The sequence below is a fragment of the Aquitalea aquatica genome (assembly GCF_013911085.1).
Lineage (GTDB): Bacteria > Pseudomonadota > Gammaproteobacteria > Burkholderiales > Chromobacteriaceae > Aquitalea > Aquitalea aquatica.
Map to the genome: position 1 here is coordinate 113086 of NZ_JACERN010000030.1, position 55600 is coordinate 168685.

Consider the following 55600-nt stretch of genomic DNA (forward strand, 5'->3'; position numbering starts at 1 on the left):
GCGCAACCGCATTCTGGCGAGGTAAGCAATGAGCAATGTAGACGAACTGGAAATCGACAAATTCAGCCAACTGGCACACAAGTGGTGGGACAAGGACAGCGAATTCAAGCCGCTGCACGAAATCAACCCGCTGCGGCTGGACTATATCGACGACTTTGCCGGCATCAAGGACCTGAAAGTACTGGATGTGGGCTGTGGTGGCGGGATTCTGGCCGAGAGCATGGCCCTGCGTGGCGCGCAGGTCACCGGCATTGATCTGGCCAAGAAATCATTAAAAGTGGCTCAGTTGCACAGCCTGGAATCGGGCGTGGCCGTCGAGTACCGTTGCATTGCCGTGGAAGAGCTGGCCGACGAAGCGCCAGGCAGCTTTGATGTGGTGACCTGCATGGAAATGCTGGAGCATGTGCCGGACCCGGAAAGCGTGGTACGCAGCTGCGCGCGTCTGGTCAAGCCCGGTGGCTGGGTATTTTTCTCCACCCTCAACCGCAACGCCAAGGCCTATCTGCTGGCGGTGGTGGGCGCAGAATACCTGCTCAACATGCTGCCGCGCGGCACGCATGAATATGCCCGCTTCCTCAAGCCTTCCGAATTGTCACGCATGGCCCGCAATGCCGGACTGGAAATCGGCAACGTCAGCGGCATGAGCTACAACCCACTGACCCGCATCTACGCACTGGGAGACGACACCCAGGTCAACTACCTGATGGCCACCCGCCGCGCCATGCGCTAAGCGCAAGTAGATACAAGCCCCTGCCCCGGCCTGACCGCCGGGCAGGGGCTTTTTACATTCTGCAGCCACAACGAAAAAAAGGCCTTCGCCGCAGCGAAGGCCCCCAATCATCCCCCGGTCCAGGACCGGTAAACAACCCGCTAGATTGTGAGAAAACACACCACACCCTCAGGTGCACTGCTTGCCTCAGGCAAGTTTGTATAGCCCCATTCCTCGTGTCAGCCATTTCAAACAAGCGTTTTAATCCTAAAGCCTATTCCGGATACAGACAAGGGATTTCCCTAATAAAGCCAAGAAATATCATCAAAATGCAACAGACCTTACCTAGTGTCATCAGTCTGCCCAACAGCCCAACTGCCAGACAATTCCACATTCCAATTGCCGCGCAGGCCAATATATATGAAAATAATAATATTCGATAATGGAGACGCCGATGACGTTCAAGGCCAACGACTCGCTCACGGAACAAATAGCCCAATACCTTGGGAAAAAGATCATCCAGGGAGAAATGGCACCGGGCGAGCGCATACAGGAACTACGCATTGCGGCCGAGCTTGAGGTCAGCCGGGGTTCGGTACGGGAAGCCTTGCTGATTCTGCAGCGGCGTCATCTGGTGGAAATTTTTCCGCGCCGCGGTGCTGTGGTGTCCAGCATTTCCGGCCAGGATGTGCGCGACTTCTTCGAGCTGTGGTTCATGTTGCTGGACCGGGTGGTCAGCAATCTGGCCAGCAATTGGAAAAACGACGATCTGGCGCGCTTTTTCGAGCTGATGACGCAGCTGGCCGAATGCCATCGCCAGGATGACATGCCCGGCTATTTTGATAGCGGGGTGGAATTCCTGCGGGCCTTGTACGATTTCTCCAGCAACCGCTACATGAGCGCAGCCTTGCAAGACCTGCTGCCGCTGACCCAGCGTTGCCTCTACGCCATCCTGCGTGCCGGTAGATCGCAAATGGATCGTACCCAAGAATTTCTGGAAGATCTGCTGAAAACCATCATCGCCCGCGATACCACGCGCCTGCGCATCATGGTGGCGGAATTCGGCCAGGACTACAGCAAACTGGCACAAAAATCAGCCGAGGCTCTTGCGGGCAGCCAGCACTGAGTAGCTAGCCATATGAAAAAAGCCGCGAAATCATTCGCAGCTTTTTTCATGGTCGGATCAGCTTCTGCCTAGCTGGCATGGCGTCGCCGGTAATCGACGAAAGCGTAAGCCAGTCCCTGTTCGCTGCAATGCTCGCTGCGCGACTCCTCCAGCCAGGACTGCGCATCAAATGCGGGAAAGTGCGCATCGCCTTCAAAAGATTGGGCGATTTCAGTCAGGCGCAGGCAATCCGCAGCAGCAATCGCTTGCCGGTACAACTCGGCCCCACCGATCAGGCAGACCTCGGCCACATCGGCCGCCATCTCCAGCGCCTGCTCCAATGAATGCGCCACTTCCACACCAGCAGCCTGCCAGTCCGCTTGACGGGTAATCACGATATTGCGCCGGCCCGGCAGCGGGCGGCCAATCGAATCATAGGTTTTGCGCCCCATCAGCACCGGCTTGCCCAGCGTGACCGCCTTGAAATGCTTGAGGTCTTCCGGCAGGTGCCAGGGCAAGGTGTTGTTGATGCCGATCACCCGATTGCTGGCCATGGCGGCCACCAGCGTCAGTACAGGCTTGCTCATACCGCCACTGCTCCCTTGATATGTGGATGGGGGTCGTAGCCTTCCAGCGTGAAGTCGTCAAAGGTGAAGGCAAACAGATCGGTCACCGCCGGGTTGATCTTCATCTGCGGCAGCGGACGCGGTTCACGGCTCAGCTGCAGGCGGGTCTGTTCCAGATGATTGCTGTACAGGTGGGCATCACCCAGCGTGTGCACGAAATCGCCGGGCTTGAGGCCACACACTTGCGCCACCATCATGGTGAGCAAGGCATAAGATGCGATATTGAAAGGCACGCCCAGGAAGATGTCGGCCGAGCGCTGATACAGCTGGCAGGACAGCTTGCCATCCGCCACATAAAACTGGAACAGGCTGTGGCAAGGCGGCAGCGCCATTTCGTCCACCAGAGCCGGGTTCCAAGCAGAAACGATCAGCCGGCGCGAATCGGGATTGCGCTTGATCATCTCCACCACATTGCTGATCTGGTCGATATGGCGGCCATCAGGTGCCGGCCAGCTGCGCCACTGGTAGCCGTAAACCGGGCCCAGGTCGCCATTTTCATCGGCCCACTCATCCCAGATTGATACCCCGTTTTCCTTCAGATAGCGGATATTGGTATCACCGGTCAAAAACCACAGCAGTTCGTGAATGATGGAGCGCAGATGGCATTTCTTGGTGGTAATCAGCGGAAAACCCTGCTGCAGGTCGAAACGCATCTGATAGCCGAATACCGAACGGGTGCCGGTGCCGGTGCGGTCGGACTTGTCATGGCCATGTTCCAGCACATGGCGCATCAGGTCGAGGTACTGTTGCATGCTGCCATCCATCCATAAGAATCCGCCGATTGTACCGCAGGCAGCCACAGGCCGTCGCCCCTGCCGCCCGAGCTGTATAAACAGCAGGGCTAATAACCATGATGCCAAATCGGGCTGGCCGGCCGCCCCCGGCATACGCTACCATCCGCTTTAAAATACAACGTCAGAAAACTGGGGCTCAATGGCAGAAGATTCCGATCTCGAACGGACCGAACCCGCGTCAGCCAAACGGCTGCAAACCGCGCGGGACGACGGCAATATCCCGCGCTCGCGGGAATTGTCCACGTTCGCTATCACCATGACCGGAGTCGCACTGCTGATGACACTGGGCGGCAAGTTGGCCGGCGCCATCATGCTGATGATGAAACAGCTGCTGATCTTTGATCAGCACACCGTGCAACAGGCCGAGCCGGCCATCGTCCGCTTCAAGGAAGCACTGTTCTCCATGCTGTGGCAGCTGATGCCGATATTGGGCGGACTGGCACTGGTGGCGGTGGCCACCCCCATTCTGATCGGTGGCTGGAACTTCACCCTCAGTCCGCTGGAGCCCAAGCTGACCAAGCTGAATCCGGCCAGCGGCATCAAGCGCATTTTCTCGCTCAACTCCGCCACCGAAGGGCTGAAAGCCATTCTCAAGAGCATGCTGATTGGCGGGGTAGCGGTATGGATCATCTGGCGTGAGCGCACCGACATTCTCGGGCTGCTCACCATGCCGCTGGAAGCAGGCATCCTCAAGATGACCGACATGCTGATCACCACCTTCTTCACCGTCACCGCCGCCATGCTGATGCTGGTGGTGATCGACGTGCCATTCCAGCTGTGGAACTACCACAAGCAGCTGCGCATGACCAAGGAAGAGATCAAGCAGGAATACAAGGAAATGGAAGGCTCTCCCGAGGTCAAGGGTCGTATCCGCCAGCTACAACGGGAAGCTGCACGCAAGCGTATGATGGCCGAAATCCCCAAGGCCAACGTGATCGTGACCAACCCGACCCACTATGCAGTGGCACTGAAATACGAAGAAGGCATGCAGGCACCGCAGATTGTCGCCTTGGGCACGTTGAAGCTGGCTGAAAAAATCATCGAAACCGGCAAAGAGCACAAAGTTACCGTGATGCGCTCACCCAGTTTTGCCCGGGCATTGTATTTCCATGGCGAATTGGGCCGGGAAATCCCCGCCAGGCTGTATACTGCGGCAGCGCAGATCCTGGCCTATGTCTACCAGTTGAAAGCCTACGAGTACAATGGCGGGCTGGCACCGGTCTACCCGGACCAACTGGATGTTCCCGCCGACCTTGACCCGGAAAGCAAACGCCAGCAAGATGCGGCCCCGAAAGCGAGACCATAATTCCGGATGGATAATTTCCTCACCCAGTTGAAGCAGTTCAACGTCACCAAGCTGGCCGGCCCCATCCTCATCATCCTCATTTTGTCGATGATGGTATTGCCGTTGCCGCCAGTGCTGCTCGACGTGTTCTTTACCTTCAATATTGCGGTATCGGTCATTGTTCTCTTGGTGGGCATCAATGTCCGCAAACCACTGGACTTCTCGTCCTTCCCCTCGGTACTGCTGGTCACCACCCTGCTGCGCCTGTCGCTCAACGTGGCATCCAGCCGGACCATCCTGCTGGAAGGCCACAGCGGCCCGGATGCCGCCGGCAAGGTAATCGAATCCTTTGCCCACTTCCTGATCGGTGACAACGTCGCCATTGGTATCGTGGTGTTTGTCATCATCACCATCATCAACTTCGTGGTGATCACCAAGGGTGCCGGCCGTATCGCCGAAGTATCCGCCCGCTTCACCCTGGATGCCATGCCCGGCAAACAGATGGCGATTGACGCCGACCTCAACGCCGGCCTGATCGGCGAAGATGAAGCCCGCAAGCGCCGCTCCACCATTTCCGAAGAAGCCAACTTCTTCGGCTCCATGGACGGTGCCTCCAAATTCGTGCGTGGCGATGCCATGGCCGGCATCATGATCATCGTCATCAATATCGTCGGCGGCCTGATCGTCGGCGTGGTGCAACATGACCTGGACGCCGGCACCGCCGCCAAGACCTACACCCTGCTCACCATCGGTGATGGCCTGGTGGCCCAGATCCCCGCGCTGATCATCTCCACCGCCGCCGGTATCGTGGTGTCGCGCGTGGGTACCGACAAGGATATGTCGGAGCAGTTCTTCGGCCAGCTGTTTGCCAAACCGCAGGTGTTGTACATCACGGCTGCCGTCATCGGCATGATCGGCCTCATCCCCAATATGCCGCACTTCGCCTTCCTGCTGATCGCCAGCCTGCTGGGCACACTGGGCTGGACCATGGACAAGAAGGAACAGGCCGCCGCCGCCAAGGCAGTCAAGCAGGAAGCGCTGGCCGCCGCGCCACCCGACCAGCCCATGGCCGAAGTCAGCTGGAACGATGTGCAGCACGTGGATGCGCTGGGGCTGGAAGTAGGCTACCGGCTGATCCCACTGGTAGACCGCAGCCAGGATGGCGAGCTTTTGCGGCGCATTCGCGGCATCCGCAAGAAAATCGCCCAGGAACTGGGCTTTCTGGTTCCCGCTGTCCACATTCGCGACAATCTGGAAATCAAGCCCAATGCCTACCGCATTTTGCTCAAGGGCGTGGAGATCGGTCAGGGAGAGGCCTATATCGGCCAGTATCTGGCCATCAACCCCGGCCGCGTGAATGGCAATATGCCAGGCACCCCGACCACCGACCCTGCCTTCGGCCTGCCGGCAGTGTGGATCGACGCTGGCAAGCGCGAAGAGGCCCAGCAAATGGGCTATACCGTGGTCGATTCCAGCACCGTGGTGGCCACTCATATTTCCAATCTGCTGCAAACCCACGCGGCAGAACTGCTGGGCCGCGAAGAAGTGCAGGCGCTGATCGATCATCAAGCCAAGGAATCGCCCAAGCTGGTGGAAGACCTGGTGCCCAAGATTGTGCCCATCGGCATTCTGCAGAAGGTATTGCAACAGCTGCTGACCGATGGCATCCATATCCGCGACTTCCGCACCATTCTGGAAACGCTGGCCGACCACATCGGCACCACCCAGGACGTGGACGACCTCACCTCCTCGGTACGGACTGCGCTGGCACGGGTGATCGTGCAGCAGCTGTTCCCCGGCGAGACCGAACTGCCGCTGATGACGCTGGATCCGGCACTGGAAAACGTGCTGTCACAGGCGGTCAATTCCAAGACCGGCGGCGGGCTGGAGCCCGGCCTGGCAGAAAACCTGCTGTCCAGCGCTGCACAACAAGCCGAACAAGTGGAGATTCAAGGTTACAATCCGGTATTGCTAACGCCACCGGGCTTGCGACCACTACTGGCACGATTCTTGAGAAGGGCTCTCCCACAACTGCGTGTGATCTCGCATAATGAAGTACCTGACAATAAATCCATTCGTATAATTGCGGTAATTGGGGGAAGCAAGGGCTGATAAACAATGGTGGTAAAAAAATTCTTCGGAAAAACCACACGTGATGCACTCAGACAGGTCCGCGAGGAGCTGGGTGCCGACGCCCTCATCTTGTCCAATCGCCCGACAATGGGGGGCGGCGTAGAGATCATGGCTGTGGCGGATGCAGATGTCGCCAACCTGGCTACCAATCTGTCCACGCCTGGCAGCAAGCACCCCGCCCGTAACGCGCCAGCGGTCAGCCGTCCGGTACCGCCTGCGCCAACAGCGCCCAGCGCCGCGACCAACCGCGCGATTGCCCGCACCTATGCCATGCCGGTGGAGCCGCTGGAAAGCCCGGCTCCACCCCGCATCGACAGCCCTGCCCCGCGCCCGCAGCAGCGTATCGAACCCTCACTGGCCGAAACATCCACCGTCAATTTCAACGTCAGCCCGCAAACGCCACCCCAGGCACGGCCGGCTCCGGCCAGCATGGTGCCGGAATCCCTGGTGAAGATGCAGACGGTAGCAGCAGGCCCGGCAGTCAATGGCAATGCACCACGACCGGCCAAAGCCGCGGTGGAGGATGAAGAGCCAGAGGTGATGGCGCAGGAACTCAAGCAGATTGGCGATGAGATCAAGCTGCTACGCAGTCTGCTGCAAAGCCAGCTGGCCAGCTTTGCCTGGTCGGACATGGAGGGCAAAACCCCCAATCGCATTGAGCTGTTCAAGCATCTGCTCGGCATGGGCTTTTCCGCCAACCTGATTCGCCAGCTGATCGAAAAAATGCCGGCCCAGTACGAGGGTGACATTGCCATCAAATGGGCGCGTTCGGCACTGATGCACAATCTGAAATGCGCCGACGCCAACCACGACATCATGGACAAGGGCGGCGTGTATGCCTTGGTCGGCCCCACTGGCGTGGGCAAGACCACCACGGTGGCCAAGCTGGCCGCCCATGCCACCATGCGCTTTGGTGCCCAGCATGTGGCGCTGATTACCACCGACAGCTACCGGATTGGCGCACAGGACCAGTTGCGCATCTACGGCAAGATTCTCGGCATTCCGGTGTTTTCCATCCAGAACGAGGGTGACTTGCAGCTGACGCTGGCCGACCTGTCCAATCGCCATCTGGTATTCATCGATACCGTCGGCATGAGCCAGCGCGATGCCCGCGTCACCGGCCAGATCGAGATGTTCCGTGGTGCCGGCCGCCAGGTGGAACGCCTGCTATTGCTGGCCGCCAATGCCGACGGCCATACCCTGGAAGACGTGGTGCGCCACTACCGTGGCAATGGCCTGGCCGGCTGCATCCTGTCCAAGATCGACGAAGCCGTCAGCATGGGACCCAGCATGGATGTCATCATCCGTAACCGGCTCAAGCTGTTTTACATCACCAATGGCCAGCGCGTGCCGGAAGATCTGCACTCGGCCAATGCGGCCTTCCTGGTCGACCGTGCGCTGCGCGCGCCACAACCGGGCTCTCCCTTCAGCCTGCAAGGTGATGAACTGACCATCATGAACTCCGCTCAGGCCAGCTGGTTATGAGCAGCAATATGCAAGACCAGGCCGCCAGTCTGCGCCGTCTTTCCGCCCAGGCCAGCCGTGCGCCCAGCTTTGCCTTCATCGGTTCGGACAAGGCCGGTGCCAGCACCCTGGTCACCGAGTTGTCGCTGGGCCTGGCCTATGCCGGCCATCGGCCACTGGTCGTCGACTGCAGCCTGGGTCAGGTTCAGGCACGCCGCCTGGGTACCCCCACCACGGCCACCCTGGAAAGCCAGATGGTCAGCGTCGGCGGGCTGGATGAAATGATGACCACCTCGCGTCAGGGCATCCAGCTGATCAACCTGTATGCCCGCCCGGAAGAACGCGCCCTGTTCTCGGCCCAGCTATGGTTAAGGCTGGGCAGCGAATTTGCCGCACTGGAACGTGACAGCACGGTACTGATGATCGATGTCCCGGCCACCGCCACCGACCCGGTGCCCGCCAGTGTGGCGGACAACCTGATCCTGGTGCTCAGCCCCGCCGCCGACTCCATGACCAGCGCCTACGCCAATATCAAACGCCTGTCCGCCGGTTTTGGCCGCCAGCGTTTCAATGTGCTGATCAACCGCGCCCGTCATCTGGAAGAAGCACGCGAGCTGTTCAACCGGCTGGCTGCCGTCACCAGCGAATTTCTCAGCGTCTCACTGCGCTGGGTCGGCTTTGTACCGGCCGACAATGCAGTGCGTCGCAGCCAGGCCCTGCGCCGCCCACTGATGGAAGCCTTTCCCGATAGCGAAGCCGCTACTGCCTTCGCCCAGCTGGCAGCGGTACTGCCACAGTGGGACAGCCCGGAAACCGAACGCCACGACACCGGCTTCATGGACATGCTGATAGCCACCTCGCGCGACTGGGCCGAGGCCGATGGAGCAAAACGCCGATGACACTGCCGTCCCTACGCCGCAAAGGCTATGCGGGTGCGGTCACCGCCCCGGAAATCGATGTACAGAACCACCTGCCGCTAGTGAAAAAGCTGGCCGGCATGCTGATGGCCCGTCTGCCAGCCTCGGTGGAAATGGACGACCTGGTCCAGGTCGGCATCATCGGCCTGATTGATGCCGCCCGCCAGTTCGACCCCGGCCAGGGCGTGCAGTTTGAGACTTTTGCCAGCCAGCGCATCCGTGGCGCCATGCTGGACGAGCTGCGCCGCGAGGACTGGCTGCCGCGCCAGGCGCGCCGCCAGGCACGGCAGATCGAAGACAACATCAACAAGCTGGAACAAAAGCTGGGTCGCGCACCGCTGGAATCGGAAATCGCAGCCGCGCTGGGGGTGGAGCTGGACGATTACCAGGGCATGCTGGGCGATTGCAAAGGGCTGAGCCTGGTGCATTTTGAAGATTTTTCCGATGGCGAAGGCGAAAGCCTGAATGACGCCATCGCCAATATCGAAGACAGCAATGCCCCCAACCCGCTGCAGGTGCTGGCCGACGGCGACTTCCGCCAGGCCCTGGTGGATGCCATCAAGACTCTGCCCGAGCGTGATCAACTGGTGATGGCGCTGTACTACGAGCAGGAACTGAACCTGAAAGAAATCGGCGCGGTACTGGAAGTATCGGAATCCCGCGTCTGCCAGTTGCATACCCAGGCTATTGCCCGTATTCGGGCCAAAATGAAGGAATGGATCTAGCGCGTGTTGCCGGTCTGGTGCATCGCTGCTCGCACAAACCCGCCTGCTCCGTCCTACGGAACAGGCTAGGCCAAGCGAGCGCCGTACCGGAACATCCGATAGCGGCACATCGGAAACCGCCAAAGAAACCATCCGCTTGCTCAGATAAAGATAACGGAATTCAGCGTGGATAAGATCAGCATCATCGCCATCGTCATGGGTCTGACGGCCATCATCGCGGGCCAGGCTATCGAGGGAGGCAATATTGGCTCCCTATTGCAACTGACCGCTTTCATGATCGTGATTGGCGGCACCATGAGTGCCGTCATGCTGCAAAGCACGCCCAAGCAGTTTGTCGCTGGCATGCGCATGATCAAGTGGATTTTCCAGCCGCCGCCGCAGGACCACGAAAAACTGATCCGCGAAGTGGTGAACTGGAGCCAAACCGCCCGCCGCGGCGGCCTGTTATCGCTTGAAGGCTATGTGGGCCAGCAGAAAGATCCCTTCACCCGGAAAGCCCTGCAAATGGTGGTGGATGGTGCCGAACCTGATGTACTGCGCGGGGTGATGGAAGTGGAAATCGGCATGTTCGAACATGCGCGCAAGCAGGCGGCACGGGTATGGGAGTCGGCTGGCGGCTATGCCCCCACCATGGGTATTCTCGGCGCGGTGCTGGGGCTGATCCACGTCATGGAAAACCTGTCGGACCCATCCAAGCTGGGGGCTGGCATCGCCGTGGCCTTTGTCGCCACCGTGTATGGTGTCGGCTCCGCCAACCTGTTTTTCCTGCCGGTGGCCAATAAGCTCAAGCACCTGGTCGCCGCCGAAATCGCCCTGAAGGAAATGGTGGTGGAAGGCCTGGTTGCCATCGCCAATGGCGAAAATCCGCGCATCATCGAAAGCCGCCTGCGCAGCTTCCAGGCGATGCACGAATAAGCGCTAGCCCAGCAACCTGAGACTGCTACCCTCTGCCGGCTTTTTCAGGTAGGCATCCAGCAATTTGTAGGTATCGATGTCAAAGCTCGGTGTGCCAGCCAGCGCCTGTTCGCCTGTGGCACGCGAACCCAGATAGCACCAGCGGTCGAAAACATGCTCGACCGCCACGCCGGTGACCTCGTCGGTTTCCACCACGGCCACCGGAGCCGGAAACGGCCAGGGTTTGACCTTGATACGCGCCAGCGCCTGCATCAGCCGCATATTGTGCTGCGGAGCCCCTTCCTTGCCAATGCAAGCTCCACGGCAACGCCCGCTGCTGATTCCCGCACAGCCCACGCCCTTGCGGCTGGTCAGTGCCTCCACCCCCAGTACCGACTGACACAAGCCGTTGCCATTGGCGATTTCCGCCAATACCTTGCGTGCCTCTTTCGGGCTGCGAAACAGCCCATAAAGATCAGCCGTGCGGCTGAAGTCCAGCTGATCGGCATAGACGATGGCCGGCCGCATGAACTCGCCCTGACCATGGTCCAGCTGAATCGAGCACAAATCGTTCGCCAACCGGCTGCGGTGATTGTAGAAGGGCTGCAGTTCACGCAGCAGACGCTGCTCCAGCAGATGCGCCCCCAGATCGCCCACGGTTTCCTGACACTCGATACGACGGATCGGCCGCTGTATCGACGGGTCCTTGCCGTATTTGCCATCCTGCGCCAGTTGCGACACCACCTTGCCACGTACATTGCTGGCGCGCCCCACATATAGCGCAGCGCCCTTTTCACCCCAAATGGTATAGACGCCGGGCAGATCAGGCAGATCATCCACCAACGCGGCATCCACCCCCGGCGGCAGATCTGGCTGTGCCAGCACCTGACCGATCGCCAGCTGTACCGCCTCTTCGCCCAGTTCCGCCATGGCCGATTGCAAAAACAGTAACAAGGCTTCGGCATCGGCCATCGCCCGGTGCCGGTCTGGCAATTGCAGGCCATGGCGCTGGATGATGCTGTCCAGATTGTGTTTGAAATGCTGCGGGTACAAGCGGCGTGACAGCTTTACCGTACACAGCGTGGCCGATTGCAGACGCAGACCGACACGACGGAACTCGTTACGCAGGAAACCGTAATCAAACCGCACATTGTGTGCCAGCAACAAACGACCTTGCAGCATGGGCAGCAGCTCGGCCGCGATGGCGGCAAAGGGCGGCTGCGCCTGCACCATCTCATTGCTGATGCCGGTCATGTTTTCGATGAAGGGCGGAATCGGCTGCAAGGGATTGACCAGGGTCTGATAGCGCCGTAGCTGATCGCCATCCAGCATGATCAGACCGATTTCAGTGATGCGGTCGCGACCGATATGGCCGCCAGTGGTTTCCAGGTCGACAATGGCCCAGGGGATATCAAACAGCATGCAGTCTCGTCGGGCAAAAAATGGGCCGGCACAACCGGCAGGGGATGGATTCAGCACCAAGGCTGATCCGCAGCGCCATCTTACACGGCCAGCCAACATTTGCCGAACCCGCCCGCCAAGGCGCACTGCGGCTGGCGCAACAGCCCTGCCCCGCGTTTCGACTGGCAAAGCAAAAAAATATTTGTCGCAGTGTTGACACAAAAAAAGTGAATCTGTATAGTTCGCCCTCTCGAAAGACAAAACGTTTTCGAGACAGTGCACCCGTAGCTCAGTTGGATAGAGTATTTGGCTACGAACCAAAGGGTCGGGCGTTCGAATCGCTCCGGGTGCACCACTACAGCGTCCCTATAGTTTAGCGGTTAGAACACCGCCCTTTCACGGCGGTAGCCGGGGTTCGATTCCCCGTGGGGACGCCAGCTTTGCACCCGTAGCTCAGTTGGATAGAGTATTTGGCTACGAACCAAAGGGTCGGGCGTTCGAATCGCTCCGGGTGCACCAAAGTCCCTATAGTTTAGCGGTTAGAACACCGCCCTTTCACGGCGGTAGCCGGGGTTCGATTCCCCGTGGGGACGCCAGGATTCAAGATCAAGCCCAGTCGCAAGACTGGGCTTTTTCATTGCCCGCGCAACATAAGCTCTCCGCACGAGCCTGCAAGGCAATCTCTACTGCAGCTCCCTTGGGTAGTTCAGCCACCCCTACTGATGTACGTGCATGACGCCCAACATCACCCATCACCTGCAGCAACAGTTCCGATGCAGCATCAGCCACCTCGCTCTGCTGTGTGAAACCGGCCGCCGAACGCACATAAACCGTCATGGTCAACATGCGGGCAATCTGATCCAGGCTGCCCAACTCCCGTCGCAGCAATGCCAAGCAACGCAACACGGCAATGCGAGCTGCCCGCTGCGCAGTGGCCAGATCCACCTCTCCGCCTACCGCGCCTTTCACCACCACCTCACTGCCGATGCGCGGCACCTGCCCGCTGACATACAAGTAATTGCCATCCCGTATAACCGCCTGATAATTCCCGCCAACGCGTATTTCATCGTTCGCATCAAAACCGACTGCCGCAGCTTGCTGCAAAAAGCGCTCTGCCCTGGTTTCTGCCATTGTCTCTCCTCCAATAAAAACGCCACCATTCAGGTGGCGTCTTGACGTGAACCGGACCTTCCCTGCCAACTATACGCGATAGCTGGTAGCCGTCATCAGCTTGGCAGTCAGTTTCATCAATCCCTTAACCGGTGCCGGCAGGCTGGCTGCACCAAACTCATGCGCCATATCGGCATGGCGCAACTCGTCGTCCCGCATCTGGGTGACAATGGCACGACTTTTGGCATCCGCCTCGGGCAGCGCCGTCAGGTGACTATCCAGGTGAGCGCCAACCTGATGCTCGGTCTCCTCCAGAAAACCCAGGTTCCACTTGTCGCCCAGCAAGCCTGCCGTCACACCGATCGCCAGCGAGCCCGTATACCACAGCGGCCCCAGCAGACTGGGCTGACCACCCAGTTCGCGAATGCGCTGCTCGGTCCAGGCCAGATGCTCCACCTCCTCAAAGGCAGCATGCTGCAGCGCTTCACGCGCCTGCTGATTGCGAGCGGTCAGTGCCTGCCCCTGATACAGCGCCTGGGCACACACCTCACCACAATGATTCACCCGCATCAGGCCCATGGCATGGCGCTTTTCCGCCGTGCCGAGTTCAGCCTCTTCCAGCCCGGCATCCGGCCGCGGCCGCTGGCTTTGCGCCGGCGCAAACAGGGTGCGCAGACCCTTGTCAAATTCGGTAATCAGCGTGTCAAACATAGTGTTCCTGATTGGTGCACAAATCCGTCAAAGATTATACCTGTGCACCGCACAAGACGGCAGCTGCTGATATAATCCTGCAAGAATTTCCATGTAAACAACCACCATTACCAAAGGATTCTGCCTGATGAACCTGGAACTCATCGGCCCGGGCAAAGACATGCCGGGCGACTTCAACGTCGTGATCGAAATCTCCGCCAACGCTGCGCCGATCAAATACGAATTCGACAAAGAGTGGAACACCCTGGTGGTTGACCGTTTCATGGGCACCTCCATGATGTACCCGGCCAACTACGGCTTCGTGCCGCAAACCCTGGCTGGCGATGGCGACCCGGTTGACGTGCTGGTGGTTACCCCCTTCCCGCTGCCCCCGGGCGTGGTGATCCGCTGTCGTGCCCTGGGCCTGATCAAGATGGAAGACGACGGTGGCGTGGATGCCAAATTGGTTGCCGTTCCGGTTGAAAAACTGTGCCCGATGTATAAATCCATCCAGAAACTGGAAGACCTGCCGGAACTGCTGCGCGCGCAGATGGTGCACTTCTTCGAGCACTACAAGGATCTGGAAAAGGGCAAATGGGTCAAGATCAACGGTTGGGGCACCCTGGAAGATGCCAAGACCGAACTGGTGGAAGGCATTGCTCGCTTCGGCAAGTAAACCTGTCTACCTCGCCCGTCCTGCGGGCAATTTGTCCCTGCAGGCAAGACAAAACGCCAGTGCATGCACTGGCGTTTTTGCATTCAGAGAGACCCGACAGGAAAACTGCCGGCAGTCTGCTTAATGGTTGCGATAGTTGGCCGCATTGGCTGCAATGGCCTTACCGGCATGATCATCAGCAGCCTTGCGCTGTGCATCGCTCTGGCTGAACTGCTGCTCGTATTTCTGTACAGCATCCTTATCCGGACGGCTGCGCACATCACTCTCGGCCATAGCAGTGGCGACCAGGGCATTAGAAACAACAAGGGCCAGCATCAAATTCTTCAACATGATTCACTCCATTCGGTTAGCTGAATGCAAGCTTTACGCAGCGAACTATCAAATATGCTTCAATTTTTTTGATGTCAATACTTGATAGATCTGTACAATTAGTGCTTGAAAAACTGCCTTATCACTTGCATCGGGTTGGTGAAACAGATAATAAACGCGAGTGATTCCTGTTGATAGCGAAATGATCTGAACAGCTAATTCAAAAAATTCGAACATGAAAATATCTCTGGATGCCCTACTGGTACTGGATGCCATCGATCGCAACGGTAGCTTTGCCGCCGCTGCGGACGAACTGCACCGGGTAACATCAGCCGTCAGCTACGTGATCCAGAAGCTGGAACAAGACCTGGATGTCCAACTATTCGACCGTAGCGGACACCGCGCCCGCCTGACCGCCGCCGGACAAGTCCTGCTGCGCGATGGCCGCAATCTGCTGGATGCCGCACGCACGGTAGAACACCGCCTGCTGCAACAGGCTGCCGGCTGGGAAAGCGAGCTGGTCATCACCATCGGTGATCTCGTCCCCTTTGAGCAACTCATTCCGCTCATCGCCCGCTTCGACCAGCTGGGTAGTGGCACGCAGTTGCGCTTTACCCGCGAGGTATTCGGTGGCATCTGGGATGCGCTATATGACGCACGCGCCGACCTGGTACTGGGGGCGCCCGGCCACCCTCCTGCAGGCGACTATTTCCACCGGGAAATCGGCTCTGTTGATTTCGTGTTTCTGGTCAGCCCACAACACCCACTAGCCGCTGCACCCGAGCCACTGGCGGCGCATACTCTGCGCCAGCACCGGATTATTTCCTTGGGCGACACCTCGCGCCGCTTACCGACACGAACTGCAGGCATACTTAACGGGCAGGACGTACTGACCGTCCATACACTGGATGCAAAGCTGGCACTGATGATCGCAGGGCTGGGTATTGGCTACCTGCCGCGCATGCTCGCCGCTCCCTATCTGCAAAACGGCCAACTTGTGGAAAAATCACTCAAGGAAAAGCGCAGTTGCACCAAGATGTTTTACGCATGGAAAGAAGAATCTCCCGGCAAAGCACTCGCCTGGTTTATTGACAACCTGGCACTCGCCATCCAGCAACAGCAACTGATCATATAAGGCCAAGCGATGTTTCAGCCTCAGGGCAGCGCTCCTCATCTGCACTGGCTCAGCCAGCGCCTGCAAGCACGCACCCTGCTGCGCGCGGCGGGCGCACGCCTGCCCGCGTGGCTGCCAGCAGACTGGCAAGGCTTTGCCGGAGAGCGCTGCTGGCTGGATCTGGCAACAGATGATAGCGGCCGCTTGCTGGAACGTGCCGAGCATTGCCGGCAACACGACATTGCCTTGCTGGAGGTGTGTGGCCAATGGCTGCCACAAGGTGAGCAGTTTGGTTTCATGCTGCTTTGTGGCGGCGAATTACCCGCCACCAGCGAAGCCCGTAGCTGGTTGGATTGCGCGGCTCCGCTAGCCGGCGGCTGGCTGCATTGCGGGCCGCTGGGCAGTGCCCGCTATACGCTGCATGTCATCAACGCCATGCGCCATACCTGGCAACTGGCCTTACAAGCACTGCCGGCCACTGGCCAGCCTTCCTGCATCAACTGGGAACAGCTCATGCAGCAGCAAAGTGAACTGGCCGACAAGCTGTATTTGCTCTCTGCCAGCTATCTGCAGCGCCAGGGGATCGATGCTGCTGCATATAGTGCCAGCGAGGCACGCAGCAACTTCGCCCTGCCCGTTGCGGCACAAAGCCACTTTGCCGCCAACCTGGCCATCCTCATTGTGCTGGCCATGCAACAACGCGAAACCTTGCACAGCATGCTGCAGCAGGTGTTCTCCACGCTGCACAACACTTAGCCAACAGAATGACAGGCAATAAAAAACCCGCCGAGTGGCGGGTTTTTTGCATTGCAGCAACAAATCAGGCAGCGGCAGGGGTCGCCGGCTTTTTGCGGCTTACTGCAGCAGCAGTAGCCTTGGCCTGGGTGCTGGCAGCTTCTACGCTGGCTTCAGCAATTTCAGCACTTACTTTTTTAGCAGTCTTGGACACACTTTCGAAAGCAGCGTTGGAGCTGTTAACGAAGGTTTTCAGTGCGGAAACCGCAACATCGGAACCAGCCGGGGCATTCTTGGACAGACGGTCCAGATTGCTCAGCAGCAGCTTGTTCTGTTCAGCCAGTTGCTCTTCCACGAAGGAGCTCAGCTCACCCTGGGTAGCTACAGCTACGTCGTAAACTTCGCGTGCCACGCTGAAAGCCTGGTCCAGGCTAGGCTGCGCCAGGCTGGTTTGCAGCTCGGCAAATGCCTTGGGGTCTTTCACTTCGGTCAGCGCCTTGAAGTGCTTGGCGTTGTTGTCCAGCAGCTTGCGGGTCAGTTCCAGCTGCAGGTTGGCAAAGCGCTCGGCACCTGCCAGAACGATGGAGGACAGGCGAATGGCTTTGTCGAACTGCGCCTGGCCGAGAGCAGAAAATTCTTGGGTGTTGGTAAACATGGCTACTCCTGGAAATGTCGAAATACAACTCAGCTTTAACAGTCACAACAACCGTTTCGCCGCCAATGCTGCACAGCAGCAAATGTAATTTAACCAAATCGTTTGCACAGGTCAAGAAAATGTTGCGCTGCACAATTCCGTAAACAGCTATTTTGTATGTGTTTTTACAACATCAACATTCCAAATGAATGACAGTATTGCGACAATTACCGCTTGCTCACGGCTGGCTGATTTTTTTGCAGCGCAATATCAACAGAATACCGCGCCCGCCGATTAGTTCACCGGCATTGAAAGGGGGGCGGCAAGCCAGTACACTCGCTCCATAGAAGAAATCTATTTATATAAAGCCTACTCATGAGCTCTGCGGTCACCGCCTTTGACATCAAATCTGCCAGTCTTGATCTGCTGGCCCTGATTCTCCGCACGGATAATCTGGAAGAACTGACTACTGCGCTGGAAGCCCGTTTCGGCCCGGCCGGTGATGCCCCGGCAGAAGCCTTCCTGCTGGATGTGGAAGCACTGGCAGCAGCCGCCGATGCTGATTATGGCCGTTTGTTGCCCATGCTCAGCCGCCACGGCATCCGTGCTGTCGCCCTGCGCCATCCAGATAGCAATATGGCCGAGGTCGCCAGCCGCTATGGCCTGGCTTATGTACGCGGCAATACCCCGCCGCGCCAAAACCTGAGCGAACCGGTAGCCAAGCCGGTCGAGGTGGCAGCGGCCCCTGCTCCGGTAGCTGCCATGATCATCGACCGCCCGGTTCGCGCCGGACAACAGATTTACGCCCGTGGTGGCGACCTGGTGGTACTGGCCATGGTCAGTGCCGGTGCCGAAGTAATTGCCGACGGCAACATCCATATTTATGCCCCGCTGCGTGGCCGTGCACTGGCCGGCGCACGCGGCAACACGGCAGCCCGCATTTTCGTGCGCAGCATGGAGGCCGAACTGGTCTCCATTGCCGGGGTCTATCGCACTATCGAACAGGCACTGCCCGACAGCATCAAGGGCAAGCCTACCCAGATCTATCTTGAAAACGAGCGCCTGGTCATGACCGCGCTTGGCGAATAATTCAATTATCCAAAGGGATTTACCGTGGCAAAAATCATCGTCGTGACTTCCGGCAAAGGTGGTGTCGGCAAAACCACTACCAGTGCCAGCTTTGCATCCGGCCTGGCTCTGCGTGGACACAAGACTGTGGTCATCGACTTTGACGTCGGCCTGCGCAACCTGGACCTGATCATGGGTTGCGAACGCCGCGTCGTGTACGACCTGATCAATGTGGTGAATGGCGAAGCATCGCTGAACCAGGCCCTGATCAAGGACAAGAACTGCGACAACCTCTATATCATCCCGGCCTCGCAAACCCGCGACAAGGATGCCCTGTCGCAAGAGGGCGTGGAGAAGGTACTGAAGGAACTGGCCGACAGTGGCTTCGAGTTCATCGTCTGCGACTCCCCGGCCGGTATCGAAAAGGGTGCCCTGCTGGCACTGTACTTTGCCGATGAAGCACTGATCGTCACCAACCCGGAAGTGTCTTCGGTACGTGACTCCGACCGCATCCTGGGCATTCTGGCTTCCAAATCACGCCGCGCCGAGCAAGGTGGTGATCCGGTCAAGGAACACCTGCTGATTACCCGCTACTCGCCAGCCCGTGTCGACAAGGGTGAAATGCTGTCGGTGGACGACGTCAAGGAAATCCTGCGCGTGCCGCTGATTGGCGTGATCCCGGAATCACAGACCGTATTGCAAGCCTCCAACTCCGGTACACCGGCCATTCACCTGAAGGGCAGCGATGTAGCCGAGGCCTATTCCGACGTGATTTCACGTTTCCTGGGCGAAGATCGCCCCATGCGCTTCCTGGACGCGCCCAAGGTGGGCCTGCTCAAGCGCCTGTTCGGAGGTTAAACCATGTCCCTAATCGACATTCTGTTCGGCAAGCGCCAGAAAACGGCCGCCATCGCCAGAGAACGTCTGCAGATCATTCTGGCGCACGAGCGCAATGGTCGCAGCGCCCCTGACTACCTGCCTGCACTGCAACGTGAACTGATGGAGGTGATCTCCAAATACGTGGCGGTCAATCTGGATGACATCAAGGTGCAGGTAGAACGCCAGGATGACTTTGAGGTGCTGGAGGTCAATATCGTGCTGCCGGAGCATCAGCGCTAAACCATGACGCTGACCGAACTCCGCTACATCGTGGCAGTGGCGCGCGAGCGCCACTTTGGCCGCGCCGCACAAAGCTGCTTTGTCAGCCAGCCCACCCTGTCCATCGCCATCAAGAAGCTGGAAGACGAACTGGGCATCACCCTGTTCGAACGCGGCGGCCAGGAAGTGGCAGTAACGGAAATTGGCGAGCGCATCATCGAGCAGTCGCAACGGGTGCTGGAAGAAGCCGAAACCGTCAAGCGGCTGGCTGGTGAGCACCAGAACGAGCTGGTTGGTCCGCTCAAGCTGGGGGTAATCTTCACCATCAGCCCCTATCTGCTGCCCAAGCTGATTCCGGCCCTGCGCATTCTGGCACCGGACATGCCGCTGATTCTGGAAGAGAACTACACCGCCCGCCTGGCAGAAATGCTCAAGCGCGGTGAGGTGGATGCGATCATCGTGGCTGACCCCTTCGAAGAAGCCGGCACCATGACTTGGCCACTTTATGATGAACCCTTCGTGGTTGCCACGCCCAAGGGCCATCCATGGGAAAAGCTGACCTGCATCGGAGCCAGCCAGCTGACTGACGAGAGCGTCCTGCTGCTGAACCAGGGCAATTGCTTCCGCGACCAGGTGCTGCAAGCCTGCAGCGAACTGGCCAGCAAGCAGAACCATCAGTCCGGCCTCGCCACCACCTTGCAGGGCAGCTCGCTTAATACCATTCGTCACATGGTGGCCAGTGGTATGGGCGTCACCGTGATGCCATCCACCTCCATCGGCCCTGGTGATGACAGCCTGCTGTCTATCCTGCCCTTCCAGGAACCGGCACCACAACGCCGGGTATTGCTGGTGACCCGCAAGCAGTTTTTCCGCAAAAAAGCTGTGGAAACCCTGCAGCAGGCGGTGTTCCGTTCCGGCCTGGCCGGCGTGGACATGCTGGAAAACGAAGGTCCTCTGGGTAGTTGACCTGCAGCTACCGGTACAAAAAAAGCCGCTCCCGTGAGCGGCTTTTTCTTTGCGGCAAAACTCAACGGTGGGCTGCGCGCACCAATTCGGCCAGCCGGGCAATGCCTTCGTCGATGCGCTCAACAGCCGCATGGCTGAAGTTGAGGCGCAAGTGACCAATGCCATCCTGCGGATTGGGGTAGAAAGGCTCACCCGGCATGAAAGCAACATTGCACTCCGCCAGCGCCACTTTCAGCAACTCGCGGGTATCCTGCGGCCGCTTCAGCGTCAGCCAGAAGAACAAGCCACCCTTGGGAACCTGCCAGTCGGCCAGATCAGCAAAATGCTTTTCCAGCGCCATCTGCATGGCATCGCGGCCAATGCGATAGGTATCGCGCAGCGACTGCAGGTGGGCTGGAAACGCCGGATCGGCCAGCTGCTGCGCAATAAACCACTGTCCCGGACGGTTGCTGTGCAAATCAGTGGATTGCTTCAGTTTGACCAGATGCGGATACAGCTCGGGCGAAGCGATCAGATAGCCGATGCGCAGCCCCGGAGCCAGGGTCTTGGAGAAGGAACCGGCATAAATCCACGGCGTCTTCTTCAAGTGACTCACCAGCGGTGCCGGTGCTTCGCCATCGTAAGACAAGGCGCGGTAAGGATCATCCTCGAACACCGGCAAGCCGTGGGCATCGATCACCTCCGCCAGCGCACGGCGGTTTTCCTCGCTGTAGCAGGCACCGGACGGATTCTGGAAGCTGGGAATCAGGTAGGTCAGCCGCGGCTTGGCGGTGCGCAGGGCCTGCTCCAGCTTGGCCGGTGGCAACTGGCCATCTTCCTGCGCAACGGCGGTAATGTCAGCACCGAACAGGTTGAAGGACTGCAAGGCCGCCAGGTAGGTCGGCCCTTCCGTCACCAGTGGCGTACCCGGATCGATGAACAGCTTGGATGCCAAATCAATGGCTTGCTGCGAGCCAGACAGCACCAGCACTTGCTGGGCACTGCACTCCAGCCCCAGAGCCCTGGCCTGTGCGGCAATCAGTTCGCGCAACTGCGGTTCACCCTCGGTCGTGCCATATTGCGCCAAATCTGGCGGCAGGCCACTGAAGTCCAGTTGCGGCAGACAGCTGGCTGCCGGCAGACCTCCGGCAAAGGAAATGACTTCCGGGCGCTGAGCAGCGGCAAGAATTTCGCGGATCAGCGAACCCATCAGTCGTTCGATACGTTCTGAAAACATGGTAATCTCCATGACTGTCGCACCAGCATGTCTGCCATATTGCCGTGGCCGAGGGTGGTAAGCCTACGGAAGCCCAGCTCCTGCAGCAGTAAGGATGGTTTCTTCTGCTACCGCTTTATGGTCTGCTACTGCGCCAGCCCAATAAACAATAAACGTCAATTTTTTTGACCTAATTTACCCCTGACAGGGGATGTCGTCAACATGCCTGACAGCGATAACGCGATCGATTTGCGCGCAGCCATGGAAGTGTTCTTCCATGCCTACAAAGCCTTTACCGCCAAGCCAGACGAGATCCTGGCCCGGCGTGGCCTGGCCCGGGTGCATCACCGCATCCTGTTCTTCGTGGCCCGCTATCCCGGCCTGTCGGTCAAGGATCTGCTGAGCGCGCTGGACGTGACCAAACAGGCCATCAACATGCCGCTGCGCCAACTGGTGGAGATGGGGCTGATTGCCAGCGTGGCAGCCAGCCACGACAAGCGGGTCAAGCAGCTGACGCTGACCAGCGAAGGCCGCAAGCTGGAAGAAGCCCTGCACAAGGAGCAAGCCCGCTTGCTCAGCCAGGCCTTCAGCCGCATCGGCGACACTGCCACCCGCGACTGGATGGCTGTGAATGGTCAACTGGCGGGCCGCGCAGACGCCGAGGATGCCAAGCACTAATCCTGTCCCTGTGCCGACAGCATGTAAAAAAGCCCGCGTCTTCCGACACGGGCTTTTGTTTGGCTGCAGGAGATTTCGGCCTAGCTGATCTTCTCGTAGCGTACTTCGAGGATTTCGATGTCCTCGTCGCCATCCGGGCCGCGAAACAGCACGCTATCCCCCTCGCGCGCCTTGATCAGGGTGCGGGCAATCGGCGAAATCCAGCTGATATGACCACGTGGCAGGTCAATCTCGTCAACGCCGACAATGCTCAGCAGCTGCTCACTGCCATCGCCGCGCTCGATCAGCACGGTGGCGGAGAAAAATACCTGGTCAGTGGCTTCACGCGCTTCCGGATCGACCACTTCGGCCAGCTCCAGCCGTTTGGTCAGAAAGCGGATGCGGCGGTCAATTTCACGCAGCCGGCGCTTACCGTACAGATAGTCACCGTTTTCCGAGCGGTCGCCATTGCTGGCTGCCCAGTTGACCACCTGCACCACCTCCGGCCTTTCCTTGTTGACCAGCTGGTACAGCTCATCCTTCAGCCGACGCCAGCCACCGGGGGTGATGTAGTTCTTGCTGGAGGCCGGCAGCCGCTGCTCGACTGGCAGATCGTCTTCGGCCTCGTCATTCTCTTTGGTAAATGCCTTGCTCATACCTGCTTTCCTGCCTTGCGCCGCAATCCGCTACCTTACGTCGATAATGGCAGCAGCGGCAAGCCATCACTCATCGACCGGCCACAGCCACTCCTGGCAATACACCAGCAGATTCTTCGGCCGCAGCTTGACCTGCTGCAGTTGCGCATAATCCAGCCACACCAGATGGTATTGGTTGTCCGGCGTCATGCGTGCCAGTTCCGGGCCACCCAGCTGCAGCGTGCCGCGAAACTTGCTAGCCAGAAATACATGCTCGATACGCCCCTTGTGCTCCAGCGTGCACAGCTGCTCGGCCAGCCAGATGCTCAGGCCGGTTTCTTCGCGGGTTTCACGCACGCAAGTCATGGCCGGGGTTTCGCCGGCCTTGATGGTGCCGCCGGGCAGGACGAAGTACTCCTTACCCTGCTTGATACGCTGCATCATCAACAGGCGGCCATCTTGAATGATGACTACCGAGGCGCGCGGCCCACGGCGTAAACCCAGCAGGGCGCCACCACCCGTAGTGGCGGCCGGCGGCACTGCCGCGTCCTGCGAGCCCGCCGAAAGCAAAACGGGCGACCGCCAGGCGGTCACCCATTTGCAGCAGCGCGCAGCCAATGCCGTCAGCAACGGCCAGCTGCCACGGCTCACTCTGCCTTGCTTCCGCGGGTTTTCTTGCGGCCGGTCATGGTCAGGTCGGACCACTTCATCACCGCAGCCACTTCGGCTTCGTTCAGTTCGTAGAACTGGCCACGCTTCAGGCGCGGCGGCAGGCCCAGATTACCGAAACGCACGCGGATCAGGCGGCTGACGGTGAGGCCGAAGTGTTCGAACATGCGACGCACTTCGCGGTTACGGCCTTCCTTGATCACCACGTTGTACCACTGGTTGGCACCGTCTTCGGCACCACCGCGCTGGAATACGCGCTGGAAAGCGGCCGGGCCATCTTCCAGTTCCACGCCGGCAGTCATTTCCTTGGCGACTTCCGGGGTCAGCTCGCCCAGCACGCGCACCGCGTATTCACGCTCCACTTCGAAGCTGGGGTGCATCATGCGGTTGGCCAGTTCACCACTGGTGGTGATCAGCAGCAGACCGGAGGTATTCACGTCCAGGCGGCCCACGGCCACCCAGCGGCTGCTCTTGGCTTGCGGCAGACGCTCGAACACGCTGACACGGCCTTCCGGGTCGTCGCGGGAAACGATTTCGCCTTCCTGCTTGTGGTACATGATGATGCGCGGCAGGCGGTCGGCCCACTTGAGCTTGATCACGTCGCCTTTGGCGGTGACGCGGTCTTCCGGACCCACGCGGTCGCCCAGGCTGGCTTTCTTGCCGTTTACCAGCACCAAGCCGGCTTCGATCCATTCTTCCATCTCACGACGGGAACCGACGCCAGAAGCCGACAGCGCCTTTTGCAGGCGAACCGGCTCAATCTGTTCTTTGTCGAGGCGCACCTCGCGCAGCCGCTTGGACTTTTCTTTCACGTCCTGACTCGGGCTGCGCAGACGCAACTTTTTTGCCTTGATTACCAGCGACTTGCCTTCTGCGCGCGGTTTGCCCGCGGCCGGTGCACGACGCTGTTCGCGCGGGCTTTGTTCACCATCGGCTACCGGCATGGCGGCATTCTTGTTGCCAAAGCGGCGCTCGTGCTGCAATGCCTCACCACCCTGGCCTTGCAGACGCTCGGCCTTTTCCTGGCGACGGGCAGCTTGCTGCTGGCGGTTGTTTTCCGACTGGCTACGCTTGCCGCTGCCGGTGGGATTGCTCTGCACTTCGCCACGGCGGTTGACCGTTTCCTTGCGACGGCCGGCAGCCGGCTTCTTCGGCTCGGCTACGTTGCCATTGGGCTCGCCGTTTTCACCACGCACCACCTGGCCACGGGCCTGGCGTTGCAGTTCCAACTGGGCCAGTTCGGAACGGCTCATCTTGAACAGCGGTGCACTTTCATGCGGTGCGGCATGGGGTTGTGATTGCATCAGGTTGCCATAAGCATCACGCGGTGCAGCAGGACGACGGCCCTGCGGCTTGCCACCCTGACCCTGGCCTTGCGCGTCTTGCGGATTGCGCGCCTTGCCAAAGCCTCCCGGCTTGCCACGGCCCTGTTGCTGCGGGGCGTTGCCGCGCGGCGCATCGGGCTGACGGCGCGGAGAAGATTCGCGGCCCTTTACACGCGCCACCGGCTGGCGGGCGTTGTTTTGTCCTTTAGACATAAATCATGCTCTTTCAGTACGAGCGCACAGCAAAACGGCGTCCAGCCTATTCTGCCTGTGGCTCCAGATTGTCCGCCTCATCGTCGAGGGGGAGAGTGTCTTCGGCGTCATCGCTGCCGATCTCTTGTGGCTGGGCATCGGGTATGACCAGTGTTCCCAAGTCTGCCAGTGGTGGCAGGTCCCTTAGCGAAACAAAGCCAAGATCATCCAGAAACTTGCGGGTGGTGGCATACAGCCCCGGCCGGCCGGGCACGTCCTTGTGCCCGATTACTTCAATCCATCCCCGCTCCAGCAGGGTTTGCATCACGCTGGTGGACACCGAAACGCCACGAATGGATTCGATATCACCACGGGTAACAGGTTGTTTGTAGGCGATAATCGCCAGGGTTTCCATCACGGCGCGTGAATAACGCGGCGGTTTTTCCGGATTCAGCCGTGACAGATAGGGGGTGAACTCGGCCCGGGCCCGAAAGCGCCAGCCGCTGGCCAGTTTCACCAGTTCCACACCACGGCCACGCCAGTCAGCCTGGATGTCGTCCAGAATGTCGTTCAGCAGGCTGGCCTTGATGTCTTCGGTAAACAGCTTTTTGAGCTGGGATACCGACAAGGGTTCCGTCGCGGTCAACAATGCCGTTTCCAGCACGATCTTGAGATAGTTTAAGTCGGTGATGGTGGACATCGGACCAGGTCTCGCCCGGCCTGCGCACAGGACTGGGGGCGAAAAAATATACATTGCGCGGGGAAGGCGCGGATTTTACCTGATTTCCCGCTCAGCGACACGGTCAATTGACGCGCTACTGTCATGCGCGCAACAGTTGCGGCCATCAGCTGATGGCGATACGCACGTAAATCGGCTGGAAGGCCAGCTCCTGGCTGACCTTGATCAGCCCCTCCTTCACCAGTTCCAGCACGGCAATGAAGTTGACCACCAGGTGCGCCACGCCCTTGTCGACTTCGAACAGTTCCTCGAACGGTACGTATTCGCGATCGTTGAGATAGCGCAGGATCCAGCTCATCTGCTCGCGTACCGACAGTTCGTCCTTTTCCACCTTGTGGCTGCGCTTGTGCTTGGCCCGCGACAAAATCGCCAGCCAGGCCTGGCGCAGATCAACCGCCGCCACATCGGGCAGGCGCGCTTCGGCGCCCTGCTCGATCAGCACCGCCAGCCAGGCAAAGTCGCGATCAGCCTGTGGCAACTTGTCCAGCGCCAGCGCGGCCAGTTTCATCTGTTCGTAATCCAGCAGACGGCGTACCAGCTCGGCACGCGGGTCGTCCGGCTCGCCCTCTTCATCCAGCTGCGGGCGCGGCAACAGCAGCCGCGACTTGATTTCAATCAGCAAGGCCGCCATCAGCAGGTATTCGGCCGCCAGCTCCAGCCGCTCACCCTGCATGGCATCGACATAGCTCATGTACTGGCGGGTGATGTCGGCCATCGGGATATTGAGCACGTCCAGGTTCTGCTTGCGGATCAGGTAGAGCAGCAAATCCAGCGGGCCTTCGAAGCTTTCCAGAATCACCTGCAACGCATCAGGTGGAATGAACAGATCCTGCGGCACTTCCAGCACCGGCTGGCCAAAGACGTGGGCAATGGGCAGGCCGGCCGGCAGTTCCGGCGCAGTCAGGGTGAAGTCGGCTGGGGTGGTCTGGGTGCTCATGCGACAGAGTGTAAGCCAGGCGGGTGCTCTTTGAGCCATTCCAGAAACAGCCGCGCCGGGCCGGACAGGCTGACTTTGCGGTGATAGGCCAGCATGATGGTGCGGGCCGGCTCGTATTGCGGCAAAGGCAGCCGGCACAGGCCGCTGCTGATCATGACTTCGGGCAGGGCGCTCCAGCCCAGCCCGGCTTCCACCAGCATGCGCAGCGCCTCCAGATAATTGGATGGCTCGCGCACATCCAGCGGGGTGGCATGCTGCTGGAACAGGTTTTCGATCAGCCGGCGACAACGGGTATTGCTGCCGGGCAATAGCGCCGGGTAGCGCGCCAGATCCTGCAGCGTCAGCGCCTCCAGCAAGGCCAGCGGATGCTGCTGTGCCACGGCAAAGCACAGCCGCTCGTTCAGCACCTCGACATACTCCAGCGCCTGCTCATGCAGCGGCGGCTCGGACATGAAGCCCAGCTCCAGCTCGCCCTGACACAGCAATTTGTGGGTTTCGGCCGAGGTCTTGAAATCCACCGTCAAATCGATGCCGGGATATTGGCGCACAAACTCCGCCAACAAGGGCTTGAGATAGTACAGGCCGATATGCTGGGTAGTAGCCAGATGCAGCTTGCCGATCTGCGCCGGTTGCAGGCTGCGCAGCAGCTGGCCGGCCTGCTCGGCTTCAGCCAGGATGCGCAGCGCATAAGGCAGAAAGGCGCGGCCGGCCTCGGTCAGCACTGTGCGCCGACCGATGCGGTCGAACAGCTCCACCCGCAGGGCATCCTCCAGGCTGCGAATGCGCTTGGACAGGCCGGGCTGGGTGAGGTGCAGGCAATCGGCGGCGCGCGAAAATGAAGACTCGCGCGCGGCACTGACAAAGGCCTTGAGGGCGGCTAGATGAAAATCCATTCCAAATCATTATGGAGATGTCAAACAAATCCAACTTTTTGTTTGATGTGGGTCTGGCTACTATACCAGCACCATCCACACTTTGCCTCCGAAACCATTACATGGGAAATCAGAATCTACCCTGGATCGCGCCGCTGTCGCTGACCCGCCCGCCACAAGCACAACTGGCGCGTGCCGTGGTCATGGTGCGCCCGGTCGACTTTGCCTTCAACGAACAAACCGGTGCCGACAATGTGTTCCAGCATCGGCTGAACCTGCCGCCGGCATCCGTCACCGCACAGGCCATGGCGGAATTCGATGCCATGGTACAGCGCCTGCAGCAACACGGCCTGCAGGTGATGGTGCTGGAAAAAAGCCCCGACGGCATTGCCACTCCGGATGCGGTATTTCCCAATAACTGGTTCAGCACCAGCGCTGATGGCAGCCTGCATGTCTACCCCATGCATACCCCCAACCGGCGCCAGGAGCGGCGGGTGGAAGAACTGGCACGGCTGCTGCTGGGCCATGGCTACCAGATCAACCAGATCAGCTGGGTGGGCCACCCGTGGGAAGAAGAACTGATCCTGGAAGGCACCGGGGTGATGATTTTCGACCACGCCCGCCGCCGCGTGTATGCTGCCCGCTCGCAGCGTTGCCATCCGCTGGCGCTGTATCGCTACGCCAGGCTGCGCGGGCTGGAAGATGTCCAGTTGTTCGACACTGCAGACAGCCACGGCGTCCCCATCTATCACAGCAATGTGATGATGTCGGTGGGGCAGGATATTGCGGTGATCTGCGCCGACAGCCTGTATCAACCGGAACAACGCCAACGCGTGCTGGCCGCGCTGGAATCCACGCATGAGGTGATCCACATCAGCCATCAGCAGGTGGAACAGCATTTCTGCGGCAATATCCTGCAACTGGCGGCTCAGGATGGCACGCCGCTGCTGGCCATGTCGCAACGCGCCTGGCAGGGCTTCACGCCACAGCAGCAGCGGGTGCTGGAGCGTCACGGCCAGCCGGTGGTCAACCCCATCCCCACCATCGAAGCGGTGGGCGGCGGCAGCTGCCGCTGCATGCTGGCAGAAATCTTCCTACCACGTGTCGAGCACTGAAACTGGACGCCGCAGGAATGCAATAAAAAAGCCGGAACACATGGTTCCGGCTTTTTGACTGACTGCTAACTGTGTGGTGAATCAGAAACCCAGCCCCATGGCGGCGCGCACGTCAGTCATGGTTTCTTTTGCCACTTGCTCGGCACGGCGACAGCCTTCGAACACGATTTCCTTGACCCGGTCCGGATGGGTCAGATACTGCTCGGCGCGCTCGAACATCGGCTGCTGCTCGCGCAGCACGCCTTCGATCACCGGTTGCTTGCAATCCAGACAGCCGATGCCGGCGCTGGTACAGCCCTGCTTCACCCATTCGCGGGTTTCATGATCGCTGTACACCTGGTGCAGCTGCCATACCGGGCATTTTTCCGGATTGCCGGCATCGGTACGGCGTACGCGGGCCGGATCGGTCGGCATGGCCTTGACCTTCTTGCTCACCTGCTCCGGTGCTTCGCGCATGGTGATGGTGTTGCCGTAGGACTTGGACATTTTCTGCCCGTCGAGGCCCGGCATGCGCGAAGCAGCGGTCAGCTTGGCTTCCGGTTCCGGCAGAATGGTCTTGCCCTTGTTTTCCAGCCAGCCGGCCAGGCGTTCGCGGTCGGCCACACCCAGGTTCTGGCTGGCGGCCAGAATCTCGCGGGCAGCTTGCAGCGCTTCGGCATTGCCATCCTGCAGGTAGGCGGTACGCTGCTGCATGAACTGCTTGCCCTGCTTGCCGATTTTCTTGGCGGCGGCCTGGGCCAGCTCGTCGAAGTTGGCTTCGCGGCCAAACAGGTTGTTGAAGCGGCGCGCCACTTCGCGGGTCAGTTCGATATGCGGCACCTGGTCTTCGCCCACCGGCACCAGCCCGGCCTTGTACACCAGGATGTCGGCGGCCTGCAGCAGCGGGTAGCCGAGGAAGCCGTAAGTACCCAGATCCTTGGTGGACAGCTTTTCGATCTGGTCCTTGTAGGTGGGCACGCGCTCCAGCCAGGACAGCGGTGTCACCATGGACAGCGCCAGGTGCAGCTCGGCATGCTGCGGCACCTTGGACTGCAGGAACACCGTGGCCTTGTCCGGGTCGACGCCGGCCGCCAGCCAGTCGATCACCATGTCCCAGATGCTCTTTTCGATGATGGAGACATTATCGTAATTGGTGGTGAGGGCGTGCCAGTCGGCCACCATGAAATAGCAATCGTGGCTGCTCTGCAGCTCTACCCAGTTCTTGATGACGCCGTGGTAGTGGCCAAGGTGCAGGCTGCCCGTGGGGCGCATGCCGGAAAGGATGCGGTTGGCAAACATGGAGCGGATTCCAGTTAGAAAAAGAGACTGAGCAGATGATACACCAGCTGGCGCAGCGGATTGAGCAGCGGCATGAGCACGCCAGTAAAGATCAGTGCGATCAGTATCCACATGCCATAGGGTTCCAGCCGCGAATACTTGTAGGCCAGACCCGGCGGCAGCAGGCTTTCCACGATGCGCCCGCCATCCAGCGGCAACAGCGGCAGCAGGTTGAGCACCATCAGCATGACGTTGATATTGATGCCGGCCTTGCTCATCAGCGCCAGCGGCTCGGAATAGCTGTTGTTCATGACGATGGCCAGCTTGAGCAGCAAGACCCACAGCACCGCCATGATGAAGTTGGCCAGCGGGCCGGCAGCCGCCACCCAGCGCATGCCGACGCGCGGATTGCGCAGCGCGCCAAAATTCACCGGTACCGGCTTGGCCCAGCCAAACAGCACGCCGCCCATCATCAGCGACAGCAGCGGCAACAGCACGGTGCCCACCGGATCGATGTGCTTGAGCGGGTTAAGCGTCATGCGCCCCAGCATATAGGCGGTGGCATCGCCAAAACGCTTGGCGGCATAGGCATGCGCGGCTTCGTGCAGGGTAATGGCCAGCAGCACCGGCAAGGCATAGATGCTGATCTGCTGGATCAGTTGAGAGGTATCGCCCATAGCTTCTTTTCTGTTTGGGTAAGATGAACCACTACTAGATGGGGACAGCCGGCCAGGGTTCCAGCCGGGCCGGCTATAAACCGAAAACGGCCGGATCGCCCTTGCCACGGCGCAGCAGCTCCACGCCGTCGGTCATGTCGATCACCGTCGTCGGATCAGTGCCACACCAGCCACCGTCAATCACCGCATCCACGCTGTGCTCCAGCCGTTCGCGGATTTCATACGGGTCGGTCAACGGCTCCTCATCACCCGGCAGCAGCAAGGTACAGGACAGGATGGGCTCGCCCAGCTCTTCCAGCAGTGCCAGCGCCACCTTGTGGTCCGGCACGCGCAGGCCGATGGTGGCGCGCTTGGGATGCAAGGTGCGGCGCGGCACTTCCTTGGTGGCCTGCAGGATGAAGGTGTAGCTACCCGGCGTGGCCGCCTTGAGCTGACGGAACTGGCTGTTGTCGACGCGGGCGTAGTTGGCCAGCTCCGACAGGTTGTGACAGACCAGGGTCAGGTGGTGTTTGAGCTCGATCTGGCGGATGGCCAGAATGCGCTCCATCGCCTGCTTGTCGCCCAGCATGCAGCCCAGCGCGTAGCAGGAATCGGTGGGATACACCACCACGCCTCCACCCCGCAGGATGGTGGCGGCTTCCCGGATCAGCCGCGCTTGCGGATTGTCCGGGTGAATCATGAAGAACTGTGCCATGTGTGTGCTTTTGTGTTGGTTTATGCCGCGTGCGGGGCGCGAATGATGCGCTCTTGCAATGCCTGCCACACCGGCTGGCAAATGGGCGGCAGGTCATCGGTGCGGCCGACGTCGCGGCCGCCTTCACCCGGTGCATGAAAATCGCTGCCGGCGCTGGACAGCAGACCATAGCGCTGGGCAATCAGCGCGTACTTGTGCATATCGTCCAGGCTGTGGCTGCCGCTGGCCACTTCGATACCACGGCCGCCAGCGTCCTTGAAATCCAGGATCAGTCGTTCGGTGAGCGTGCGACCCATATCGTAGCGGCCGGGATGGGCGATCACCGCCATGCCGCCGGAGGCAACGATCCAGCCCACTGCATCGGCCAGATTGGTCCATTCATGCGGCACATAGCCGGGCTTGCCCGGGGTCAGGTATTTGCGGAACACGGTGCGGACATCTTTCACCTCGCCGCTATTGACCAGGAAACGGGCGAAGTGGGTACGGCCTATCATTTCCGGGTTTTCGCATACCGCCATCGCCCCTTCGAATGCCCCGTGGATACCGATGCGGGCCAGCGAGTCGGACATTTCGCGCGCACGCTCCACCCGGCCATCGCGGATGGACTGCAGGCCGGCCAGCAGGCCGGCATGCTCGGGGTCGATGCCCAGGCCGACAATATGCACGGTGTGCTTGCCATTCCAGGTAACCGATACCTCGACGCCGTCAAGAAAATCCACGCCATGGGTCGCGGCGGCGGCACGGGCTTCGGCCAGGCCGCGGGTGCAGTCGTGGTCGGTCAGCGCCACCAGCGTGGCCTCGCGCTCGGCGGCGCGGGCAATCACCTCGGCCGGCGGCAGCGCGCCATCGGAGGCGTGCGAATGAAAATGCAGATCGATACTGGCCATGGCTTATTGTCCGTCCTTGTTGTGCCGCGCCTGCCAGGCGGCCAGCCGGCTGCGGTAATCGCGCAGTTCGGCTTGATAGGTGTCGAGAATGCAGGGATCGCAGCCGCTGCCGCAGCACATGTCGTCGCTCACCTCAAACGGCGGCTCCGGCAAGGGATCGGCAGCATCCGGCGCCAGCGGGAGCGGCTCGCTCATCAGGCGGCCACCACCTTGATGGTAAAACCCTGCCCGCTCACCACCTGGCCAGCGCGGATCTTGCAGGTCTTGCGCAATTCCTGCACGCCATTCACCGCAACATTGCCCTCGGCGATGAAATGCTTGGCTTCACCACCTGAGGAACACACGCTGCAGCTTTTCAGCAGATCGCACAGGGCGATGTATTCGGTGCTCAGTTTGTAGATTTCATTCATTTTTACACATCCATTCTGGACAGGCTTGTGCACCGGCTGTGGACAAGGCCTGCAACTGTTTGAGCGGAAAGCCATTTTTCGCACTGCCTTTTTTTTAGGCAGACACTACCGCTTTTCCACCTGCCGGCGGGACAGGGCTGTGGGGTAGCTGTGAAAAATGGGGACAAAGCCCTGAAATATAAAGGCTTTGTCGTTACTGCTTATTTTTTGGGCAAATCGGCACGGCCCAGCGCCTGCCAGGCTTGCGCCAGCCGCTCGGCCTGCCCACCCTGCAGCAGGGTATAGGCCACGCCCTGGCGCGCCAGTTCGGCCTGGTACAAGCCCAGCAGCCAGTCGCGCTGCTCGGGATGGCTGCGCAGCGGGTCCGGCTGCCAGGGGATGTCGGCCGCAGTCAACAAGGTGAACTGGTAGTCTTGTGGCCGGTACAGCTGCAGCAGGGCCGGCGAAGGCTGGCCAAACGCCACATCGGCCCAGATCTTGCAGGTGAGCACCGTGGTATCGCACACCAGCCAGTCGTGTTCTGCTGCTGCGTGCTGCTCGGCCTGCAACTGGCCGGCGGCAATGGCTTCGATATCGGTCATGCTCACCTGATAGTCGCGTGCGGCGTAATAGGTGCGCGCATATTCGGCCACGGCCACGGCACGCAAGCCCTGGCTGCACAAGGCTGCCGTCAGTTGCAGCGACAAGGTGCTCTTGCCGCAGGATTCCGGCCCGATCACGGCGATTCTGATGACTGACACTGCACAGCACCGGCAAAGAGTCTGATTATACGTCGGGAGCCAGCCTGCCAGTAGTGTTGCCGCGCATTTCTGCACACGGTGCGCGGTTTCGCACAGCCAGCGGGGACAGCCTTGTGCGTGAGCTGTGGACAAACAGGCTAAGTCGCTGAAAGCAATCAGGCTTCCCGCCACTGCCTGTTTTTTAGGCAATTAGCCGTTTGCCGCTGTCTGGCTGTGCCGGGCAGTGTCACCGCAGTTTTACACACTGCGCGGGGACAGCCTTGTGCACGGTCTGTGGGCAAGTTGGCTAAGTACATGAAACACGACAGGGTTTTACTGCCTGCCTGTTTTTTAGGCAATGGCCATTTTACGCCGTCTGCTGACGCTATCCACCGCTGCAACGGGCTGTTGCGCATGTTTTTGCACAGCAGGCGGGGACAGGCTTGTGCACCGCCTGTGGGCAACTAAAGCAAGCCACTGAAAGAAATGGACTTTTTCTGTTCTGCTGCTTTTTTAGGCAGCAGCCAGCAGTTCACACTGAGCAAGCCGTGATGGCCAACACAACAGGGTTTTGCACAAGCAGAGGGGACAGCCTTGTGTGTGGACTGTGGACAAACTGTCTAAACCATTGAGCCATAACAGGCTTTCTGCCATTGCCTGTTTTTTAGGCAGCAACCCCGTTTTTCCCCACTCCACGTGTACCACGGTGTGGAGGGCTTGTGGATAGCATGGGCAAGCTACTGATCTGGCAATGAAAAATACGACTGCCTGTTTTTTAGGCAACTCACCGTCACTGGCAGCAACAAGGGCGTGCCAATGGCACGCCCTTGTTCTTTCCCCCGGATTGGCCTGGCCAGCTTAGCTGCTCTCGCCCCGCAGCGGGGTCGCCAGCTGCTGGCGCAAGGCCTCGCCACGCAAGCCCTGCGACAGCAACACCAGCAGCTTGGCGGTGGCTGCTTCCGGTGTCAGGTCTGCGCCGGCCACTGCTCCGGCTCGCGCCAGTGGCTGACTGGCGGCATAGGCCCCTACTTCGACCGCGCCATGCACCACCTGGCTGATATTCAGCACTGCGCCACCAGCGGCGGTCAGCGCAGCCACGCCAGCAAGCAAGGCCGGATCAGCCGGGGTATTGCCATTGCCATAGCTCATCAGCACTGCGCCATCCAGTTCGCCCGCCTGCATGATCTGCCCTGCCAGCGTGCTGGCATGGCCGGGAGTGAGGAAAAAGGTGGCCAGCTTGAGCGCAACATCCAGCTTTACCGGGGCAAAAGCGCCAGTACTGGTCAGCCAGTGCTGGCGCTGCCAGTCGGCCTGGATGCCAAAGCGGGCCAAGGCCGGGGCATTGGGGCTGGCAAAGCCGGCAAAGCTGGCGGCATCCAGCTTGCGCGCACGGCAGCCACGCAGCAGCAGGCGATTGAAGGCAATGCACACTTCGTGCAGATCGGGCTGGCTGGCGGCCTCCAGCGCATCGGCCAGATTGCTCCAGCCATCGGAGCGCGAATGTACCAGCGGCAGTTGTGAACCGGTGACAATAACCGGCTTGGCCAGGCCTTGCAGGGCAAAGGCCAGCACGCTGGCGGTATAGGCCATGGTGTCGGTGCCGTGGATCACCACGAAACCGTCGTAATCGGCATAGCGGGCGATCAGGTCGTCCAGCAATTGCTGCCACTGCGCCGGCACGATGGCCGACGAGTCGATCAGCTGCGGGTATTCCACCACGTCAAAGTCCAGCGCCGGAGTACGGAAGCGCTCCAGCAACCGTGGCAACAGGCCGGGAACAGGGGCCAGGCCTTCCGGGGTGTGGTCCATGCCGATGGTGCCACCGGTATAGAGGATGAGCAGGCGGGTCATGATTGCATCCTTGGTCAATATCAAACAGCCGGCATGGTAGCGCAAAACCGGTCCGTTGGCGGCAAGCTACCCGCCAGGCAGCAAAAAGCCCCGCGACAGACCGGCTGTGGCGGGGGGCGGTGCGATGCCTGCTCAGCGCCGCAAACAAAATCTCGCAGAACACCGGGACCAAGGCGCGGCGACAAGGAGGCGCGGCGCAGAAACGGTTTTTTGTTAGCGCTGCTTAACGCAACGCTTCGCCAATGGCGTCATTCACAGCATGCTGGGCAAGGCCGATCTGGCCGACGATGAAATGCTGCAAGCCACGCAGATAGGGATCGTCCTCTTCATGGCTGGCATCCTGCTTTGCCTTGTCCAGCAGGCGCAGCGCCTGGTGGAAACGGTCGTCCGGGCGGTAGCCGGCATCCGGCGGCTGGCGCTGGAAGGGATCTTTGCCATCATCGATAGCCGCATCATGCATGGCATGCAGGGCCTGATTGATGGCTTCCACGGCACGGCGCTCGCCCTGCTCCACCCGTGGCTGGTCCGGGCGGGACAGCAAATCGCGGGCGATGCGCAGGTCGGTCATGGCGTGGCTGTAGTAGGGATGCTGCTCCGGCTGCCAGTGGTGCTGCTCGAAGCGCCAGGGCATGCCTTCATGCCACTCACCTTGGCGCATGTCGGAATGCCAGTCGTTGCCGTGCCAGTCATCGGCCATGGCCGATCCGCTTGCCAGCAGGGCCACACCAGCCAGCAGCAGGCTGACGACAGATTTCTTCAGAATCAACATGGTTGCTCTTCCTTGATTACCAGCGATTTTTTATTGTTGCGGTAAAGCGATATCACAGCCTGGTTCAACGCAGGGCGTCGGCAATGGCTTGTTGGGTGGCGCGGTGAGCATCGTCAATGTGGTGCAGGATACGGCCCTGCAAGTCGCGCACCCAGGGATCATCCTCGCGGTGGCTGGCATCACGCTTGGCTTGTTCCAGCAATTGCAGCGCCATGTGGAAGCGATCGGGGGCATTGAGATGTACATCACCAGGCTGCGGCTGCCAGGGATTCTTGCCGTCCTGGATCGACGCCTGGGTCATTTCCTTCAAGGCGGCATCAATGGCCCCGACTGCCCAGCGCTCGTCATCCTGCACCGGCTGCACATCCGGCCGCGCCAGCAGGGCACGCGCCTGGCGCAAATCGCTCATGGCATGGCCGTAATAGGGATGTTCGGCAGGATTCCAGTGCGGGGCGGCGGCCACCGGGGCCGGCTTGTACACCACCTGGGTACGCGGCGGAACCACCACGCAGGCGCTCAGGCCGGACACTGCGGCGGCCAGCACCAGCCAGCGACTACCACGCAGGATTTGCAGTTTCATTTGATACTCTCCGGAAATGAGGAACTGCTTGCAGCATGTAACAAGCTGTCATTGCCGGTCTGTAGCCATGCTGTATCACTTGGTAAGCATTTGTAATGAAACTGTGTGCAATTGTTAATTCATGACGAATTTCACCAATAATTCGCAGATTAACCCATTGGCATTGCCGTGATACCCAGATCACCCGGCTCGGCCGGTAGCTGGCTGTCCACCGACAAGCGGATGGCATCGTGCCGCCAGTATTCGACATCGCAATCGATGATGCGCTGCTGCTGGTCGTAGTTGATGCGGGTGATGCGCAGAATGGGGCTGCCGTCAGCCAGCATCAGCGCCTGTGCCACCTCGCCACGCGCGGCCGTGGGGGTGATGTCAAAGCGCGAGCGGCGATACTGCAGGCCATAGCGTGTCTGATAGAGCTCGGTCAGCGATTGCGACAGGTCTTCGTTCATGATGCCGGGAAAGCATTCCGGCTTCAGATAGTGCTCGACATACATCACCACGCGGCCATCCAGGCTGCGCTGGCGACAAATCTGCAATACCCGCGCCAGCGCCGACAATTGCAGCCGCTGGCTCATCTCCGGCGTGGCCACCATGCTGCGTACCGACAGCACCCGGGTATCCACCCGCCGCTGCTGCTGTTGCACCATCTGCTGGAAATGCACCCGGTACTGCGGGTTGTATTCCAGCCGCGGCGGCGCAACAAACCAGCCACGCCGGTCCTCGCGATAGATGCAGCCTTCGGCCTCCAGCGCCAGCAAGGCATCTTTCAGGGTGATGCGGGTAGTATCAAACAGCTCGGACAAGCTACGTTCGGACGGCAGTTTCCCGCCGGGCGGCAACAGTCCCCCCTCGATCTGCGCCAGCAGGGACTGTCTGATCCGGGCGACCTGCGTCTGGTTATTTTCAGCTGACATGCTCTGGACTAGTCCATGTTGATTTGACTGGAGCTTAGTGTTTAGCAAACTCAAATGACAAGCCTGCGACAGCATGTCGGAATATGACCAAAACAGGTCGTACGCAAGACTTCACACAATAGACACGGAACTGAAACTTGCCTCACATCATTTCGTCACCTGCACTGCCTATGATCGCCCTGCTCATATTGACCTAGTCCAAAGGATGGAACCAATGAACAAGAAGCTGATGGCCGCAGTTGTATTGTCCGCACTGAGTGTTGGTGCTTCCGCTGTGCATGCACAGGATCTGAACAGCCTGATCAAGGCGGCAAAACAGGAAGGCGAGCTCACCACCATCGCCCTGCCGCATGACTGGTGTGGCTATGGCGACCTGGTGGCCGGCTTCAAGGCCAAGTACGGCATCAAGGTGAACGAACTGAATCCGGACGCTGGCTCCGGCGATGAAATCGAAGCCATCAAGGCCAATAAGGGCAACAAGGGCCCGCAGGCACCGGACGTGATCGACGTCGGCCTGTCCTTCGGTCCGCAAGCCAAGGCTGCTGGCCTGATCCAGCCGTACAAGGTGTCCACCTGGAACAGCATTCCGGCCGAGGTGAAGGACAAGGATGGCTACTGGTACGGCGACTACTATGGCGTGCTGGCCTTCGAAGTGAACACCGACATCATCAAGAAAGTACCGGCCGACTGGGCTGATCTCCTGAAACCGGAATACAAGAACGCCGTGGCGCTGGCTGGTGACCCGCGCACCGCCAACCAGGCCATCATGGGTGTATACGCTGCCGGCCTGTCGCAAGCGGCTGGCAACCCGGCCAAGGCCGCCGATGCTGGCCTGAAATTCTTCTCGCAGCTGAACAAGAACGGCAACTTCGTGCCGGTGATCGGCAAGGCTGCCTCGCTGGCCCAAGGCACCACCCCCATCATCGTGCGTTGGGACTACAACGCCCTGGCCGACCGCGACACCCTGAAGGGCAACCCGAAAGTAGCCGTGGTAGTACCGAAATCCGGCGTAGTGGCCGGCGTTTACGTACAGGCCATCAGCGCCTACGCCCCGCACCCGAACGCCGCCAAGCTGTGGATGGAATACCTGTACTCCGACGAAGGCCAACTGGGCTGGCTGAAGGGCTATTGCCACCCGAGCCGTTTCAACGACCTGGCTGCGCGCAAGAAAGTACCGGCTGACCTGCTGTCCAAGCTGCCGGCTGCCGCCAGCTACAAGAAAGCCGTGTTCCCCACCCTGGAACAACAGGAAGTGTACAAGGCCACCATCACCAAGCAGTGGGACAGCGTGGTGGGCAGCAACGTCAAGTAAGCCCGCCGGTATCCGAGCACCCAGACCTCATGGCCGTGCAAGCGGCCATGACGGTTTTTGATCCCACCCATCAGGGACCAGACCCGACCCTGCCCGCGCGGCAGTACAACAGCAAGGCAGCGACAGCCCACCGGCCCCACCGTTGCTGATGCCGGGCACTCCCTTGTACACGAGGCTGCACCACGGATGAGTACTTCACCCGATTCCCTCACGCACCACCCCGAGCCCGGGGCAGGACAGATCCGCAAGGGTCTGACGCTGTCTTCGCTCAACTGGCTGGGCGTGGCACCGTTTTTCCTGTTTGCATTGCTGTTTCTGATCCTGCCCACCGCCACGCTGATGATAGGCGCGTTTCAGGATGCCGACGGCCACTTTACCCTGGGCAATATCGCCAGACTGTTCGACGACAGCATCCTGTCGGCTTACTGGATCAGTTTTGAAGTCAGCGCGGCCTCGGCGCTGGGTGGCACGCTAATCGGCCTGGCACTGGCGCTGGCCGCCATCCAGGGTGGCTTGCCGCAATGGATACGCCCCACGCTGATGACCTTCTCCGGCGTGGCCTCCAATTTTGCCGGCATTCCGCTGTCCTTCGCCTTTCTGTCCACCCTGGGCCGCATGGGCCTGGTAACGGTATTGCTGCGCAACTATGCCGATTTCGACCTCTATGGCAGCGGCTTTTCCATTCTCAGTTTTCTCGGCCTGACACTGACCTATCTGTACTTCCAGATTCCGCTGATGGTGCTGATTGTCACCCCGGCCATCGATGGCCTGCGCGCCGAATGGCGTGAAGCCTGCGAAAGCCTGGGCGGCAACAGCGTGGCCTACTGGTGGCATATTGCCCTGCCCATCCTGTGGCCCAGCATCATGGGCTCGGCGCTGTTGCTGTTCGCCAATGCCTTTGGCGCGGTGGCCACTGCCTATGCACTGACTGGCAGCTCGCTCAATATCGTGCCCATCCTGCTGTATGCGCAGATCCGTGGCGACGTGCTGCACGACCAGAATCTGGGCTACGCCCTGGCACTGGGCATGATCGTGGTGACCGGCCTGTCCAATGCCGGCTATATCTGGCTGCGCAGCCGCGCCGAAAGGGGGCGTGAATGAAATCGACATCCCGACTGGGCGCCTGGGTGGCCATTGCCATCGGCACCCTTTATTTTGTTCTGCCGCTGATCGCCACCTTCGAATTCAGCCTGAAGATGAACCGCGACGGCTACAGCTTCGAGGCCTACAAGGTGGTGCTGGCCGACCCCGGCTTTCAGGCTACCTTTGGCTACTCCACGCTGATGGCGGTACTCACCATCATCGTCGGCATCCTGCTGGTGGTGCCCACCGCTTACTGGATTCAGCTGAAGCTGCCACGGTTGCGCCCGCTGGTGGAGTTCATCACCCTGCTGCCGCTGGTGATTCCGGCCATCGTCATCGTGTTTGGCTACCTCAAGCTGTACAACAGCAGCTCCTGGCTACCGCTGACCGGCAATGAACGCGCCACCGACCTGCTGTTGATGTGCAGCTACGTGACGCTGGCCCTGCCCTATCTGTACCGCTCGGTAGATGCCGGCCTCAGGGCCATCGACGTGCGCACGCTGACCGAAGCGGCCGAGAGCTTGGGCGCCAGCTGGCCCAGCATCCTGCTGCAGGTGATTTTTCCCAATGTGAAATCGGCCATCCTGTCCGGGGCCTTTCTCACCTTTGCGGTAGTGATTGGCGAATTCACCATGGCCAGCCTGCTGGGCCGCCCGGCCTTTGGCCCTTACCTGCAACTGATCGGTGCCAACCGGGCTTACGAGCCTTCGGCTCTGGCCATCATCGCCTTCATGGTGACCTGGGCCTCGATGGGGCTGATCCAGGTATTCGCCCGCAATGCCCGCCCGGCCCGCAAGACGGCCTGAGCACAGACAGAATTCAAGGAACCAGCATGGCCTATCTCACCATCAATAATCTGCACAAGCGCTTCGACGACCACGTCGTGGTGCACGACTTCAACATGAGCATCGAACAGGGCGAGTTCGTGACTTTCCTTGGCCCCTCCGGCTGCGGCAAAACCACGGTACTGCGCATGATCGCCGGCTTTGAAACCCCCACCTCCGGCCGTATCTGCGTCGGTGGCGAGGACATCACCCAGCAGGCCGCACAAAAGCGCGGCATCGGCATGGTGTTCCAGAGCTATGCGCTGTTTCCCAATATGAACGTGACGCAGAACATCGGCTTTGGCCTGAAAATGCGCAAATGCCCGGCCGACGACATCAAGCGCAAGGTGGCCGAGGTGATCAAGCTGGTGGAGCTGACCGGCAAGGAGAACCACTACCCGCACGAATTGTCCGGCGGCCAGCGTCAGCGCGTGGCGCTGGCCCGTGCCCTGGTAGTGGAGCCGCGCATCCTGTTGCTGGACGAGCCCCTGTCGGCACTGGACGCGCGCATCCGCAAGAACCTGCGCGAACAGATCCGCGACATCCAGCGCCGCCTCGGCCTGACCACCATTTTCGTCACCCACGATCAGGAAGAAGCGCTCACCATGTCCGACCGCATCTTCGTGATGAACCAGGGCCGGGTGGAGCAGGAAGGCCGCGCCGAAATCGTCTACACCGAACCGGCCACCGAGTTTGTTGCCCGTTTCATGGGCAATTACAATCTGCTGGGTGCGGCCGACACCAACCGCCTGCTGGGATTGAACATCAGCGGCCACCTGGCCATCCGCCCGGAATCCATTCACGTACTGGACGGCCACAGCCAGCAGGACGGCACCCTGGCCGGCACCATCCGCCAGCACCAGCTGCTGGGCAATATCATCCGCTACCAGATTGAAAGTGCCGGCATCACCCTGCAGGTAGACCGGCTGAACCGTACCGCCAGCGACCTGATGCCGGCCGGCACCGAAGTCCGGTTGCAAATCAGCCGCGACGACATGCGCGAGGTACGCTGATGCTGGCCATTTTCGATCTGGACGATACCCTCACCGACGGCGACAGCTCCAGCCTGTGGCTGCAATTCATGGTGGAACACGGCCTGGCCACCGCCGACATGCTGCCGCGCGAGGCCGAACTGATGGCAGCCTACCGCCGGGGCGAGCTGCGCATGGAAGACTATATGGAATTCACCCTGCAGCCGATGCAAGGCCGCAGCGTGGAGGACATGGCCGAGTGGGTGGAGCGCTTCATCGCCGACAAGATCGCGCCCATTGTCTTTCCGACCGCACGGGAAACCCTGGCACGCTACAAGGCAGAAGGCCGCACCCTGCTGGTGATTTCCGCCACTGGCGAGCATCTGGTGGGGCCGATTTCACGCTTTCTGGGGGCGGATGACTTTCTGGCCATCTGCCTGGAAACCCAAGATGGCTGCTATACCGGCCGCACCCATAGCGTGCTGACCTATCAGCACGGCAAGGTGCTGCGCCTGCACGACTGGCTGACGCAGCACGGGGCCGCGCTGGCAGGCAGCCATGGCTATAGCGACTCCATCAACGATGTGCCGCTGCTACAGGCGGTGGAGCAGGCTTATACGGTGAATGCCGACCCGAAACTGGCCGCCGTGGCAGTACAGCACGGCTGGACCCAGCTGAACTGGCAGCGCTGAAGCCGCCTGCCAGGGCTGGTGACACCATGGGGGCGGGGCAGCAACCCTAGTGCGGCATACCGGGGGGCATACTGCGCCCCGGCGGCCGGGCTGGTGGCTTGAGCATGGCACCCCGCACCTCGAAGCCGACGGCCTCCACCTTGCCCCCCTTGCCATCGCGCAGCTCCAGCCGGTGCCGCCCCGGCCAGGGGAACCAGCGCAGCACCGCGCCCTTGCCCAGCAATTTTCCATCCAGCCACCACTGTGCCGCCACCACGCCACGTGCACGCAGCAGCAGCCGTTGATTGGCCGGTGGAATATCCGGATCAATGGCAAAAATGCTGCCATCCAGCGGGGAGACGATGCCCGGGCTTTGCGTCGTGGCCTTGCTGTCTGCGCTCTCGATCAGACTGCGCTGGCTGCCGGCCAGGAACCACTCCTGGCGCTCGGCCTCCTCCCCGCCACGGTAACGCACCAGCTGGCGCACCACCCCGGCTGGCGCGGACGGCGGCAGCGACGGCCCGGCGGCACTTTGCGCCTTGTCCAGCACTGCCATCCAGATCGGCGCGGCACCATGCATGCCGGACACATCCCACATCGGTTCGCCATTGCTATTGCCCACCCAGCTGGCCACGGTGAACTGGCGCGAGAAACCCACCGCCCAGTTATCGCGCATGTCCTTGCTGGTGCCGGTTTTCACCGCGCTCCAATAGCGGGTGGACAGCACGCTGTCCAGACCAAAGGTGCGCGCGCGGGCCGTGCGGTCGGCCAGGATGTCGGCAATGATGAAGCTGCTGGCGGCATCCAGCTGCCGCTGCCAGCGCGGCGGCGGATCGGCCATGGTCCAGCGCAATGCCGAGGCACGTCCCTGATTGGCCAGGGTGCGGTAGGCATTGGCCAGCTCCAGCAGGCGGATGTCGGCCGCCCCCAGCGCCAGGCTGTAGCCGTAATACTCGCCATCCTGTTGCAGGCTGCTCAGCCCCAGTTGCGTCAAACGGTCGCGCAGCGCCTGCGGCCCCACCATTTCGATCACCCGCACCGCTGGCACATTCAGCGAGGCCGCCAGCGCGGTACGGGCCGACACCAGTCCCTTGAAATCCTTGGCGTAATTCTGCGGCGCGTACAAGCCGCTGCCGGTCTGCAAATCCAGCGGGCTGTCATTGAGCAAGGAGGCGGCAGTCAGGTAATGGCGCTGCAAGGCCAGCTGGTACAGGAAGGGCTTGAGGGTGGAGCCGGCCTGGCGCAGCGCGGTTACCCCATCCACCTCGGCGGCACTGGAAAGTGCCGCACCGCTGGAACCCACCCAGGCCAGGATGTCGCCGCTGGTATTGTCCAGCACCACCAGTGCACCATCCTGCACATTGCGCTGCGCCAGTGCCGCCAATTGCCGGCGCAGCACACTGGTGGCATAGCGCTGCAGGGTCTGGTCCAGCGTGCTGCGCACCACCCCGCCCTGCGCCATGGGCTGGCGCTGCAACAGCTTGCGGGTGAAGTGCGGCGCGTCCTGCTCGGCCTGCGGATTGGCGGCGCGGCTGCGCGCCAGTGCCTGGCTGGTATGGATGGCCACCACATCGCAGCGTGCCGGCTGCCCCAGCTCGTGTAGTAGCTGGCAGGCGCGGGCCGACACCTTTTCCGCTGGCGCATTGGGCGCACGGATCAGCGCCACGGTAATGGCGGATTCTTCCTGGTTCAGCCCGGATGGCAGCTTGCCAAACAGGGTGGACGACAAGGCTGACAGGCCCACCAGCTCTCCACGGAAGGCCACCAGGTTCAGGTAGGCTTCCAGGATTTCCGCCTTGCTCCAGTGCTGTTCCAGCCAGGCGGCAGACCAGCTCTGACCGACCTTCTGCCACAGGCTGCGGCCATTGCGCCCGGCCTTGAGCTCCTGATCCAGCAAGCCGGCCAGCTGCATGGTGAGGGTGGAGGCGCCACGAGTGCGGGTGTTCCACAGATTGCCCCAGGCGGCGGCAGCCACCCCAGACCAGTCCACCCCGCTGTGCTGGTAGAAGCGCTTGTCTTCGGACAGCACCAGCGCCTGACGCAAGGCCGGCGAGGTATCGACCAGGCTGACCCAGTCCTGCCGCCGCCCCTGCTTGTCCACTCGCCAGCGTTGCAGCGGCTGGCCGTGGCGGTCTTGCACGATGACATCCGACGAGCGCCACGCTGCCTTCACTTGCGCAAAGCCGGGCAGCGCCAGGCAGGGGCCGCTCAACAGCAGCGCCGCCAGCAGCAGCGCGCCACGCATCCGCTTACTGGCCATCGACCACCCGGAACGCTGCATTGGGCAACATGCCGAACACCTCGGGCGCATACAGCGCCTCGACCCGGGTCGGCGGCAACTGGAACAGACCGGCATTGCCCAGCCGCATGCTGTATTCCACTTTCAGGCTGCCGCGCGGTACAAAGCCGTAATAAGCGCGATAACCGGCAAAGCGCCGCTCGACATAATCAGCACCGTCGCCCTGCCGTGCTGCATCGCCGGCGATTTGCGAATCCCGACCCAGCCCGCTGCCCTGGATGCTGGCCCCGGCCGGGATCGGATCATCCACCACCACCCAGCTCATGTCGCTCTGCGCGCTAATCTCCAGCGTCACCTTGACCACGTCCCCCACCTGATAACGGCCGGCAGTGTGCTGGCTGATGGGAGTGAGCGTCTTGCGTATGCTGTAGCCGGCGTAGCGCGGGGCCTTCAACACCACCGCCGCTTCGGCCTGCACCGTGGCCCAGGGTGCGCCGCTGCCCTGATGGCTCAGTTGCAGCGTGCCGCGTCCGCCAGCCGGCCACGGCAACAACACGGCAGCCTGATTGCCTGCCTGCGGCCAGCTCTGCTTCTGGCTGCTGCCTTCCAGGCTCAGCATGCTGCTGCCGCTGACCGGGGTGCTTTCAAACTGGCGCGAGAACTGCGCCACTGCCAGGCTGCCCCACAGATTGGCCGTGGTGGTCTGCCAGTGGCCCTTGTTCTGCCGCGCCAGCAGGCCGGTAAGCAGGCGTGGCACATCGGCCTGCCATTCCGGCCGACGGCTGGCCAGCAGCAACAGGCGTGCGGCATTGACATCGCCATTGCCCATCAGCCACCAGGCGTTGTCGGCGGCCTCGGTGGTAAAGCCCATGCGGCTGCCCTGATAAGTCAGCCGCGCCCGCAGCAGATTGGTCGCCTCCACCAGCCGGCTGGCGCGCTGGGGAATGGTGGCGGCGCGATCCAGCAGGCTCAGCCAGTCCAGCAGCATGGCCGTGCTCATTTTCTGCGGATTGAGCTCCAGTACTTCCAGCATGGCCGGACGGAAGCGGCCATAGCGTGCCAGCGCCTCCATGGCATTGAGCCGGCGCGCATCCAGATCCTGGCGTGAGGACAGCAGCTCGCGCTTGATGCGGCCTTCGACAAAGGCAGTCAGCCCGTCCAGCATGCGCTGGCTGCCGGCTTGCGGCAGGCTGACGCCGGCTTCGTGCGCCACGGCCAGCAGATGCGCGGTGAGGATATCGCTGCCACGGTCAGCAGCCCCCTCGCCCAGCGGGAAGTAGGCCGCCAGGCCGTTGCCATCCAGATACAGCGGCAGCTCCTGCCCAATCACCTGCCAGGCCGCCTTGTCGCCCAGCCCCAGCGCCACCGCGCTACGTTGTTCCAGGCAGTGGTAAGGATATTCGGTAAACCAGCGCCGCACCGCCGGCAAGCTGCTGCCCAGGCGGTCCTGCAGCTTGATGCGCAAGCCGCCGCGCCCCGGCAGGGCAGCGGGTGGCAAGGCCACAGGCAGCGACAGGGACGGAGCCAGCCGTTGCAGGCTGGCCTGTTCCACCGTCACCGGCACGGCTGGCTCTACCGGCTGGGGCACCGCTAGCCGGTCGCTGGCCTTGCCATTGCGTTCACTGGCCTGGAATTGCCACTTCAGCTGCGCCAGCTCAGCCGGCACCGTCACCGGCCAGCTCACCCAGCGCGACTCGCCCACCGGCAGGCTGACGGCTTGCGGCGGCAATGAGGGCAAGCCTTCAGCCGCAGCCTGCACCTGCAGCTGCAAGGGGTGGTCGCTACCGTTACGCACGGTGATGCCGGCCTGTAGCTGGTCGCCGTTGCGCACCAGCGGCGGAATGCCGGCGCTGATCTGCACATCCTGCACCACATTGATGCCGGCCTCGCCGGTGCCGAACTGGTCGCGCCCGACATCGGCCACCGCCACCAGGCGGAAGCGGCTGAGGGCATCATTGGTATTGAAACGCACGCGGGCGTGGCCATTGGCATCCAGCACCACGCGCGGCTGCCAGCTGAGCAGGGTGTCCAGCAGTTCGCGGGTAGGTGCCTTGCCACCACCGCCACCCGGTGGCAGGGCCTTGCGGCCAAAGTGACGCTTGCCCACCACCTGCTGCTGCGCGGTGGCGATTTCCACCCCGTAGCTGTGGCGCTGGTACATGGCCTGCATCAGCTCCCAGCTGCGATTGGGCTGCAGCTCGAGCAGGGCTTCGTCCACTGCGGCAAAAGCCACTTCGGTGCCGGCCGGTGCCGGCTTGCCATTGGGCAGCCTGACCTTGATATCGGCCTCTACCGGCTGACGGATGCCATAGCTCTTGCGCAGCGGGCTGACTTCCACTGCCAGCCGCTTGGCGACATCACCGACCCGGATTTCGGCAATGCCATATTTGAAGGCCGGCCGGGCCAGATCCACCAGCGCCGTAGCCGGGGTGTAATCCCTCCCTTCATGCCAGTAGGCATCCCACCACTCGCCTGGGGTTTTCCAGCCCCAGGTAAAGAAGGAATACCACGGCACCTCGCGCACCCGGCCACGGATGGCCAGCACCGACACATACACATTGGGCGTCCAGTCCGGCTCGACCTTCAGTTCGATCACCGGCTGCTTGCCTTCCAGTTCCAGCACGCGGGTTTCCATGATGCCGTCGCGCTCGATGCCCACCCAGGCCGTGGCCTTACGGAAAGGCATGCGCACCTGGAAGCGGGCGATGTCGCCGGGGGCGTAGTCGGTTTTCTCCGGCAGCACATCGATACGGTCGTTGTTGTCGACATCGAACCACAGCTCGTCATGCTCGCTCACCCACACTTGCTGGGCGGCCTGCGCCAGATTGCCCTTGTCGTCCTGCGCCTGGGCCACCAGCTCCATTTCACCGGCATCTTTCAGGCTGATGTCGCACAACAGCAAGCCACGGGCATCGCTGCTGCCGCTGCATACCTGACCCTTGTCCACCACTTCTTCATTGTGTTCCCAGGCGTAGAAGCCACCCACCAGCCGCTTGCGGCTGGACAGGTAGCGATGCTCGCGCAGGCTGACCTGCACCTTGCGGCCAGCCACCGGCTTGCCGGTGGTATCCAGTACCACCACCTTGAGCGGGACTTCGCGCCCGCTGTTCATCCAGCTTTCCACGCTGATGCCCAGTTGCAGGGCGGATGGCCACAAGGCCAGGCGGCGGCTGATGGTCTGCACCTCGCCATTCGGGTCGCGATAGGCGGCTTCGGCCTGCAGATCGTAGCGGCGGTCCAGCTTGGGCAGGCCGTTGACCATGGCTTTGCCATTGCCGTTGCCATCCAGCACCACTGCGGCCTTGTCCAGCACCACCTTGCCATCCAGCGAACTGTCGCGCTGTTCGCGGCTGCGTTGCGGCGCGGAAAAATTGTAGTCGTCGTAGCCCTTCCAGTAGCCAGAGCTCTCCGTCAGCATGGCGCTGACTTCCACCGGCCAGCCTTTGGCCGGGCCGCCGTTGCCCCAGCTCAGCGATACGTTGAGCGGCAGGCTGCTGGCGGCAATGCCGGCATCACGCGCACTGCTGATACGGCCACGCATCACCGGCAAGCGGAACTCTTCCACCCGGAAACTACCGCTGTGCAGCGAGTAGCCATCCAGCTCGGGACTGGACGCCTGGCCCGTGTCCCCGCTGCTGCGGCTGCCTTTGCGCTCCAGATAAAGGGTGTATTCACCCAGCTTGGCCTCGCGCGGCAGGGTAAAGCTGCTTTCGGCATAGCGCCCCTGCCGCCAGCTCAGCGGCAGCACGAATTCGTCGCTGCTGCCATCGTGCACAATGCGCAACTGCTGCGGCAGCTGTCCGGCTTTCAGCAGCGACAGGCCACGGCTGTTTTGCACTCGCAACAAGTGCTTCATCGACACGGTTTCGCCGGCACGCAACAGGCTGCGGTCCAGAATGCTGTGTGCCAGCAGGGCCGGGGCAGCGTCGCTGCGCGTGGGAAAGGGAAAACGCCAGGACTCGATACCCTGGTTCCAGCTGGAGCGGACAAAGGACACATCTTCATTGCCCTGGGCATCGCGCGCATGGGCGGTGACGAACAAGCCGGAGGACTGCTCGTCGCCGTGTTCGCAGCTGCCCTCGTCCAGCCGGCCGCCAACAAAGGCCACGCCCTTGCTGTCGGTGCGGCCCTGCCACAGGGTGCTGCCCTTGCAGTCATAGATGGCGATGCGCGCATCCGGCACCGGCCGCCCCTTGTCGAGGGTAGTCACCCACACCGCAGCATTTTCCGGCGAACGCTTCAGATGCACCGCCATATTGCTGACCAGGGCCGCCGTGCGCACATACATCGGTTTGTCTGCCGCCAGCAGCGCTTTGCCCAGCAGGCGCGAGGACACCTCCACCACGTACAGGCCCGGCTTGGGTAGCGGAATGCCCACCACCTCGAACGGCCATTTGCCATTGGCATCCGGCTGGGTGGGCAGCTTCAGTGGCTGCGCGGCGCGCTCGTGGCTCAGCAGCGACAGCCGCCGGCTTTCCACGTCCTTGCCCGCCTTGTTGGGAATGCGCGACTCATGATAGCGCTCCACCTTGTTCAGCCATTGCAGCATCTGCCGGTCGTCGGACAAGCGTAGCGCCTGGCCACCCAGTTGCACCGTCTTGATGTTGAGTCCTGCCTCTACCCCGCGCAGGGTAATGGGCAGGGCGGCATCCGGGCCGGATTCGATAATGCCGAAGGGAGCCGCGGCAAACTTGGCCAGTGGCGGATAGTCGGCCAGCTTCACCGCCAGCGGAAAGCGGGCGGCATTGGCCAGCGGGCGGTCAACCTCGTCACGCAGCTTGTCCGGCAACACCAGGCTGAAGTTTTCCAGTGGCGGAAACGGTGGATCAAAGCTCACGCTGTCCACCGGTTCGCCGTGGCTGTTTTTCACCGCGACCGGCTTGCGCTCACCCTCACTGCCGCGCAAGCGAATGGCCATGGCCAGTTTTTCCGGTACCGGCGACGTGAAGTTGAGAGTAATCGGGGCAAAGGGAATGCAGGCACCGCGCGCATTTTCGCGCTGGCAGCTAAGGGCGGCAGTAAAGGGCGGCCGCACCTGGAAATTCAGCTTGTCCGCCATGGCATTGCCGCGCGGATGCAGCAAGGTGAGCTTGCTATCCGCCGGCAGGCGCTGGCTGCAGCGCACAGTGGCCACGCTGGCGGCCTCGCCCTCCAGCCGCAGGTGCTTGAGCAGGATGCCGCGCTCGGCTGCACTGACCGGCTGTGCCGGCAAGCGCTCCGGCGAGGCCGAAGACAGGCAGAACAAGGGGCCGGCCTCGGCTGCCCGTGCATTGAACTGCACCGCAAAGACCTGATCTTCCTCGATATGGCCGGGATCCGGCCAGCTATTGCTGATGACCGGCAGCCCGGTAAAGAAACGGAACTGGCGCACACCGCCAGGCATGCCACCCTGCATGTCTTTCAGGCCGGGTTTGAGATTGAAACGGCAATCGGTATTGGCCGGCGGCATGGCACTGATGTCCAGCACCCAGGTCTTGTCATCCACCCAGTGCCCCTGCCCCTTGAGCGAGCACGACCAGCTGAATGGCGCGGCGGCTGCGCTATTGCCCAGCGCCACCATGCTGTCGCTGAAACTGGCGCGAACCTGGCTGAGTGTCTTGATCTCACCTTGCGGGCTGAAGGTGACAATGCTGGAAGCGCTGGCCAGGGTAGCGCTCACCAGCACAGCGGCAAGGACAAGGGGGCGTAGCAAGGTTGCCATGGCAAAATCCGGTGAAATTTGCCAACATCATACAACGCTGCGCCACGCGCACCCACTTATCGCGGCAAGAATCCTCCCTGCCCTGGCGCTCAGGATGCTGCGCCGCGTTCCATGCACTTCTGGTAACGGCCATCCACCCGGCGGGCAAACCACTCGGTGGTGAGCTGGTGGGTAAACTTGGGGCTGATCAGCACGATCTGCGGAATGATCTGGCGCACTGCCGATTTGCCGGACTGCTCGGCCAGCGCAAACACCCGCTTGTAGACTTCGGTCTGGCTGAAACCGGACAGCTTTTCCTGGCGCAAATCACGCGCCATCTCGTCCGGGCTCATGCGCAAGCGCCCGGCCAGGCTGTTAAGCGCGCGCTGGGTATCGCTGGTGGCACCGGACAGCACGCGGTTCATCTTGTCGCTATACAGCATGATGTCGCCATCCAGCGCCAGCTTCTGCCCGGACAGATGCTGCACCGCCTGCTGGAAAGCGGCATTGCGGCTGGCATAGCGCCCGGCGTTGTAGTCGGCAAAGCGGTAGACCATGTCCGGATAGCTGATGGGATATTGCAACAGGATGGCAGAGCCGAAATACACGCTGCCGCGCAGGCTGAACACTTCGTCGCGCAGGCTGCTGTAGCTGTAGGGATAGGGCCAAGCGCGGATCTGGGTTTCGGCAAAGGCCACGCTCACCTGCATCGGCCCGCCATCGCGGATGGGGTTCTTGTGTTCGAAGATGGTCTGGCCGAACGGCAGTTCGCGGATCATGTCCTCAAACAGCGCATTCATCTGCTTCTTGGTGCGCAGCGCATTCACCCTTTCCTTGTAGCTTTGGCCATTGGGCGATTTCTTCAGCATGGCGGCATCCACCACCAGCGAGGGGATGAAATACTTCTGCCGCCGCTCTTCGATCTGCCCCCAGACAATCTTGGACAGATTCGGCACCACCGGATCGGGATTGAAGCCGGACTCCTGCTCTGCCACCGCCAGCACCGCGCAGAAATATTGCGGCGCGTAGGGAATCTTCAGATGAGTAAAGGCACTCATGATGTCGCCATGCCATTCGCGGCGAGCCGGAATGCCACGCGGTAGCAACTTGTCCAGCAAGGCTGCACCGGCTTGTTCGTTGTTGTAGGCCGGCTGCAACGGTGCCGGCACCGGCTTGCTCGCAGGCGCACTCGCTGGTGGAGCCGGCTGAACCGGTGTTGGCAGCGGAGCAGGCAACAGGGTTTGCGGATCGGGCATCGGCGCCGGACGCACGGCCGGTGACACCACCGGCGCAGGAAGAGGAGCCACGCTGCTGGCGCAGCCGGCGAGGGCCAGCAACAAGCCGGCAGACAGATAACGGTACATGTGGATCAACCTCGAAAGCCACCGCGCACTCACGGCGGGCAGGCAAGAATGCGGCAGGCCGGGATAGTAAACAATGGCGGCAGCGTTGCCCAGCCACTTGTCCGTCACCCAGCCTGTCCGCGCTCAGTGTTTCAGTTTGGTACTGGGGGCCGGCGTCGGCAAAAAACCCTGGCTGAGCAGATGGAACACCAGCCAGCCCAGGGCGCACACGCCGATCAGCACGGCAAGCCCCAGCAGCAGCTTCACCAGCAGCGCCATGCGTGGCGAAGCCTGCAGACCATCCTTGCGTGCTGGCCGCGCCGCACTGTCGGCGGCGACAGGCTTGTCAGCGCCCGCGTGGATCGCTGCCGTCGCCGGTGGCGACTCGCTGCCGGCTGCCCTTGTGGCCACCACCTCCACGCTGGCAGGCGGGGATGTTTCAGATGCAAGGGCCACTGCGGCTACGTCTGCGGACATGGCGGCTGTCACTGGGCTCAGTGCCATCGCCTCACCACTACCCTGCGGCCCGGCATCCTGCTGCCCGACAGGCATAGCGAATACGGCCGCCTGCGGCGTGGCTCCCGCCTCGCCAATGCGCGCCAGCCGGCTCATCAGGCTTTCCAGCCAGCCCAGTGGTGGTGGGGGGGTGAGTTTCGCCGCACGTTCACGGATGATGCGGCTTTCCACCAGCACAAACACCACGCACAGCAATGGCACCACCACCTGCAAGGCCGGTGCCTGGGTATTGATCCAGTCGGCCAGCAGCGGGTCGGACACGGCGATCTGGCCGGCCACCCAGCCCAGCAGGGCAGCACCCAGCGGAATCAGCAGGGGAACATCATTCAGCAGGCGGGCAATGAACAGGCTGCCATACATCAGCAGCGGCACGCTGAACAGCAGGCCGAGTATCAGATACAGCACGCTGCCCTGCGCTGCCGCAGCCAGCGCCACCACATTGTCCAGGCTGAGTACCAGGTCGGCCATCACCACCACCGACACCGCCGACCACAGCTGGCGGCTGTCGGCAGCACTGCCGGGCAGCGCTTCGCCATCGTCATCACCCAGCAGCAGCTTGATGGCAATGCTGATCAGCAAGGCCGCGCCCAGCAGTTTCAGCAGCGGCACTTGCAGCAGGAAGCCCACCACCGTGGTGAGCAAGACCCGCAGCAGGATGGCAAAGCCGGTGCCCAGCAGCACCGCCTTGCGCATCAGCTGCGGCGGCAGCGAGCGGCAGGCCACCGCGATCACCAGCGCATTATCGCCACTGAGAATCAGGTCGAGGAAAAACACTTGCAGCGTCATGCCCAGCGCATGCATCAAACCATCCAGCTCCATCACAGCCTTTCATTCAGCACAAACGCGTCCGGTTCAGCCATGCAAGGCCCCGGTCACCCCGGCGTACAAACCCAGCCCGCCAGTCAGTAAAAACAATATCCCCACGGCCACGGCATAACGCCCTTGCAGCCGCAGCCCTGGCGGCAGCTCGCTGCGCGCCAGCCAGAACAGAAAGCCCAGCACCAGTGGCAGCAGCACCGCATTGAGCACGGCGGTGGCAATGGACAGCCGCACCAGGCTGTGACTCAGCACCACGGTCAGCGCCGCGGCCAGTAACAAAACGGCAAACGCACCGTAGAACCACGGTGCCTGCAGCGGATGCTGCTCCAGCGAATGACGGGTGCCGCGCATTTCCCCCAGCGCCCAGGCGGCCGACAGGCACACCACAATGGTGGCCACCAGCGCGCCGCCACTGAGCGCCAGCGCAAACAGCAAACGGCCGGCCAGCGGCCCCAGCACGCGGCCGAAGGCATCGGCCAGCTCCGGCACGGTATCCAGCACCACCCCGCCATGGCCGGCAAACACCGCTGCCGAGGCAATCAGCACGGCGGCGGTCACCAGCTGGCACAGCACCGCCCCCAGCATGGTATCCAGCCGCGCGGCACGCAGGTCGCGCAGGTCTAGTCCCTTGTCGATTAGCGCCGACTGCTGATAGAACACCGTCCACGGCATCACGCTGCTGCCCAGATTGGCCGCCAGCAGATAGAGATAGCTGGCATCGTGCAGCGGCATCACCAACACCTGCTGCCGGATATGCTGCAGATCGGGCCGGGCATGCCAGGCCATGTAGAGGAAGGCCAGCTCGGCCACACCAAACAGCATGGCCACCCGCTCCACCGCACGGTAGCTGCCGCTGCACACCATCAGCAGGATCAGCCCGGCCACCAGCGCCACGCTCTGCCATACCGGCACGCCGTAAAGCTGGCCGACACCGGCCAGCCCGCTCATCTCGGTCAGCAGCGCACCAAAGCAGCTGGCTACCAGCGCCACGCAGGACAGCTTTGCCCAGCAGCGGCCAAAGCGTTGCAGGATCAGCTCGCTATAGCCCTTGCCGGTGGACAGCGCCAGCCGCACCGTCAGCTCCTGCACGATGAACAGCAGCGGAATGATGAGGAACTGCAGCAGCAACAGGCGATAGCCCCATTGCGCACCGCTCTGGGCGGCAGTCAGCACGCTGCCGGCATCGGTATCGGCCAGCATCACCACCAGCCCCGGCCCCAGCGTGGCCACCAGCCGGCGCAGCCGGCCGGCCGAGGGCCACTGCGGCACAGCCAGCTGGCTCATGGTTTACTGGCTGCCGGCCCGTTGCGGAAGTCATGCAGCAGCGCCGAATCCGGCGTCAGCAGCAAGGTGGGGGCCGAATCAGACAGTGCCTGACGGTAAGTCTGCAGCGAGCGGTAAAACTTGTAGAACTTGGGGTCCTTGCTGAAGGCCGCCGCCAGCACCTTGTTGGCCTGGGCATCGGCCTCGCCATGAATGATGGCGCTCTGCCGCTGCGCCTCGGACAGGATCACCGTGCGTTCGCCATCGGCCTTGGCCTGGATTTCCTGGGCCCACTGCCCACCCTGGGCGCGCAGTTCGCGTGCTTCCTGCTGCCGCGCCGACTTCATGCGGTCGTAAATCGCCTGGCTGGTTTCCAGCGGCAGGTCGGCGCGGTGCAGGCGCACTTCGGTGACTTCGATGCCCAAGGAACGGGCGCGGGTAGCGGTTTCCTGCTGGATCTGCTGCACGATGCGGGTGCGTTCTTCAGACAGCAGGGATTTGAGCGGCACCTTGCCCAGCTCGCGCCGCAACGAGGTACTCACCAGTTGGGTCAGCTGCAAACGGGCCTGGTCTTCCGTGCGTAGCGCCTGATAAAAGCGCAACGGATTGGCAATGCGATAGCGGGTGTAGGTTTCCACTTCCAGCCGCTTTTCATCACCCAGAATGATCTGTTCCGGCGGCGGTGCCAGTGTTTGCAGCCGCACATCATAAAACTGCAGGCTGTCCACCAGCGGCAGCTTGAACTTGAGACCGGGTTCGGCATCCACGTCGATGGGGGCTCCCAGACGGATGATCAGCCCCTTCTGCCCTTCGCTGAGGGTATAGAAAGAGGACGACAGCAGCCACAACACTGCCAGTGCGCCGAGGATGCCGGCGCCTTTGTACGAGCGGGCCATCAGCGGGTCTCCTTCGCCGGCTTGGGTTTGTCCTTGTCCTGCAATTGCAGCAGCGACAGCACGCCGCCATTACCCGCCTTGCCGGACGAATCCACCACCACCTTGCTGGCCTTCTTCAGCACCTCGTCCATGCTGTCCAGATACAGCCGCCAGGCGGTGACATCCTTGGACTGGGCATAGCTCTGGTAAACCGAGTCAAAACGCTTGGCCTCGCCCTGCGCCAGATTCACCACCTGGCTCTGATAAGCCTGCGCCTCCTGCAGGATGCGGGCAGCATCGCCACGCGCCTTGGGCAGGATATCGTTGCTATAGGCCTGGGCTTCGTTACGGGCGCGTTCCTGGTCGGCACGGGCCCGCTGCACATCATTGAAAGCGTCGATGACGGCCGCCGGCGGGTCCACCCGCTGCAGCTGCACCTGGGTAACGAAGATGCCAC

General features: G+C 61.3%; 55 protein-coding genes and 4 tRNA genes (2 of these 59 running past the window's edge). 27 read left to right on the forward strand and 32 right to left on the reverse strand.

Annotation, left to right across the window (positions count from 1 at the left end; translation table 11 throughout):
- The 3 genes from H2Z84_RS10775 to H2Z84_RS10785 all read left to right on the forward strand — a co-directional run.
- Nucleotides 1-25, forward strand: the end of a protein-coding gene (locus tag H2Z84_RS10775; RefSeq protein WP_181835988.1) for a TRZ/ATZ family hydrolase. 1295 nt of this gene lie to the left of the window's left edge; 25 of the gene's 1320 nt are visible here — the last part of the coding sequence; the start codon falls outside the window, past its left edge; its stop codon occupies nt 23-25.
- Nucleotides 26-28: 3 nt separating this feature from the next.
- Nucleotides 29-730: a bifunctional 2-polyprenyl-6-hydroxyphenol methylase/3-demethylubiquinol 3-O-methyltransferase UbiG gene (ubiG, locus tag H2Z84_RS10780; protein WP_181835989.1), complete on the forward strand. Its 702-nt coding sequence runs from the start codon at nt 29-31 to the stop codon at nt 728-730.
- A gap of 433 nt (nt 731-1163) precedes the next feature.
- Complete coding sequence (locus tag H2Z84_RS10785) at nt 1164-1835, forward strand: GntR family transcriptional regulator (protein WP_181835990.1); 672 nt, start codon at nt 1164-1166, stop codon at nt 1833-1835.
- Between the two features lie 68 nt (nt 1836-1903).
- On the opposite strand, the gene H2Z84_RS10790 is transcribed toward H2Z84_RS10785, so the two are convergent.
- Both H2Z84_RS10790 and H2Z84_RS10795 read right to left on the reverse strand, forming a co-directional pair.
- The gene (locus H2Z84_RS10790) at nt 1904-2401 is read right to left on the reverse strand and encodes a dihydrofolate reductase (RefSeq protein ID WP_181835991.1); all 498 of its coding nucleotides are present in this window, start codon (nt 2399-2401) and stop codon (nt 1904-1906) included.
- Nucleotides 2398-3192: a thymidylate synthase gene (locus H2Z84_RS10795; protein WP_159879106.1), complete on the reverse strand. Its 795-nt coding sequence runs from the start codon at nt 3190-3192 to the stop codon at nt 2398-2400. The genes H2Z84_RS10790 and H2Z84_RS10795 overlap by 4 nt, the downstream gene beginning before the upstream one ends.
- Before the next feature lie 181 nt (nt 3193-3373).
- Here H2Z84_RS10795 and flhB point away from each other — a divergent pair, with 181 nt between their 5' ends.
- From flhB to H2Z84_RS10825, 6 genes are all read left to right on the forward strand, one after another.
- Entirely contained in the window at nt 3374-4540 is a 1167-nt protein-coding gene (gene flhB, locus H2Z84_RS10800; protein WP_181835992.1) for a flagellar biosynthesis protein FlhB, read from the forward strand.
- A gap of 6 nt (nt 4541-4546) precedes the next feature.
- On the forward strand, nt 4547-6631 hold the full coding sequence (gene flhA, locus H2Z84_RS10805) for a flagellar biosynthesis protein FlhA (RefSeq protein ID WP_181835993.1): 2085 nt from the start codon (nt 4547-4549) through the stop codon (nt 6629-6631).
- A 6-nt stretch (nt 6632-6637) separates the two neighbouring features.
- Nucleotides 6638-8137 (forward strand): flagellar biosynthesis GTPase FlhF, encoded by a 1500-nt coding sequence (gene flhF / locus H2Z84_RS10810; RefSeq protein ID WP_181835994.1) that lies wholly within the window; start codon nt 6638-6640, stop codon nt 8135-8137.
- Entirely contained in the window at nt 8134-9015 is an 882-nt protein-coding gene (locus H2Z84_RS10815; protein ID WP_226034201.1) for a MinD/ParA family ATP-binding protein, read from the forward strand. The genes flhF and H2Z84_RS10815 overlap by 4 nt, the downstream gene beginning before the upstream one ends.
- Nucleotides 9012-9758, forward strand: a complete 747-nt coding sequence (locus H2Z84_RS10820; protein WP_103524261.1) for an RNA polymerase sigma factor FliA — start codon at nt 9012-9014, stop codon at nt 9756-9758. Before H2Z84_RS10815 ends, H2Z84_RS10820 begins: the two co-directional genes overlap by 4 nt.
- A 165-nt stretch (nt 9759-9923) precedes the next feature.
- The gene (locus tag H2Z84_RS10825) at nt 9924-10673 is read left to right on the forward strand and encodes a flagellar motor protein (protein WP_103524260.1); all 750 of its coding nucleotides are present in this window, start codon (nt 9924-9926) and stop codon (nt 10671-10673) included.
- Between the two features lie 3 nt (nt 10674-10676).
- On the opposite strand, the gene H2Z84_RS10830 is transcribed toward H2Z84_RS10825, so the two are convergent.
- Entirely contained in the window at nt 10677-12074 is a 1398-nt protein-coding gene (locus tag H2Z84_RS10830) for a 3'-5' exonuclease family protein (RefSeq protein ID WP_181835995.1), read from the reverse strand.
- Nucleotides 12075-12331: 257 nt separating this feature from the next.
- On the opposite strand from H2Z84_RS10830, the gene H2Z84_RS10835 reads away from it, so the two are divergent.
- From H2Z84_RS10835 to H2Z84_RS10850, 4 genes are all read left to right on the forward strand, one after another.
- A tRNA-Arg gene (locus tag H2Z84_RS10835) sits at nt 12332-12408 on the forward strand.
- A gap of 7 nt (nt 12409-12415) precedes the next feature.
- Nucleotides 12416-12490: transfer RNA gene (locus H2Z84_RS10840), tRNA-Glu, on the forward strand.
- Between the two features lie 5 nt (nt 12491-12495).
- Nucleotides 12496-12572, forward strand: a tRNA-Arg gene (locus H2Z84_RS10845).
- A 2-nt stretch (nt 12573-12574) separates the two neighbouring features.
- Nucleotides 12575-12649, forward strand: a tRNA-Glu gene (locus H2Z84_RS10850).
- Nucleotides 12650-12659: 10 nt separating this feature from the next.
- Here the strand turns inward: H2Z84_RS10850 and H2Z84_RS10855 are convergent.
- Nucleotides 12660-13184, reverse strand: coding sequence for a RidA family protein (locus H2Z84_RS10855; protein WP_181835996.1), 525 nt, complete (start codon nt 13182-13184; stop codon nt 12660-12662).
- 69 nt (nt 13185-13253) lie between these two features.
- Nucleotides 13254-13874, reverse strand: coding sequence for a 2-polyprenyl-3-methyl-6-methoxy-1,4-benzoquinone monooxygenase (gene coq7 / locus H2Z84_RS10860; protein WP_181835997.1), 621 nt, complete (start codon nt 13872-13874; stop codon nt 13254-13256).
- Nucleotides 13875-14001: 127 nt separating this feature from the next.
- Here coq7 and ppa point away from each other — a divergent pair, with 127 nt between their 5' ends.
- On the forward strand, nt 14002-14529 hold the full coding sequence (gene ppa / locus H2Z84_RS10865) for an inorganic diphosphatase (protein ID WP_103524956.1): 528 nt from the start codon (nt 14002-14004) through the stop codon (nt 14527-14529).
- A gap of 120 nt (nt 14530-14649) precedes the next feature.
- Here the strand turns inward: ppa and H2Z84_RS10870 are convergent, their stop codons facing one another.
- Nucleotides 14650-14859 carry a hypothetical protein gene (locus H2Z84_RS10870; protein ID WP_181835998.1) on the reverse strand — a complete coding sequence of 70 codons (210 nt, stop codon included), beginning with the start codon at nt 14857-14859 and terminating at the stop codon, nt 14650-14652.
- 214 nt (nt 14860-15073) lie between these two features.
- Between H2Z84_RS10870 and H2Z84_RS10875 the strand changes: the two genes are divergently transcribed.
- The gene (locus H2Z84_RS10875; protein WP_181835999.1) at nt 15074-15973 is read left to right on the forward strand and encodes a LysR family transcriptional regulator; all 900 of its coding nucleotides are present in this window, start codon (nt 15074-15076) and stop codon (nt 15971-15973) included.
- Between the two features lie 9 nt (nt 15974-15982).
- Nucleotides 15983-16708, forward strand: a complete 726-nt coding sequence (locus H2Z84_RS10880; RefSeq protein ID WP_181836000.1) for a hypothetical protein — start codon at nt 15983-15985, stop codon at nt 16706-16708.
- A gap of 64 nt (nt 16709-16772) precedes the next feature.
- Here the strand turns inward: H2Z84_RS10880 and H2Z84_RS10885 are convergent, their stop codons facing one another.
- Nucleotides 16773-17342: a phasin family protein gene (locus tag H2Z84_RS10885; protein ID WP_181836001.1), complete on the reverse strand. Its 570-nt coding sequence runs from the start codon at nt 17340-17342 to the stop codon at nt 16773-16775.
- 354 nt (nt 17343-17696) lie between these two features.
- Here H2Z84_RS10885 and minC point away from each other — a divergent pair, with 354 nt between their 5' ends.
- From minC to H2Z84_RS10905, 4 genes are read left to right on the forward strand one after another with little or no spacing between them, the layout of a single operon-like run.
- Nucleotides 17697-18410 carry a septum site-determining protein MinC gene (gene minC, locus H2Z84_RS10890; protein ID WP_181836002.1) on the forward strand — a complete coding sequence of 238 codons (714 nt, stop codon included), beginning with the start codon at nt 17697-17699 and terminating at the stop codon, nt 18408-18410.
- A gap of 24 nt (nt 18411-18434) precedes the next feature.
- Nucleotides 18435-19247: a septum site-determining protein MinD gene (minD, locus tag H2Z84_RS10895; RefSeq protein ID WP_103524951.1), complete on the forward strand. Its 813-nt coding sequence runs from the start codon at nt 18435-18437 to the stop codon at nt 19245-19247.
- A gap of 3 nt (nt 19248-19250) precedes the next feature.
- A complete protein-coding gene (gene minE / locus H2Z84_RS10900) occupies nt 19251-19508 on the forward strand; it encodes a cell division topological specificity factor MinE (RefSeq protein WP_059286884.1) in 258 nt (85 codons plus the stop codon).
- Between the two features lie 3 nt (nt 19509-19511).
- Nucleotides 19512-20453 carry a LysR substrate-binding domain-containing protein gene (locus H2Z84_RS10905; RefSeq protein ID WP_181836003.1) on the forward strand — a complete coding sequence of 314 codons (942 nt, stop codon included), beginning with the start codon at nt 19512-19514 and terminating at the stop codon, nt 20451-20453.
- Between the two features lie 61 nt (nt 20454-20514).
- Here the strand turns inward: H2Z84_RS10905 and H2Z84_RS10910 are convergent, their stop codons facing one another.
- On the reverse strand, nt 20515-21669 hold the full coding sequence (locus H2Z84_RS10910; RefSeq protein ID WP_181836004.1) for an aminotransferase-like domain-containing protein: 1155 nt from the start codon (nt 21667-21669) through the stop codon (nt 20515-20517).
- Between the two features lie 201 nt (nt 21670-21870).
- Here H2Z84_RS10910 and H2Z84_RS10915 point away from each other — a divergent pair, with 201 nt between their 5' ends.
- Entirely contained in the window at nt 21871-22326 is a 456-nt protein-coding gene (locus H2Z84_RS10915; protein ID WP_181836005.1) for a MarR family winged helix-turn-helix transcriptional regulator, read from the forward strand.
- 80 nt (nt 22327-22406) lie between these two features.
- Here H2Z84_RS10915 and greB read toward each other — a convergent pair whose 3' ends face one another.
- The 6 genes from greB to H2Z84_RS10945 form a co-directional block, all read right to left on the reverse strand.
- Nucleotides 22407-22961, reverse strand: coding sequence for a transcription elongation factor GreB (gene greB / locus H2Z84_RS10920; protein WP_103524948.1), 555 nt, complete (start codon nt 22959-22961; stop codon nt 22407-22409).
- Nucleotides 22962-23027: 66 nt separating this feature from the next.
- Nucleotides 23028-23480, reverse strand: a complete 453-nt coding sequence (locus tag H2Z84_RS10925; protein WP_181836006.1) for an NUDIX domain-containing protein — start codon at nt 23478-23480, stop codon at nt 23028-23030.
- A gap of 107 nt (nt 23481-23587) precedes the next feature.
- Complete coding sequence (rluB, locus tag H2Z84_RS21300; RefSeq protein WP_258869380.1) at nt 23588-24553, reverse strand: 23S rRNA pseudouridine(2605) synthase RluB; 966 nt, start codon at nt 24551-24553, stop codon at nt 23588-23590.
- Nucleotides 24554-25193: 640 nt separating this feature from the next.
- Nucleotides 25194-25826, reverse strand: coding sequence for an SMC-Scp complex subunit ScpB (gene scpB / locus H2Z84_RS10935; protein WP_181836008.1), 633 nt, complete (start codon nt 25824-25826; stop codon nt 25194-25196).
- Between the two features lie 145 nt (nt 25827-25971).
- Nucleotides 25972-26802 (reverse strand): segregation and condensation protein A, encoded by an 831-nt coding sequence (locus tag H2Z84_RS10940; RefSeq protein ID WP_181836009.1) that lies wholly within the window; start codon nt 26800-26802, stop codon nt 25972-25974.
- Nucleotides 26799-27695: a LysR family transcriptional regulator gene (locus H2Z84_RS10945; protein WP_103524943.1), complete on the reverse strand. Its 897-nt coding sequence runs from the start codon at nt 27693-27695 to the stop codon at nt 26799-26801. The genes H2Z84_RS10940 and H2Z84_RS10945 overlap by 4 nt, the downstream gene beginning before the upstream one ends.
- A gap of 101 nt (nt 27696-27796) precedes the next feature.
- Here H2Z84_RS10945 and H2Z84_RS10950 point away from each other — a divergent pair, with 101 nt between their 5' ends.
- Nucleotides 27797-28789, forward strand: a complete 993-nt coding sequence (locus tag H2Z84_RS10950) for an arginine deiminase-related protein (RefSeq protein WP_181836010.1) — start codon at nt 27797-27799, stop codon at nt 28787-28789.
- Between the two features lie 81 nt (nt 28790-28870).
- On the opposite strand, the gene H2Z84_RS10955 is transcribed toward H2Z84_RS10950, so the two are convergent.
- The 11 genes from H2Z84_RS10955 to H2Z84_RS11005 all read right to left on the reverse strand — a co-directional run bounded on the left by H2Z84_RS10955 (nt 28871) and on the right by H2Z84_RS11005 (nt 37547).
- A complete protein-coding gene (locus H2Z84_RS10955) occupies nt 28871-30067 on the reverse strand; it encodes a tryptophan--tRNA ligase (RefSeq protein ID WP_181836011.1) in 1197 nt (398 codons plus the stop codon).
- A 14-nt stretch (nt 30068-30081) separates the two neighbouring features.
- The gene (locus H2Z84_RS10960; protein ID WP_059287331.1) at nt 30082-30723 is read right to left on the reverse strand and encodes a site-2 protease family protein; all 642 of its coding nucleotides are present in this window, start codon (nt 30721-30723) and stop codon (nt 30082-30084) included.
- A 73-nt stretch (nt 30724-30796) separates the two neighbouring features.
- Nucleotides 30797-31417: an L-threonylcarbamoyladenylate synthase gene (locus H2Z84_RS10965; protein ID WP_103524940.1), complete on the reverse strand. Its 621-nt coding sequence runs from the start codon at nt 31415-31417 to the stop codon at nt 30797-30799.
- 20 nt (nt 31418-31437) lie between these two features.
- Nucleotides 31438-32304 (reverse strand): 3',5'-nucleoside bisphosphate phosphatase, encoded by an 867-nt coding sequence (locus H2Z84_RS10970; protein ID WP_181836012.1) that lies wholly within the window; start codon nt 32302-32304, stop codon nt 31438-31440.
- A 3-nt stretch (nt 32305-32307) separates the two neighbouring features.
- Nucleotides 32308-32499 (reverse strand): oxidoreductase-like domain-containing protein, encoded by a 192-nt coding sequence (locus H2Z84_RS10975; RefSeq protein WP_181836013.1) that lies wholly within the window; start codon nt 32497-32499, stop codon nt 32308-32310.
- Nucleotides 32499-32714 carry an RNA-binding S4 domain-containing protein gene (locus H2Z84_RS10980; protein WP_110313344.1) on the reverse strand — a complete coding sequence of 72 codons (216 nt, stop codon included), beginning with the start codon at nt 32712-32714 and terminating at the stop codon, nt 32499-32501. The genes H2Z84_RS10975 and H2Z84_RS10980 overlap by 1 nt, the downstream gene beginning before the upstream one ends.
- 200 nt (nt 32715-32914) lie before the next feature.
- Complete coding sequence (locus tag H2Z84_RS10985; RefSeq protein ID WP_181836014.1) at nt 32915-33454, reverse strand: AAA family ATPase; 540 nt, start codon at nt 33452-33454, stop codon at nt 32915-32917.
- A gap of 837 nt (nt 33455-34291) precedes the next feature.
- Nucleotides 34292-35284, reverse strand: a complete 993-nt coding sequence (locus tag H2Z84_RS10990) for an asparaginase (RefSeq protein ID WP_220272789.1) — start codon at nt 35282-35284, stop codon at nt 34292-34294.
- A gap of 223 nt (nt 35285-35507) precedes the next feature.
- Entirely contained in the window at nt 35508-36053 is a 546-nt protein-coding gene (locus H2Z84_RS10995; protein WP_181836153.1) for a hypothetical protein, read from the reverse strand.
- 64 nt (nt 36054-36117) lie between these two features.
- Nucleotides 36118-36633, reverse strand: a complete 516-nt coding sequence (locus tag H2Z84_RS11000) for a hypothetical protein (RefSeq protein WP_181836015.1) — start codon at nt 36631-36633, stop codon at nt 36118-36120.
- A 149-nt stretch (nt 36634-36782) separates the two neighbouring features.
- On the reverse strand, nt 36783-37547 hold the full coding sequence (locus tag H2Z84_RS11005; protein WP_181836016.1) for a UTRA domain-containing protein: 765 nt from the start codon (nt 37545-37547) through the stop codon (nt 36783-36785).
- A 214-nt stretch (nt 37548-37761) separates the two neighbouring features.
- Between H2Z84_RS11005 and H2Z84_RS11010 the strand changes: the two genes are divergently transcribed.
- The 5 genes from H2Z84_RS11010 (at nt 37762) to H2Z84_RS11030 (ending at nt 42429) form a co-directional block, all read left to right on the forward strand.
- Nucleotides 37762-38859 carry an ABC transporter substrate-binding protein gene (locus H2Z84_RS11010; RefSeq protein WP_181836017.1) on the forward strand — a complete coding sequence of 366 codons (1098 nt, stop codon included), beginning with the start codon at nt 37762-37764 and terminating at the stop codon, nt 38857-38859.
- Between the two features lie 186 nt (nt 38860-39045).
- Nucleotides 39046-39960 (forward strand): ABC transporter permease, encoded by a 915-nt coding sequence (locus H2Z84_RS11015; RefSeq protein WP_181836018.1) that lies wholly within the window; start codon nt 39046-39048, stop codon nt 39958-39960.
- Nucleotides 39957-40748, forward strand: coding sequence for an ABC transporter permease (locus tag H2Z84_RS11020; protein ID WP_103524931.1), 792 nt, complete (start codon nt 39957-39959; stop codon nt 40746-40748). The genes H2Z84_RS11015 and H2Z84_RS11020 overlap by 4 nt, the downstream gene beginning before the upstream one ends.
- Nucleotides 40749-40774: 26 nt before the next feature.
- Entirely contained in the window at nt 40775-41779 is a 1005-nt protein-coding gene (locus H2Z84_RS11025) for an ABC transporter ATP-binding protein (RefSeq protein ID WP_103524930.1), read from the forward strand.
- A complete protein-coding gene (locus H2Z84_RS11030) occupies nt 41779-42429 on the forward strand; it encodes an HAD family hydrolase (protein ID WP_258869372.1) in 651 nt (216 codons plus the stop codon). Before H2Z84_RS11025 ends, H2Z84_RS11030 begins: the two co-directional genes overlap by 1 nt.
- A 46-nt stretch (nt 42430-42475) precedes the next feature.
- On the opposite strand, the gene pbpC is transcribed toward H2Z84_RS11030, so the two are convergent.
- From pbpC to hflK, 7 genes are all read right to left on the reverse strand, one after another.
- Nucleotides 42476-44668 (reverse strand): penicillin-binding protein 1C, encoded by a 2193-nt coding sequence (gene pbpC / locus H2Z84_RS11035; protein ID WP_258869373.1) that lies wholly within the window; start codon nt 44666-44668, stop codon nt 42476-42478.
- A complete protein-coding gene (locus tag H2Z84_RS11040; RefSeq protein WP_181836020.1) occupies nt 44658-50348 on the reverse strand; it encodes an alpha-2-macroglobulin family protein in 5691 nt (1896 codons plus the stop codon). The genes pbpC and H2Z84_RS11040 overlap by 11 nt, the downstream gene beginning before the upstream one ends.
- An 89-nt stretch (nt 50349-50437) precedes the next feature.
- Nucleotides 50438-51691, reverse strand: coding sequence for a DUF1615 domain-containing protein (locus H2Z84_RS11045; protein ID WP_181836021.1), 1254 nt, complete (start codon nt 51689-51691; stop codon nt 50438-50440).
- Between the two features lie 123 nt (nt 51692-51814).
- A complete protein-coding gene (locus tag H2Z84_RS11050) occupies nt 51815-53005 on the reverse strand; it encodes a YjbE family putative metal transport protein (RefSeq protein WP_181836022.1) in 1191 nt (396 codons plus the stop codon).
- A 33-nt stretch (nt 53006-53038) separates the two neighbouring features.
- Complete coding sequence (locus H2Z84_RS11055; RefSeq protein ID WP_220272790.1) at nt 53039-54289, reverse strand: NRAMP family divalent metal transporter; 1251 nt, start codon at nt 54287-54289, stop codon at nt 53039-53041.
- Nucleotides 54286-55164: a protease modulator HflC gene (hflC, locus tag H2Z84_RS11060; RefSeq protein ID WP_181836023.1), complete on the reverse strand. Its 879-nt coding sequence runs from the start codon at nt 55162-55164 to the stop codon at nt 54286-54288. The genes H2Z84_RS11055 and hflC overlap by 4 nt, the downstream gene beginning before the upstream one ends.
- Nucleotides 55164-55600: the 3' portion of an FtsH protease activity modulator HflK gene (gene hflK / locus H2Z84_RS11065; RefSeq protein WP_309545469.1), read on the reverse strand. 616 nt of this gene lie beyond the right edge of the window; the window shows 437 of its 1053 coding nt (coding positions 617-1053); its start codon lies off the right edge, out of view; it ends in the stop codon at nt 55164-55166. Before hflK ends, hflC begins: the two co-directional genes overlap by 1 nt.

What these genes read in the sequence shown, in the direction of transcription:
- ubiG (WP_181835989.1), top strand. Translation starts at nt 29, where the DNA reads ATGAGCAATGTAGACGAACTGGAAATCGACAAATTCAGCCAACTGGCA.
- H2Z84_RS10785 (WP_181835990.1), top strand. Translation starts at nt 1,164, where the DNA reads ATGACGTTCAAGGCCAACGACTCGCTCACGGAACAAATAGCCCAATAC.
- H2Z84_RS10790 (WP_181835991.1), bottom strand. Translation starts at nt 2,401, where the DNA reads ATGAGCAAGCCTGTACTGACGCTGGTGGCCGCCATGGCCAGCAATCGG.
- H2Z84_RS10795 (WP_159879106.1), bottom strand. Translation starts at nt 3,192, where the DNA reads ATGCAACAGTACCTCGACCTGATGCGCCATGTGCTGGAACATGGCCAT.
- flhB (WP_181835992.1), top strand. Translation starts at nt 3,374, where the DNA reads ATGGCAGAAGATTCCGATCTCGAACGGACCGAACCCGCGTCAGCCAAA.
- flhA (WP_181835993.1), top strand. Translation starts at nt 4,547, where the DNA reads ATGGATAATTTCCTCACCCAGTTGAAGCAGTTCAACGTCACCAAGCTG.
- flhF (WP_181835994.1), top strand. Translation starts at nt 6,638, where the DNA reads ATGGTGGTAAAAAAATTCTTCGGAAAAACCACACGTGATGCACTCAGA.
- H2Z84_RS10815 (WP_226034201.1), top strand. Translation starts at nt 8,134, where the DNA reads ATGAGCAGCAATATGCAAGACCAGGCCGCCAGTCTGCGCCGTCTTTCC.
- H2Z84_RS10820 (WP_103524261.1), top strand. Translation starts at nt 9,012, where the DNA reads ATGACACTGCCGTCCCTACGCCGCAAAGGCTATGCGGGTGCGGTCACC.
- H2Z84_RS10830 (WP_181835995.1), bottom strand. Translation starts at nt 12,074, where the DNA reads ATGCTGTTTGATATCCCCTGGGCCATTGTCGACCTGGAAACCACTGGC.
- H2Z84_RS10855 (WP_181835996.1), bottom strand. Translation starts at nt 13,184, where the DNA reads ATGGCAGAAACCAGGGCAGAGCGCTTTTTGCAGCAAGCTGCGGCAGTC.
- coq7 (WP_181835997.1), bottom strand. Translation starts at nt 13,874, where the DNA reads ATGTTTGACACGCTGATTACCGAATTTGACAAGGGTCTGCGCACCCTG.
- ppa (WP_103524956.1), top strand. Translation starts at nt 14,002, where the DNA reads ATGAACCTGGAACTCATCGGCCCGGGCAAAGACATGCCGGGCGACTTC.
- H2Z84_RS10870 (WP_181835998.1), bottom strand. Translation starts at nt 14,859, where the DNA reads ATGTTGAAGAATTTGATGCTGGCCCTTGTTGTTTCTAATGCCCTGGTC.
- H2Z84_RS10875 (WP_181835999.1), top strand. Translation starts at nt 15,074, where the DNA reads ATGAAAATATCTCTGGATGCCCTACTGGTACTGGATGCCATCGATCGC.
- H2Z84_RS10880 (WP_181836000.1), top strand. Translation starts at nt 15,983, where the DNA reads ATGTTTCAGCCTCAGGGCAGCGCTCCTCATCTGCACTGGCTCAGCCAG.
- H2Z84_RS10885 (WP_181836001.1), bottom strand. Translation starts at nt 17,342, where the DNA reads ATGTTTACCAACACCCAAGAATTTTCTGCTCTCGGCCAGGCGCAGTTC.
- minC (WP_181836002.1), top strand. Translation starts at nt 17,697, where the DNA reads ATGAGCTCTGCGGTCACCGCCTTTGACATCAAATCTGCCAGTCTTGAT.
- minE (WP_059286884.1), top strand. Translation starts at nt 19,251, where the DNA reads ATGTCCCTAATCGACATTCTGTTCGGCAAGCGCCAGAAAACGGCCGCC.
- H2Z84_RS10905 (WP_181836003.1), top strand. Translation starts at nt 19,512, where the DNA reads ATGACGCTGACCGAACTCCGCTACATCGTGGCAGTGGCGCGCGAGCGC.
- H2Z84_RS10910 (WP_181836004.1), bottom strand. Translation starts at nt 21,669, where the DNA reads ATGTTTTCAGAACGTATCGAACGACTGATGGGTTCGCTGATCCGCGAA.
- H2Z84_RS10915 (WP_181836005.1), top strand. Translation starts at nt 21,871, where the DNA reads ATGCCTGACAGCGATAACGCGATCGATTTGCGCGCAGCCATGGAAGTG.
- greB (WP_103524948.1), bottom strand. Translation starts at nt 22,961, where the DNA reads ATGAGCAAGGCATTTACCAAAGAGAATGACGAGGCCGAAGACGATCTG.
- rluB (WP_258869380.1), bottom strand. Translation starts at nt 24,553, where the DNA reads ATGCCGGTAGCCGATGGTGAACAAAGCCCGCGCGAACAGCGTCGTGCA.
- scpB (WP_181836008.1), bottom strand. Translation starts at nt 25,826, where the DNA reads ATGTCCACCATCACCGACTTAAACTATCTCAAGATCGTGCTGGAAACG.
- H2Z84_RS10940 (WP_181836009.1), bottom strand. Translation starts at nt 26,802, where the DNA reads ATGAGCACCCAGACCACCCCAGCCGACTTCACCCTGACTGCGCCGGAA.
- H2Z84_RS10945 (WP_103524943.1), bottom strand. Translation starts at nt 27,695, where the DNA reads ATGGATTTTCATCTAGCCGCCCTCAAGGCCTTTGTCAGTGCCGCGCGC.
- H2Z84_RS10950 (WP_181836010.1), top strand. Translation starts at nt 27,797, where the DNA reads ATGGGAAATCAGAATCTACCCTGGATCGCGCCGCTGTCGCTGACCCGC.
- H2Z84_RS10955 (WP_181836011.1), bottom strand. Translation starts at nt 30,067, where the DNA reads ATGTTTGCCAACCGCATCCTTTCCGGCATGCGCCCCACGGGCAGCCTG.
- H2Z84_RS10960 (WP_059287331.1), bottom strand. Translation starts at nt 30,723, where the DNA reads ATGGGCGATACCTCTCAACTGATCCAGCAGATCAGCATCTATGCCTTG.
- H2Z84_RS10965 (WP_103524940.1), bottom strand. Translation starts at nt 31,417, where the DNA reads ATGGCACAGTTCTTCATGATTCACCCGGACAATCCGCAAGCGCGGCTG.
- H2Z84_RS10970 (WP_181836012.1), bottom strand. Translation starts at nt 32,304, where the DNA reads ATGGCCAGTATCGATCTGCATTTTCATTCGCACGCCTCCGATGGCGCG.
- H2Z84_RS10975 (WP_181836013.1), bottom strand. Translation starts at nt 32,499, where the DNA reads ATGAGCGAGCCGCTCCCGCTGGCGCCGGATGCTGCCGATCCCTTGCCG.
- H2Z84_RS10980 (WP_110313344.1), bottom strand. Translation starts at nt 32,714, where the DNA reads ATGAATGAAATCTACAAACTGAGCACCGAATACATCGCCCTGTGCGAT.
- H2Z84_RS10990 (WP_220272789.1), bottom strand. Translation starts at nt 35,284, where the DNA reads ATGACCCGCCTGCTCATCCTCTATACCGGTGGCACCATCGGCATGGAC.
- H2Z84_RS10995 (WP_181836153.1), bottom strand. Translation starts at nt 36,053, where the DNA reads ATGTTGATTCTGAAGAAATCTGTCGTCAGCCTGCTGCTGGCTGGTGTG.
- H2Z84_RS11000 (WP_181836015.1), bottom strand. Translation starts at nt 36,633, where the DNA reads ATGAAACTGCAAATCCTGCGTGGTAGTCGCTGGCTGGTGCTGGCCGCC.
- H2Z84_RS11005 (WP_181836016.1), bottom strand. Translation starts at nt 37,547, where the DNA reads ATGTCAGCTGAAAATAACCAGACGCAGGTCGCCCGGATCAGACAGTCC.
- H2Z84_RS11010 (WP_181836017.1), top strand. Translation starts at nt 37,762, where the DNA reads ATGAACAAGAAGCTGATGGCCGCAGTTGTATTGTCCGCACTGAGTGTT.
- H2Z84_RS11015 (WP_181836018.1), top strand. Translation starts at nt 39,046, where the DNA reads ATGAGTACTTCACCCGATTCCCTCACGCACCACCCCGAGCCCGGGGCA.
- H2Z84_RS11020 (WP_103524931.1), top strand. Translation starts at nt 39,957, where the DNA reads ATGAAATCGACATCCCGACTGGGCGCCTGGGTGGCCATTGCCATCGGC.
- H2Z84_RS11025 (WP_103524930.1), top strand. Translation starts at nt 40,775, where the DNA reads ATGGCCTATCTCACCATCAATAATCTGCACAAGCGCTTCGACGACCAC.
- H2Z84_RS11030 (WP_258869372.1), top strand. Translation starts at nt 41,779, where the DNA reads ATGCTGGCCATTTTCGATCTGGACGATACCCTCACCGACGGCGACAGC.
- pbpC (WP_258869373.1), bottom strand. Translation starts at nt 44,668, where the DNA reads ATGGCCAGTAAGCGGATGCGTGGCGCGCTGCTGCTGGCGGCGCTGCTG.
- H2Z84_RS11040 (WP_181836020.1), bottom strand. Translation starts at nt 50,348, where the DNA reads ATGGCAACCTTGCTACGCCCCCTTGTCCTTGCCGCTGTGCTGGTGAGC.
- H2Z84_RS11045 (WP_181836021.1), bottom strand. Translation starts at nt 51,691, where the DNA reads ATGTACCGTTATCTGTCTGCCGGCTTGTTGCTGGCCCTCGCCGGCTGC.
- H2Z84_RS11050 (WP_181836022.1), bottom strand. Translation starts at nt 53,005, where the DNA reads ATGGAGCTGGATGGTTTGATGCATGCGCTGGGCATGACGCTGCAAGTG.
- H2Z84_RS11055 (WP_220272790.1), bottom strand. Translation starts at nt 54,289, where the DNA reads ATGAGCCAGCTGGCTGTGCCGCAGTGGCCCTCGGCCGGCCGGCTGCGC.
- hflC (WP_181836023.1), bottom strand. Translation starts at nt 55,164, where the DNA reads ATGGCCCGCTCGTACAAAGGCGCCGGCATCCTCGGCGCACTGGCAGTG.